Origin of the sequence: Rahnella sp. PD4, assembly GCF_049199325.1 — a bacterium.
Taxonomy (GTDB): Bacteria; Pseudomonadota; Gammaproteobacteria; order Enterobacterales; family Enterobacteriaceae; genus Rahnella; species Rahnella perminowiae.
This window is the reverse complement of the sequence record NZ_JBLZQF010000017.1, coordinates 1-41,835: the sequence shown is the minus strand read 5'-3', so window position 1 is coordinate 41,835 and position 41,835 is coordinate 1. Positions and strand designations below refer to the sequence as shown.

Genomic DNA, 41,835 nt, shown 5'->3' with positions numbered 1-41,835 from the left:
AGTTCTACTTCCGTACAACTGACGTGACCGGTACTATCGAACTGCCAGAAGGCGTTGAGATGGTAATGCCTGGTGACAACGTGAACATGGTTGTTACGCTGATCCACCCAATCGCGATGGATGACGGTCTGCGTTTCGCAATCCGTGAAGGCGGCCGTACTGTAGGTGCTGGTGTTGTTGCTAAAGTTATCGCTTAATCGCTGATAGTTTATGCAAAATAAAAGGGTGCTTCGGCACCCTTTTTTTATATCATATATTTCCTCTCGTTATTTTTATCTATTAAAAATAGATCCTGCATATATTAACGCGGCGTATATTCTCAATCCCTCTCATTATTAAATAATTTAAATATACTTTTAATGTATCAAAGATGCTTTCATATACTTTATTTGAATTATTCACAAAAAATAATAATTGGTATGATTATTTTGATAATGGAAATTATCAGTCATTCTATTAATATTGGATATATAAATAAGGATTATTTATGAAGCTGAAATATATCGCCGCATTGGTGTCGTTGTCTCTCGTTTCTGCCTCAGCAATGGCAGAATTAAAAGCCAATGATGATACCAACCAGATTGAGGGCACCAATGGTGCCACTATGATGCGCACAACAGATAATGGTGCAACCTGGTTAGTATTTGGAACTACCACTGATGGAGAATCATACGGGGTAGGGAATAATTTCCCTGGCAGGGAAACGGTTGTTGTTGCGAATTTAGATTATAACGTTATCAATACCCCGAGCTATGATGCGGATAAGGCATACAGCACCCCTCAAACAAAAGTTCGCTACAATGGCTACTACTGGACAAACCAATGGTGGGCGAATCCGGGAGAAATTCCTGGCGAAAATTCAGTCTGGTTGAAAGGTGAGCCAACAAACCTTCAGTCTAATATTTTAGGGACTTACTATTTTACGCCATGGACTGGGGAAAAAGCACTGCAGTATCAGGCAGACACTAAGGCCAAAGTTGCCGCTCAGCGGAAAGTTATCGGGTATTTCCCTGAGTGGGGAGTTTACGAGGCTCATAACTACTTTACACCGGATAAGATTGCGACTGACCAGATTTCACATCTGAACTATGGTTTTGCTGTGATAAAGAATGGTGTCATTACGGCTCATGATACGGCTAAAGCGCCAGAGTTGATGAAAGAAATTGCGGATATCGCCAACTACCGCGGTATCACTAATATGTTATCAATAGGCGGGTGGGATAATTCACAAGAAGGTGTGTTCGAAGCGGCAACAGCAACCCAGGAAGGTACTGAACGTTTAGCGCAAAGTATTGTAGATTATGTGCTGAAATGGAAATTCCATGGCGTAGATATTGACTGGGAATATCCAGATAATGATCAGGAAAAAGCACAATTTACCAACCTGATTAAAGTTTTACGCAGCAAGCTCGATACTGCTGGTTTACAAAATGATATTTATTTCCAGTTATCGGCAGCCGTCACCACGAATCATAAGAATATAGAATTCATAAACCCTGCCGAAACTACGCCACTGTTGGATTCAGTAAACGTCATGGCCTATGACATACACGGCGCATTTGATCCTATCACCGGTCATAATGCTCCATTATATGCCAACCGCCAGGATGCTGATCCTAAACTCAATGTTTCCTCAGCAATGCAGGAATACGCCACCACCTGGCAGGTTCCGAAGAGTAAGCTGATGATGGGTATTCCTTATTATGGTCGTGCATGGGGTGATGTGGCAGCCACTGAAATCATCCCTGGTCTTCCAGGTCTGTTCGCAACGGGTTCTGCATCGATTCATGGTGCATGGGATGATGTCGGAGAATTTACCGGAACCAATCCATGGTATGTACTGAAAGATAAACTGGCCAATGCGGATTATGCCCGTTACTGGGATAGCGAATCTGGTGTGCCTTATCTTTATAATGCTAAAACAAAAGAATTTATCACCTATGATGATCCGCAGTCGGTTCAGGAGAAAGTAGATTACATTAATGCACAGGGCTTCGGTGGGGCAATAATATGGGATCTGAGTGGTGATACTTCATCACATGAATTAGGCGCCATTGTTAAAAGTGTTCTGTCTAAACCTGCTGATGAGCCGCATATTACAAACTTACATACCGGGCGTAACATTGCCGATGATAATGCGACTGTTACCGTCAAATGGGATATGGATCGCACGAGCTATAATAATAGAAGATTTGATTTTTTTGTTAAGAACACGGAAGGTAGAGTGTTGTTTTCAACAGGTTTAGGGAAAGGCCAGAATGCCCACAATTGTGGTGTAGCAGATACCGGTGGAGAAACCATCTCTCTCTGCATGCCGGTCGGCCTTGGTCTGGAACCAGCTTCACTGGTGAGTATTGTTGATGCTGAAGATGAAAGTAAAGTGTATGGGAGTTTCACTACGACTCAGGACATGCTAAATACTGCTGATATTCAGGATGTGCAAAAAACTTATTTTGATGAATGGCATGGCCAGTTAGCCTTCAACGTGGTACTTGATACGGAGCTTATGCAATCACGGCAATACCTGAATCTGGTTATTGACCATAAAGACAGCAATGGAAAAATTACCAGTTCGGAACTCTCAGGTTCATTTTATCTGATGGATAGGGTGAGTAAAAACGCAAGTAAATACAGCGACGCGTGGGGTGAATATGCTTTAAATCACCTTTATTCAACCTATGATTATGCGAGAGCAAAAGCAGGCGACGAGTTTTCATTTGTTCTTGCTGATGGAAGCACGTCAGGCGCAAAACGTCTGAAAGTGTTATCGCATCTGACGGTTACACCGGAAGTACTGAAAAAGTAATATTTCATTTTCATGAAATATGGATTTAAGAATAATGTAATAACATGAAGGTAAGGGCTGGCTTCCCGACGGGGACCGGCCCTTTTCTGCAAGTACGGTGACCAGAAATTTGTTGGCGATGAGATTTGCAATACTAACCATTCTCATTTACAGTTAGCTTAAGTTTTATGCGATGTGTGGTTTCTATGTACGTGTGTTTATGCAACAGTGTCAGTGATAAAACGATACGGCAGGTGGTTCGTCGTTATCAGCCTCAGACGTTTCAGCAACTCAGAAACTTTGTTCCTGTCGGTACGCAGTGCGGTAAGTGTGTACGTGTTGCGCGCCAGATAATGGAAGACGAATTACAGCAGATACCGCAGCTAGACAATATCGCCTGAAATACATCGCTAAAAAGTAGGTGTTTTCTTTGACTTACTCTGAACCGGATCTACGCTTTAGGTACCGGAACGGAGGAGTTACCTATGAAAGGCGATAAAAAAGTCATTGCTCACCTCAATAAACTTCTTGGAAATGAACTGGTTGCCATCAATCAGTATTTTTTGCATGCCCGCATGTTTAAGAACTGGGGGCTGATGCGCCTCAACGGTATCGAATATCACGAATCCATTGATGAAATGAAGCACGCCGATATCTATATTGAGCGGATCCTTTTCCTGGAAGGCATTCCTAACTTGCAGGATCTTGGCAAGCTCAATATCGGCGAAGATGTTGAGGAAATGCTGAAGTCTGATTTGCTGCTGGAACTTGAAGGGGCGAAAGACTTACGCGAAGGCATTGCCTATGCCGACTCGGTGCATGATTACGTCAGCCGCGATTTAATGATTACTATCCTTGCTGATGAAGAGCATCACATCGACTGGCTGGAAACTGAACTGGAACTCATCGGGCGTATTGGCATTCAGAATTACATCCAGTCTCAGCTGAAAGAAGAGTCGCAATAATCTCGGGTGTTTTAGCTAAACATCAGCCAGAGGGTTTTGCTTTCCTGGCTGATGTAAACCAGTGCGCCTGCCAGAGCCAGGCAGGGGCCGAAAGGTATTTGCCCCGGCAATTTGTAAAAAACCACACGGATCAGCGCGAACACAATGCCTGTCAGCGCGGCCAGAATGCACAAACAGGGTAACATCTGCCAGCCGACCCAGGCGCCTAGCGCCGCCAATAGTTTGAAATCACCATATCCCATCCCATCTTTGCCACTGACTAATTTGACTCCCCAGTATAAAGTCCACAGTGCAATATAGCCGGCAGCAGCACCATAGACTGAATCCTGAAGCGAAACATTGCCCGCTACGGAGTGAATGAGTAACCCTGCCCAGAGTAATGGCAGCGTCAGCCGGTCCGGAAGCAGGTAAGTGGCGAGGTCTATCAGGCTTAGCGCCAAAAGAAACCAGAACAATAGCAGTGCACTTACCAGGCTCACGGGGGTTACAAATAAGAAGGAGATGCCGAGAAACAGGGCTGCGCAAATGATTTCAGTGAAAGGGTATCTCTTTGAAATAGCGATACCACAATAATGACATCTTCCTCTTAACAGTAGCCAGCTCAGCAAGGGTATGTTTTGCCAGTATTTCAGTGAATGTTTACAGGCCGGACAGTGCGATGCCGGAAAACTCAGATTGAAGCGACTGCCGGCCGGTGCGCCGCTGTTTTGAATCATCAGCGTCAGGCGATAGACGACAACGTTTAAGAAGCTGCCCATCAGCAACCCTAATATGGCGACAGCGGTATGATAAAATCCGCCGTATAATGAAGTGATATGTGCCATGTGCTGCCATCCCTCGCTCATGTGAAATGCTTTGCTGCTTAGCGTAGTGTGAGTTGTGGAACACTTACGCTGCCTGTTTGCCCGGTCCCCGTCACTATCGTTATTGCCACGACCTGAATATCGTATTCCTGGCTGAGAACTTCAAGCCAGCGCAAAAGTTCGGCGTAAGAAATCTGCTCGTAGCTGAGGGTAATCCCCCGTTCGTCTGCGAGGAGCTGAGGCAATTGCAGGGATAAATGTGTCGCTGAGGTATTGATGGCTTCCGTCAGTTTATCTTTCTGGACCTTCCCTCCTGAAGGCGCGCCGAGCTGTTGTGTCTGCTGAACCATCCATTCAAGCTGGTGGTGTTGCGTGTTGATCCGTACCCGGGATTGGGCGATCCGGCTGTTGAGCGGGGTCAAAATGCCGTACCAGACACAAGCCACTGCCAATAGAAACGCGGCAATCAGTATTAGCCATCTTTCTCGTTTATCTTTAAGCATCAGCCACTGTTTCATGAATTACTCCGCTGAGTCAGCGTAGCGGTGATGCCCGCTGAAGACGTAGCTAAATTTGAAATAGCAAAGTGAAAATCGCTGTCTGTCCGTTCGACAAAATCATCAATCGCCGCCCGGTCATCAGTCGTCACCTGCAGGGTGAACTGCTTGGTCTTTTGCTGAAAATCTAATTTATCGATGGTAATTTGCGGGATCTCCTGCTGGTAAGCGGTGAGCTTCGCCAGTGCAGGAAGAAAGGCCGTGGGCGCCTTTTTGATATTTTGTTCAAAATAGAACTTTACATTACGGGTGTGCTTGTCCTGCGGAAACCAGGTCTGATGCAGTGCCAGCATCTCGTTTTTCAGTAACGATTCTTGCTGTGAAACCTGCCACCAGGTAAAAAGTTTGGCACTGATCATCACTATTACCGTGAATATCATCATGCTTGCTGCCACCCGTTGAAGATGCCGCCCCCAGGCGGGTTCCTCTTTACGCACGGCGAACTCTCCCTGCAGCAGGTTTACTGCAGATGAAGAATTATTTTTCATCATAATCAGGGGATGGAAAGGCAGGTCAGCGCGTACCCAGTCAGAAGAGATTTCTTGTTCCTCCCCGTAATAATATAAGGTTTCCGGCGTTGCAATTTTAAGCAGCGTATCGAGCAAGACCTGCTCAACCTGGCAGCCTGAGTATTCTGATTGTCGAAGGATCCAGTGCTCATCAAGCCTCATTATCGACCAGCCTTCTTCATGCCATGGCAGCAGCAAGGCATCAATATAAATGTGCTTTATTGTCAGTCCTGCATCGCTAAATCGCTGCAGACAATTTTTTAAATAATCTGCTTCAATACCCGCCACAAATAGTGTCTGCTCTTCACGATAAAGTTCCACCCAATGCAATGTGTCGATATCGCCGGCAATACTTTCCTCAGTCAGATAACCAATCATCTGGCGGGTAATTTTACTCGCGCGCTGAGGCAGTACGATCTGGCGAAAAATGACTTCACTGGCCGGGATGAACAGACAAACATTTTGTGCCGCAGGTTGTGTGGCGAGTGCTGATAAATGTCCTGTATCCGGCAGGCAATGAATATCTTCATCACATTCTGCCTGATCCGCGAACCAATAAACTGAGTGCTCTGGCGAAGTGCCAGCCCTGATAAATAGCCTGTTGGCCAGATGAAGTTGTTCCATTTACTCAATTACCCGATAGCGTCGCTGATAAATTGTGATTTTTGAATCCTTTGGATTGAATTGCACAAAACTGGTCATAGCATTTTGCTGTTCTTCAAACCGCCCTAGCGTATAGAGTACGAAGTACTGGCTGCGTACCGTCAGCAGAGGCTTTAATTGACTGCTTTGGATTTCCAGCGTAAATCGCTGTTTTTTTGCCTCTTTCAGAAAAGCGTCAACAGAAACCCAGCCTCTGCGTGGCCGCGCTGAAATTAATGCCATCGCGTCCTCCTGATTAATCCCTCCCAGAAATAAGGCGCTCAACAGGGGGGCCTGCTCTTCGGTCAGCGTATTGATGTTAATTTGCTGAGACTCTTCGGGGAGGATGCAAAGCTGTTGGCGGATCTGGTTGAGTGGCAGACGAGGAAGATCGGGGAGTAACGCCAGTTCATTCAGGGAAAAAAGACGTTGGTTAGCTGCAGCGCGGGGCATTGCCAGCGTTTCGTAATACCCGGATTCAGCACCGGAAGTTCGGGCTTCGTTATCGGCATCCAGATAATCGCTGAGAGTATCAACGAACCGTTCAGTTTCAACGGATGTTGCCTGCGCATTGAGAAGAAGCTGTTTCAGTACCTGCGTATTGTACGGTTCATCCTCTGACTTCGTATCAGGTGCGTTATTACGCAGACTGTTAAGGTTAAAACAGTTTTGTCCATCCGCAATAATATAGTCCACTGAAAACCCGTCCTGTCCGGTGAAGTTACCTTGCTGAACAGCAAATAGATCAAGACTGTTGCGGGTAGGATTTTCAATCATTTCATTTCGGAGTTGCGGCAAAGCAATTTCTTCGGCGGCAAAGGTTAGCCAGCGTAATTGCTGTTGATTGAGCAACCAGCTTTGGCGCTGATGGCTGACCTGAAATTGCAGCGTCATTTTTGCTGCCAATGCAGCCATAATGGCAAGGATCATTAAAACAATCAGTAGTGCTACACCTTGTTGCTTACTCATTAATGACGCTCTCCCCGTTTAAGGGCATCGGAGCGGCGGATTCCGTACCGCTTTGCTCCGGCGCTTTTTCCGCTGATTCAGTATTCATCTCCTCAATGGTTTGAGGCAGAAGAAATAACCGACGTATTTCTCCTATGTCGTCCAGCGTGACAACGAGTTCAATAACGTTGGGAAAAGCATTCTTGTTGTTCCAGTTATTGCTCCAGTTGCCGGTATAGAATCGCCAATGCAGAGAGTTCACACCTGTCAGCAGGGTAACGGCGGGAATCGGTGAAGAATCTTTCAGTGGCCGGGAAGGAAGAGATTGTGCACTTCGCGTTAGTGTGTGGTGGGTAAATGTCCAGGTAGCCTGGATAAGGTCACTGGCAGATAAGGGTGCTGAGGCAGAATAACTACCAATGGTAGTAAAACTTAATGACGTCTCAGAGGCGGATAAAAAAGCCTCTTTCTCAGCGATTTTCCGGGGCAATATCTGGGTGAGATCCCGTTCCATCAAAGAAAATGCTGTCTGAATCGCGGTCAGTCTTGCCGTGTGTTCTTGCGCCATTTCACTGTTTTTTACGGATGCGGAAAGGATCTGATAAGCCAGCAGGCTTAATAGTGCAAATATCGCCATCGCAATCATAACTTCAATCAGCGTGAACCCCTGTTGTTTGCCTACCGGCTGGCTGCTCATGGTTTTTTTGCCATTATCTGAGTCCAGCTGCTAACGGAAAGGAGCGGCGAACGTGTATCTTCAGCCTGAAAAACCTGTACCTGGTTCTGGCTAATTTTGTTGTTTTTATCTTGTGTGACTTGCTGTTCAACGAACCACTCCTGGCCGGCCAGTGCCACTTGTCCTTTTTCTTTTTTCGCAGATTTGATCTGTGCTTCTATCAGCGTATTTTCAGCAACCCAGCTGGCAAAGAGAGAAGTTTGCAGATGGTCTACAGCGCTCATTTGCGAACTCATACTGTTCAGTAACGCCAGCGCAGCCGTGGCAAAGATGCCAAGGGCAATGATCACTTCTATCAGGGTCATACCTTGCTGATTTTTAGCGTCAGGTGTTGAAGATATGCACATTATTTTTCAGACCTTCTGACATGTAATATCAGTGGCAGTCGTCCTTCAGAAATGATGCTGCAACAAGCCGGTTCCGATGCAGACGAAGTGAAACTGAGTTCAAATACTGAAAGTGTTCCGTCGGGCATAAAAACAATCTGTGGTGGACGGTTGATTGATTTATTGAGTGCGAACGGGCTGAGCGAAAGGGTTTCGTTTCCCGCTAATTCACCGCTGACAGGCATGCGGGAAGATTCAATCTCTTCCCACTGAGGCTCACGTGTTTGTGGTATTAACGGTAGCGTGCCACCTAAAACCACAAACCGATAAGCGCCGGCCGTTAAAGAAATCCCGAGCGGCTTTCCTTCCAACACGGCACGCTCAGAAGCATATTCCATCACTGTTTTCATTTGCTCAGCGCGTTGAATTTGTGAGTTGTCAGACGGTAAAACCATGATGACTACCCCTGCTGCAATAGCGAAAATAGCCAACACCATCAGTATTTCCAGCAGCGTAAAGCCGGATTGTTTGGCTGCGGACAAAGTTACTGATCCTTCTCAACCCAGTTCTTGATGTCATCCGCAGTGTTGGGCTCACTGTCAGGCCCGGCAGAAAAAACATCGATAGCCCCATGTTCACCCGGGCTGACTAACATGTATTCGTTGCCCCAGGGGTCAGCGGGTAAACGCTTTATATACCCGTCATTACGGTAATTGGTTGGTAATGGACTCAGGGTAGGTAAAGTGACAAGAGCTTCCAGAGTTTGTTCGGTTGTCGGATAGCGATGGTTATCCAGCTTATACATGTCGAGGGCGTTCTCGAGGGCGACGATATCGCTGACGGCTTTTTGTGTATCAGCCCGTTCTTTGTTGCCCATGACATTAGGAACAACGAGCGCCGCCAGCACGCCGAGAATGACGATAACCACCATCAGTTCGATTAATGTAAAACCTTGTTGCTTCTTAGGAATAACGGGATGATTTTTTTGAGTATTTAACATTGAGTTGTACCTTTAACTGACCAGATTATTAAGCTGGAGAATCGGTTGTAAAATCGACATGATGATGAACAAAACAATACTGGCCATCGTGACAATCAGCAGGGGTTCAAACAGTGCTAATACCATTGAAAGCCGGTGCTGCATCAGCTTGTCCTGATTGTCGGCCGCGTGTGCCATAAGCTCGCCAAGACGTCCGCTTTGCTCGCCGGAAGCAATCATGTAAAGCATCATGGGAGGGAAGAGACGGGTTTGTTCCAGAACAGCAAACAGCGAACTGCCCTGACGAACATGTTCTGCCGCCTGAGTAAGTAAATAGTGGATCCGCAGGTTAGTTATCCCTTCTGTTGAGATTTTCATCGCATCAAGTAAAGGAACACCGCTCGATTGCAAGATACTGAGAGTGCGGGCATATCGGGCACTATTGATGGCCCTGATCAGCGGCCCGACCACGACAACGCCAAGCAACATCGTATGAAAACGCATACGATTATTTTTACGGCGCAGAGCTAGCCTGAAGGTACCGATGCCAGCGATAACCACGATGGCAATCAGCCACCATTCACGTTCCAGGAAACCGCTGACACCGATTAAAATACGGGTGGTCACAGGCAGCGTATGTTTCATATGCACAAACTGCTCAATGATTTGCGGGACAACGGCAACCAGTAAAATGACGATCACCAGAATGGCAACCAGGGTGAGCATGGCCGGATAGATCATGGCTTGTGACAACTTGCTTTTGATCTGCTGGCGGATTTCATAATAATCCGCCATTTTCTCCAGTACGGTGCCGAGTTGACCCGTTCTTTCACCTGCGGTGACCAGAGTCCTGAACATCGGATCAAATATGCGAGGAAAATCAGATAACGCATCGGCAAGTGTATACCCTTCCACCACTTTGTTACGAACGGTGGTGAGCACTTGCGTCAGTCCGGCGTGCTCGGTTTGCCGGGCAATGACGGCAAGTGCGGCTTCTACGGGCAGGGCTGCATTGGTTAATGTGGCGAGCTGGCGCGAAAACAGTGAAACAGCATGTGAGGGGACACGCGTTTTCAATCCCTTACTTTTACTATTTCCAGCTATCAGCGGGTTGCCAACCGGCTTTATTTCAAGAAGTGTTAAACCCCGCTCACGCACAATCTGACGCGCCAGACGCAGAGAATCAGCGTCAATGACTCCCCGCTGCGTTTTGCCCGTCGGGGAGGTAGCATGAAAGGCGAAGCGACTCATGAGATTGTTCCCTGTGTCGCTATCTCTTGTTCAGCAGTAACTCTGATCACTTCTTCCAGTGTAGTCTCGCCGCTGATGGCTTTAAGCAGGCCATTTTCCCGCAAGCTTCGGGCGGTTTTGCGATGAATATTCTCAATGGAAAATTCATCCTGATTCTCATGAATTGCCTGACGTATAGCGTTATCAACCACCATACATTCGTGGATGGCGGCCCTGCCTTTATAGCCTGTGAAATGGCAATGAGAACATCCTACAGCTTTAAAAACAGAGGAGGGTGGCTCAGGCAGAAAGTGGAATAAAGGAAGGTGAGACTCCTCTAACGGGAACGGCCGTGCACAATGCGGACACAGACGTCGCACAAGTCGCTGAGCTACTACACCTAATAACGAAGAGGCGAGAAGGAAAGGCTCCAGACCCATATCCCGTAAGCGGGTGATGGCACCGACGGCACTATTCGTATGCAAGGTTGACATCACCAGATGGCCGGTCAGTGAAGCTTGTACCGCGATTTGAGCTGTTTCATTATCGCGGATCTCACCGACCATGACGACATCCGGGTCCTGACGCAAAATCGCCCGCAAACCGAGAGCAAATGTCATATCGACGCGGGGGTTAACTTGTGTTTGCCCCACACCTTCCAGTTCATACTCAATCGGGTCTTCGACGGTGAGAATGTTACGCTCGTTATTGTTGAGGGCCGAGAGAACGGCGTACAGGGTCGTGCTTTTACCTGAGCCAGTCGGCCCGGTGACCAGAATAATCCCGTGAGGTTTATGGATTAATGCCGACAGCTGTTGTTCATCCTGCCTAGACAGACCCAGTTGTGAAATATCGAGGCATAAATTATTTTTATCCAGAAGACGCATCACGACACGTTCACCATATTGAGCAGGAATGGTCGATACGCGGATATCGATCGCCCGGTGACCAATACGTAGCGAAATACGCCCATCCTGAGGTAAACGTTTTTCGGCGATGTCCAGTTTTGCCATCACCTTGATACGCGATACCAGAAAAGGCGCCAGCTTGCGGGCAGGTTGCAGGATTTGCCGTAATACACCGTCGATACGAAACCGGATACTGAGCATGCGTTCGAAGGTTTCGATATGAATATCCGAAGCGCCCTCTTTGACGGCTTCAGAAAGCACTGCATTAATCAGGCGGATGATCGGCGAATTCTCATCACTGGCCAGCAGATCTTCGTTATCCGGTAATTCCTCAGACAAAGACAGAAGATCGACCTCGTTATCAATATCATCAATAATTTGTTGCGATTCGCCGCTGCTACGCTGATAGGTTGCGGATAACTTTTCATCGAACAGCGTAGTTTCCACTATTTCGACTGACGTTATTTCCCCCATAACCCGACGTGCCTCGAGCAGGGTTTCCACTGAAATGTCCTGACGGCAAAAAAGCACGTCATTAAGCCGCGTGACGCCTTTTTGTTTGGCATAAGCATAAGGCAGAACAGGAACTGATTGTTCTACAGCGGATTTTTGTGACAATTCGTTATCCTTGTTCATGGCTTATCCACTAAACGGATTACGAGGTTTGCCGGTATTAGGCGTGGCCGGTATGGCGGTTTTTGGCGCTTTATTCTCAGGGTAGTCAGGCAAAACAGAACGAGTATTGGGTGTGAGCAGATCTTCATGATCTTCAGCCTGACGTGTTTTCTGAAGCTTTTGAAAATGCGAATATTTCTTATTGGAAAGGGAAGAGTAAACTTCATCATCGCGAATAATGGTCGGCCTGATAAATACCATCAGATTACGTTTTGCTGATTCAGTGCTGGTGTAGCGGAACAAATTGCCTACCCATGGGATATCACCCAACAGCGGCACTTTGGATTTGGTTTCTTTGGTGCTGTCATCCAGTAAGCCGCCCAGAACCACAGTTTCACCCGTACGAACCAGCACGGCATTAGAAATGGTTCGGGTATTGAAGGTGGGGCCAAGAGTCGAGTTAGTTGAAGTATCAACGCTGGAAACTTCCTGTTCGATGTCCATCAGGACAGAGTCACCTTCATTGATCTGCGGTGTGACCTTTAATTTTGTGCCGACGGTTTTGTAAACCACACTGCTATAAATGTTATCGCCAGACGTGGTTTGTGAGCCGGAAAGGGAAGGGACTTCCTGACCGACATTGAATGAGGCTTCTTTATTATCAAGGGTGACAATGCTTGGCGTGGCAAGAATATCGTTTTTATTACTGGTAGATAACGCAGTGAGTAAGACGTTCCAGTCACCGCTAAAGAAGCCTGCGGTCATGCCATTGAAGGTCTGCAAAGTGCTGCTCAGAGGGTTATCGCTGCTGATAACGCCTTCTTTTTTGTACTGACGTACTCCGGGTGCAACGGTCGATATTGGCGCGCCTGTACCGGTAAATTGTGTTCCACCAACCTGGTTGTTACTCCACTGGATACCCAAATTGAGCCCGTTACCATCCTGTACTTCAACAATAATGGCCTCGACTAGCACCTGTGCCCGGCGGATATCAAGCTTGGTGATGACCTGCTCAAGTGACTGCATCACATCTTGCTGAGCAGTAATAACGATGGAGTTGGTTTGCTCATCAGCCGTGATGCTCATAGGTTTGTTAGAGGCTGCCGAAGTCTGAGCAGTTTTGCCTTCTTTCATCTCCTGAGTAATGCCTGTCAGAACGGGAACGATCTTTTCCGCTTTGGCATATTTCAGATAGAAAACACGGGTGTTGCCCTGAGAAGACTGGTCTTTATCCAGCTGATTAACCAGTTTTGCTGCGCGGCTTCGTACGCTCTCTGGCCCGCTGACAATGAGCGTGTTGGTTCTTTCATCGGCGACAATTTTGGCTTGTAATATGGATGATGATTGTCCTTTTGATTCTTCACGAACCAGGTTGTTCATCATCTCAGCCATTTCGGGAGCAGAAGCATATTTTAGTTTGATGGTTTGTCTTTGCTGGTTGCCCATCGCGTCAACGCGTTCGACCAGATTAATGAGCCGGTTGACCACCGATGCCCGGCCAGTCAGAAGCAAAACATTGGAGGGTTCGTAATGAACAACATTCCCTACGCCTGTACTGTCATTCATCTGGCGAAGCAAAGGCGCCAGTTCTCTGACCGGCACGTTAACAAGCGTAATGACGCGGGTAACAATTTCATCTCCCTTACCGGGACTGTTTTTATCCGCGACGGGAACACCAGACATTTTGGCATTCGCTGAACGTACGACCTTCAGTAGCCCGTTATCCATGGGGATCACCGCAAAACCATAGATATCCAGCACACTTAGGAAAAATTGATAGTATTGTTCTTCATTCAAGACATCATAACTTCTGACAGAAACAGTCCCCTGCACGGAAGGATCGATAAGAATAGTTTTATTCAGATTTTTGCTTACCGTATCAATAAACTCTTTAATATCCGTGCCCTTAAAACTCGCAGTAAATTCTTCCGCATGTACAATTCCTGGAAGGGTAGCAAATAATATGCATGCCTTTACTAAGAGAGGGTTAATGAACTTCTTCATGACTTTCAGTATCCAACGATGTTTCGATAGTGGCTAAATTTATATAGATATTCTGAAGTTGGCTTTCTCTCAGAACGGTAAGTTGTACATCCCTCAGGCTTGCCAGTTGTTCAATGTATTTATCTGCTGTTGCGGTGTCGTCAAGAGGTTGTCCGTTTATTTTAATGACGACCTCACCGGGAATAAGTCCCGCTCTAAGATAAATATTACTGTTCGTTCTGGGGTTAAATCTATAACCTGTAAGTTTCTCATCTTTATATATGGGGTTGGCAACTAAATAATGCATTAAGTATTTTGCATGTTCTTTGTTAGCCTTCTCTTTTTCTGGTTTAAGATGTTTATTTTCCCGAGATTTATCATTGAGGTATAAAATCGCTATTCCCCTGGGAGTTCGTATTTGAACTTCATCTGCTTTTACCGACTCCAAGTAAGCATTTTCCACATCAGCGAGCTTTTCGCCTTCACGATAACTTTGTTGACCTGACGGCCCCTGGAGGATAGCCAGTGAGCGCCGGGTGTCAGTACTTGTCAGAACGCCCTTAAGGAGTAAGGGGAGTTTCACGCTCACGGCGGGTGGCGGAGTTGCCTCTTTAATCGCTGATTTTTTGGGTTTCTCAAAGAGTGTGCCCGGTATATTTACAAGCGTTTTGGCCTCACCGGAGGTCTTGGGTATGCTCTTAATGCTTTCCCGGCTATTTAGTACAGTAACAGCGATTATTGAGCAACAAATCATTATGCAGGTGAATGTTATGAGAATAAACATTCCGATCTTCAATGATATCTTCGGCCAATGTCCTTTATTCCAGGCGGCATACATGTGTTGGATCATTCCTTTGTGCTTTCATTATTCCAGTGGGTTACTTATTAAGCTATATTATACGTAGAAAAACATTGATTCACATTAATACATGTTCAATATGAATGAGGTTGTGATTCTTGATTTTCAGATTTATTCCTCTTTCGGTTTTTTTTATTTAAAAACATTCATTGAATGTATAAATGGTTATGGACATTGGTATGTACTGTGATTACTTTAAATTCATCACCTCTCCTTTTGAGGATGGTAATTATTTCAATAATATACGTTTATTAGCCGCCCAGGATTTCATTCTGCAGAAGCTCAATCTGGGAGGTGTCGCGATACTCAGTGGTAATAAAGGCGTTGGCAAAACACGACTGGCGCATGAGATTGCCCGAAGGAGCCAGCGCAGGGTATTACATTTAAGTGCGGCTTCCTTGAACGGAGCAGACAGCGAGAGTTTGGGGCAATTGCTAGCTTGTTGTTTTCAGTTGAAAAAATGGCGCGCATTACCGCCCTCGATTGTAACCATGCGAATCGCAGAATCCTTTGAGCATCATGGAAATATCACAGAGCCATGGCTGGTTGTCGTTGATAATGCTGAAAACCTCACGGCAGAAAGTTATGAATTTTTACGGACATTCAAAGCGTATCCGCAATCTCTGCGCGTCTCGTTCCTGTTAGTAGAAGAACATAAGGGAGGCGCAGGCAGCAGGCGGCATAAGAAGGGGCTACCCCATGCGGTTTATTCACTTTCTCCGATGAATTTCGCAGAAACATCGGATTATCTGTCCCAAAGATTGCAAGCAGCCGGAGGGGAAGGGGGCATTTTTAACAAAGCGGCCATTGAATTGTTGCAGAGTGCTTCTGGTGGGAGGTTCCAGCTTATTAATGCGCTGGCAGCAGATTCACTTAACAGCGCATATGCAGAAAAAACGCAGTCAGTCACTTACCGGCAAATGAAAGTTTGTGTCGAAACCCGGGGGCTCTCTCCTGGCAAAAAGAAATGTCTCACGCTACTCATCGCGTGTTACATGCTTTTTGGCGGTGTGTTGGGATGGACTTATTTCAGTTATGCAAAGCCATACCTTCCGCTGACGTTGACGCTTTCCGAAAGACTTCATGAAATCCCTGCAGCGGCCAAGACACTGAATGATGTTGGCAGTAATGAGCGTAATGGCATGCGCCAGCTCTTTAAGGTATGGGGCTATGATGTGCCGACTGATGATGCGTTCTGTGATCAGGCCGTGCGTGCACAGCTCACGTGTAAAAAGGGTAAGGCGACATTAGAGGCTTTAGTGCAGGAAGGCATCCCATGGGTGAGTCCGATTACAACAGATAAGCAGTCCGTCTACGTTACCGTTGTGAAGGTCACGGATGAGACGTTAGATATTCTTATTAAAGATGAAACGTGGACAGTTCAGCGCAGCTGGTTTAACGAAGTCTGGGGCGGCGAATATATCCAACTATTCCCGCAGACTCCAAGTGGTAAAAACACCATCAACAATACGAGTTCGGAAGCTGATACCGCCTGGCTGGATATGACGTTGAGTAAAATCCTGAACCAGCCATTCAGCAAAACGGGTCGGTGGGACAAGGATTTGATTGAGAAGATTAAATTATTCCAGCAACGGGAAGATCTTGTTGTTGATGGAAGGGTAGGCAAAGGCACCCTGATGCAAATCGCTAAACGTACCGGCAACATGCCAGTACTGCTTACAAAAGAAGAGCTTTAAAATAAAAATGCAAAATATTCATTTATCGGCTTACACAAGCCATTTAAACAAACAAAAGGTGAAGGTGACGGTCCATCGTCCGCTCAGAAAAAACGTGTATTGCCTGATGCTAAGTAGCCTATGTTTGTTGGCTGGCGCGGTGGCCGGGACTTATCTTCATATAAGTTACCTTAACTGGCAAAGCCACCGTATAGAAATCAGTGAAGATTCCCCTCTTCCTTATCATCAATCTCCGTTGCATTACATTTATAAGAACAAAGCACTGCCTGCTGTTAGCCAGACTGCCTATACAGATGACAACGCAAATGCGGAGGAAGAACTGCCTGAAGAAACTTCATCTATGGAGACTGAGTCTCAGGAAGGGGCGCCGCCAGATGAAAGTGATGAGAGTCAAATCATCAAGTTAGAGGAGGGAAGCCCTGACATGCCCTTACAAGAATGGCTGAAAAAAGCAATGCAGGAGCAGCAGCAAGAAGAGAAGAGCGCAAAATAAAAGCATTTTCTTTATAGTTCAGATTGCTTCTTGCGGGTGTTTAAGTATAATGCGCGGGCTTACCTAATCTTGGTAGGTCTGATTCAATGAGAATCAGATGGCCGATAAGTTTACTTGCCGGTCAACAATACTCCCGATATGGGGGTTATGTGAAGAACGATTACACTCTCCCATCAATCGAAATGGGTTTGAGGAGTAATTATTTACGTTTAAAATAATTGGAGCTCTGGTCTCATGCAGAACCAAAGAATCCGTATCCGCCTGAAAGCGTTTGATCATCGTCTGATCGATCAATCAACTGCGGAAATCGTTGAGACTGCGAAGCGCACTGGTGCGCAAGTTCGTGGTCCAATCCCGCTGCCGACCCGCAAAGAGCGCTTTACCATCCTGATTTCTCCGCACGTCAATAAAGATGCGCGCGATCAGTATGAAATTCGCACTCACAAGCGTCTGGTTGACATCGTTGAGCCAACCGAGAAAACCGTTGATGCTCTGATGCGTCTGGATCTGGCTGCTGGTGTAGACGTGCAGATCAGCCTGGGTTAATCAGGGTCATTGAGCGATTGAGAGGTTGAAACAATGATTGGTTTAGTCGGTAAGAAAGTGGGTATGACTCGTATCTTCACTGAAGATGGCGTTTCTATCCCTGTAACCGTTATCGAAATTGAAGCAAACCGCGTTACTCAGGTCAAAGACCTGGACAACGACGGTTACCGCGCTGTACAGGTTACTACTGGTAGCAAAAAAGCTAACCGTGTAACCAAACCAGAAGCGGGTCACTTCGCTAAAGCTGGCGTAGAAGCTGGCCGCGGTCTGTGGGAATTCCGCCTTGCAGAAGGTGAAGAATTTACTGCAGGTCAGAACATTAGCGTTGAAATTTTCGCAGACGTTAAGAAAGTTGATGTTACCGGTACTTCTAAAGGTAAAGGTTTTGCTGGCACAGTTAAGCGCTGGAATTTCCGTACCCAAGACGCTACCCATGGTAACTCCTTGTCTCACCGTGTTCCGGGTTCTATCGGTCAGAACCAGACTCCGGGCAAAGTGTTCAAAGGCAAGAAAATGGCAGGCCAACTGGGTAACGAGCGTGTAACCGTTCAAAGCCTGGACGTAGTACGTGTTGACGCTGAGCGCAACCTGCTGCTGGTCAAGGGTGCTGTTCCGGGTGCTACCGGTGGCAACCTGATCGTTAAACCTGCTGTTAAGGCTTAACGTCGAGGAGATAGGAATGGAATTAGTAGTGAAAGACGCGCAGAGCGCGCTGACTGTTTCCGAAACTACCTTCGGGCGTGATTTCAATGAAGCGCTGGTACACCAGGTCGTTGTTGCTTATGCAGCAGGTGCCCGTCAAGGTACTCGCGCTCAGAAGACCCGTGCTGAAGTAACCGGTTCCGGTAAAAAACCTTGGCGTCAGAAAGGTACTGGCCGTGCGCGTTCAGGTTCTGTTAAGAGCCCGATCTGGCGTTCCGGTGGTGTAACCTTCGCTGCAAAGCCACAGGACCACAGTCAAAAAGTAAATAAAAAGATGTACCGCGGCGCGCTGAAAAGCATTCTGTCCGAACTGGTACGTCAAGATCGTTTGATCGTTGTCGAGACGTTCTCTGTAGAAGCGCCTAAAACTAAGCTGCTGGCACAGAAACTGAAAGACATGGCTCTGGAAGACGTGCTGATTGTAACTGGCGAAGTCGACGAGAATCTGTTCCTGGCCGCACGTAACCTGTACAAGGTTGACGTTCGCGATGTAGCAGGTATCGATCCAGTAAGCCTGATCGCCTTCGACAAAGTAGTTATGACTGCTGACGCTGTGAAGCAAGTTGAGGAGATGCTGGCATGATTCGTGAAGAACGTCTGCTGAAAGTGCTGCGCGCGCCGCACGTTTCTGAAAAAGCGTCTACTGCGATGGAAAAGAACAACACCATCGTTCTCAAAGTTGCCAAAGACGCGACTAAAGCGGAAATCAAAGCTGCGGTTTCGAAACTGTTTGAAGTCGAAGTCGAAGATGTGAACACTTTGCTGGTTAAAGGCAAAGTTAAACGTCACGGTCAGCGTGTTGGTCGTCGTAGCGACTGGAAAAAAGCTTACGTAACCCTGAAAGAAGGCCAGAATCTGGACTTCATCAGCGGCGCTGAGTAAGTCGGAGGAGTAAGAACAATGGCAATTGTTAAATGTAAACCTACATCTCCGGGTCGTCGCCACGTTGTTAAAGTGGTTAACCCTGAGCTGCACAAGGGTAAACCTTATGCTCCGCTGCTTGAAAAACTGAGCAAAAGCGGTGGCCGTAACAACAATGGCCGTATCACCACCCGTCATATCGGTGGTGGCCACAAACAGCATTATCGTCTGGTTGACTTCAAACGCAACAAAGATGGTATCGCTGCAGTGGTTGAGCGTCTGGAGTACGATCCGAACCGTTCCGCGAATATCGCGCTGGTTCTGTACAAAGACGGCGAACGCCGTTACATCCTGGCGCCGAAAGGCCTGAAAGTGGGTGACCAGATCCAATCTGGTGTTGATGCTGCAATCAAGACAGGTAACACTCTGCCTATGCGCAACATCCCAGTAGGTTCAACGGTTCATAACGTAGAAATGAAACCAGGTAAAGGCGGCCAGATGGCTCGTTCAGCCGGTGCCTACGTTCAGATCGTTGCTCGTGACGGTTCCTACGTAACTCTGCGTCTGCGCTCTGGCGAAATGCGTAAAGTTCAGATTGATTGCCGCGCCACCTTAGGTGAAGTCGGTAACTCTGAACACATGCTTCGCGTTCTGGGTAAAGCAGGTGCTGCTCGTTGGCGTGGTATTCGTCCTACCGTTCGCGGTACTGCGATGAACCCAGTCGATCACCCACACGGTGGTGGTGAAGGTCGTAACTTTGGTAAGCACCCGGTAACTCCGTGGGGCGTTCAAACCAAAGGTAAGAAGACCCGTAGCAACAAGCGTACTGATAAATTCATTGTACGTCGCCGTAGCAAAAAATAATTAGAGGATAAGCCATGCCACGTTCTCTCAAGAAAGGTCCTTTTATTGACCTGCACTTGCTGAAGAAGGTAGAGAAAGCGGTGGAAAGCGGTGACAAGAAGCCTTTGCGCACTTGGTCCCGTCGTTCAACGATCTTTCCTAACATGATCGGTTTGACCATCGCTGTCCATAATGGTCGTCAGCACGTACCAGTATTTGTTTCCGATGAAATGGTCGGTCACAAACTGGGTGAATTCGCGCCGACTCGTACTTATCGCGGCCATGCGGCTGATAAAAAAGCTAAAAAGCGCTAAGGTAGGAGGAAGAGATGGAAACTATCGCTAAACATCGCCACGCTCGTTCTTCTGCTCAGAAGGTTCGCCTTGTTGCTGACCTGATTCGCGGTAAGAAAGTGTCGCAAGCTCTGGAAACTCTGGCCTACACCAACAAGAAAGCTGCTGGTCTGGTTAAGAAGGTGCTGGAGTCTGCCATTGCTAACGCAGAACACAACGATGGCGCTGACATCGATGATCTGAAAGTCACGAAGATTTTCGTAGACGAAGGCCCAAGCATGAAGCGCATTATGCCGCGTGCTAAAGGTCGTGCAGATCGCATTCTGAAGCGCACCAGCCACATTACTGTGGTTGTGTCCGATCGCTGAGACTCTGGAGACTAGCAATGGGTCAGAAAGTACATCCTAATGGTATTCGACTGGGTATTGTCAAACCTTGGAACTCTACTTGGTATGCAAATACCAAAGATTTCGCTGACAACCTGGACGGCGACTTTAAAGTTCGTCAATTCCTGACTAAGGAATTGGCGAAAGCTTCCGTTTCTCGCATCGTTATCGAGCGTCCGGCGAAGAGCATCCGTGTGACTATCCACACTGCTCGTCCTGGCATCGTTATCGGCAAGAAAGGCGAAGATGTCGAAAAACTGCGTAAGGTCGTAGCGGATATCGCTGGCGTTCCTGCGCAGATTAACATCGCCGAAGTCCGTAAACCGGAACTGGACGCAAAATTGGTTGCTGACAGCATCACTTCACAGCTGGAACGTCGCGTTATGTTCCGTCGTGCTATGAAGCGTGCAGTACAGAACGCAATGCGTCTTGGCGCTAAAGGTATCAAAGTTGAAGTAAGCGGCCGCCTTGGCGGTGCTGAAATCGCGCGTACTGAATGGTACCGTGAAGGTCGTGTTCCGTTGCACACTCTGCGTGCGGATATCGATTACAACACATCTGAAGCGCACACCACTTACGGTGTAATCGGCGTTAAGGTATGGATCTTCAAAGGTGAGATCCTGGGTGGTATGGCTGCAGTTGAACAACCGGAACCGGCTGCTCAACCTAAAAAGCAGCAGCGTAAAGGCCGCAAGTAAGGAGAGTCGCTGATGTTACAACCAAAGCGTACAAAATTCCGTAAGGTGCACAAGGGCCGCAACCGTGGTCTTGCGCAAGGTACGGATGTGAGCTTCGGCACTTACGGTCTGAAAGCTGTTGGCCGTGGTCGTCTGACTGCTCGTCAAATTGAAGCAGCACGTCGTGCGATGACCCGTGCAGTTAAGCGTCAAGGTAAGATCTGGATCCGAGTATTCCCGGACAAACCGATCACCGAGAAACCGCTCGAAGTTCGTATGGGTAAAGGTAAAGGCAACGTAGAGTATTGGGTTGCTTTGATCCAGCCTGGTAAAGTCCTGTACGAAATGGACGGTGTGCCTGAAGAGCTGGCTCGTGAAGCCTTCCAGCTGGCAGCAGCCAAACTGCCTATCAAAACCACCTTTGTAACTAAGACGGTGATGTAATGAAAGCACAAGAGCTGCGCGAAAAAAGCGTGGAAGAGCTGAACACTGAGTTGCTGAACCTTTTGCGTGAGCAGTTTAACCTGCGCATGCAAACGGCAAGCGGTCAGTTGCAGCAAACACACCTGTTGAAACAAGTGCGTCGTGATGTTGCACGTGTGAAAACTTTACTGACTGAAAAGGCGGGTGCGTAATGACTGACAAGATCCGTACTCTGCAGGGTCGTGTAATCAGTAACAAAATGGAAAAATCCATTGTTGTTGCGATTGAACGCGTGGTGAAACACCCGATCTACGGTAAGTTCATCAAACGTACGACTAAATTGCACGTACATGACGAGAACAATGAATGTGGTATCGGCGACGTTGTGGAAATCAGCGAATGCCGTCCACTGTCTAAGACTAAGTCTTGGACCTTGGTTCGCGTTGTAGAGAAAGCGATTCTGTAATACAGTAGCGCCTCTCAAAAATAGATAAACGGCTCATGTACGTGGGCCGTTTATTTTTTCTACCCATAATCGGGAACCGGTGTTATAATGCCGCGCCCTCATATTGTGGGGATTTCTTAATGACCTATCCTGGGTCCTAAAGTTGTAGTTGACATTAGCGGAGCACTAACATGATCCAAGAACAGACTATGCTGACCGTGGCCGACAACTCCGGTGCACGTCGCGTAATGTGTATCAAGGTTCTAGGTGGCTCGCACCGTCGCTACGCAGGCGTCGGCGACATCATCAAAATTACCATCAAGGAAGCAATTCCTCGCGGTAAGGTGAAGAAAGGCGATGTGCTGAAGGCGGTAGTGGTGCGCACCAAGAAGGGTGTTCGTCGCCCGGACGGTTCTGTCATTCGCTTCGATGGTAATGCATGCGTTATTTTAAACAATAACAGCGAGCAGCCAATCGGCACGCGTATTTTTGGGCCGGTAACTCGTGAACTGCGTAATGAGAAGTTCATGAAAATTATCTCTCTGGCACCAGAAGTACTCTAAGGAGCGAACCATGGCAGCGAAAATCCGTCGTGATGACGAAGTTATCCTGCTTACCGGTAAAGATAAAGGTAAGCGCGGTAAAGTAAAAAATGTCCTGTCTTCTGGCAAGGTCATTGTTGAAGGTATCAACCTGGTTAAGAAACATCAGAAGCCTGTACCGGCCCTGAATCAACCAGGCGGCATCGTTGAAAAAGAAGCTGCAATTCCGGTTTCTAACGTTGCTCTCTTCAACACGGCTACTGGCAAGGCGGACCGTGTAGGCTTTAGATTCGAAGACGGCAAAAAAGTCCGTTTCTTCAAATCTAACAGCGAAACTATCAAGTAATTTGGAGTAGTACGATGGCGAAACTGCATGATTACTACAAAGACGATGTCGTAAAAAAACTCATGACTGAGTTTGGTTACAATTCTGTCATGCAAGTCCCTCGGGTCGAGAAGATCACCCTGAACATGGGTGTTGGTGAAGCGATCGCTGACAAGAAACTGCTGGATAACGCAGCAGCTGACCTGGCAGCAATCTCCGGTCAAAAGCCGTTGATCACCAAAGCACGCAAATCAGTTGCAGGCTTCAAAATTCGTCAGGGCTATCCGATCGGCTGTAAAGTAACCCTCCGCGGCGAACGCATGTGGGAGTTCTTTGAGCGTCTGGTCTCCATTGCTGTTCCACGTATTCGTGACTTCCGCGGCTTGTCTGCTAAGTCTTTCGATGGTCGTGGTAACTACAGCATGGGCGTGCGTGAACAGATCATCTTCCCGGAAATCGATTATGATAAAGTCGATCGCGTTCGTGGTTTAGATATTACTATCACCACTACTGCGAAATCCGATGATGAAGGCCGTGCATTGCTGACAGCCTTTAACTTCCCGTTCCGCAAGTAAGGCAGGGTTACTAATGGCTAAGCAATCCATGAAAGCACGCGAAGTCGTTCGCGTAAAACTGGCTGATAAATACCGCGCTAAACGCGAGGAATTGAAAGCTATTATCTCTGGTGTGAACTCATCCGACGAAGATCGTTGGGATGCAGTTCTTAAGCTGCAGTCTCTGCCGCGTGATTCCAGCCCGTCTCGTCAGCGTAACCGCTGCCGTCAAACTGGTCGTCCGCATGCTTTCCTGCGGAAGTTCGGGTTGAGCCGTATTAAGGTCCGTGAAGCCGCTATGCGCGGTGAAATTCCGGGTCTTAAGAAGGCTAGCTGGTAATTGTCACCAATTGAATCACGGGAGTAAAGACAGATGAGCATGCAAGATCCGATCGCGGATATGCTGACCCGTATCCGTAACGGTCAAGCCGCGAACAAAGTTGCGGTCACCATGCCTTCCTCCAAGCTGAAAGTGGCTATTGCCAACGTGCTGAAGGAAGAAGGCTACATTGAAGAATTTAAAATCGAAGGCGACGCCAAACCTGAACTGGAATTAGTACTGAAGTACTTCCAGGGTAAGGCAGTGGTAGAAAGCATTCAACGTATCAGCCGTCCAGGCCTGCGCATCTATAAGAAAAAAGATGAGCTGCCAAAAGTTATGGCCGGTATGGGTATCGCTGTTATTTCTACCTCTAAAGGTGTTATGACTGATCGTGCAGCTCGCCAAGCTGGTCTTGGTGGCGAGATTATCTGCTACGTAGCTTAATTGGGAGGAAAGAATGTCTCGTGTTGCAAAAGCACCCGTCGTCATTCCTGCCGGCGTAGAGGTAAAACTCAACGGTCAGGTTATTTCGATTAAGGGTAAAAACGGCGAGCTGTCACGTACTATCCATGACGCTGTTGTAGTTAAACAGGAAGAAAATACACTGACTTTCGCTCCGCGCGAAGGCTCTGTAAACGGTTGGGCCCAAGCGGGTACCACTCGTGCACTGTTGAACTCTATGGTTATAGGTGTTACCGACGGCTTCACTAAAAAGCTTCAACTGGTAGGTGTTGGTTATCGTGCTGCTGTTAAAGGCAACGTGGTGAATTTAGCCTTAGGCTTCTCTCACCCGGTCGATCATCAACTGCCGGAAGGCATCACTGCAGAATGTCCGACCCAAACTGAAATCGTGCTGAAAGGCGCTGATAAACAGGTTATTGGTCAGGTTGCTGCAGATTTACGTGCCTACCGTCGTCCTGAGCCTTATAAAGGCAAGGGTGTCCGTTACGCCGACGAAGTCGTGCGTACCAAAGAGGCTAAGAAGAAGTAAGGTAACACTATGGATAAGAAATCTGCTCGTATCCGTCGTGCGACCCGCGCACGCCGCAAGCTCAAAGAATTGGGTGCGACTCGTCTGGTGGTACATCGTACCCCGCGTCATATTTACGCACAGGTCATCGCACCAAACGGTTCTGAAGTAATAGTTGCTGCATCTACTGTAGAAAAAACTATCACTGAGCAACTGAAGTATACCGGCAACAAAGATGCTGCCACTGCTGTAGGTAAAGCTATCGCAGAACGCGCATTGGAAAAAGGGATCACGAAAGTATCCTTTGACCGTTCCGGTTTCCAATATCATGGTCGAGTCCAGGCACTGGCAGATGCTGCCCGTGAAGCTGGCCTTCAGTTCTAAGGAAGAGGTTTAAGATGGCTCACATCGAAAAACAAGCTGGCGAACTGCAGGAAAAGCTGATCGCGGTAAACCGCGTATCTAAAACCGTAAAAGGTGGCCGTATCTTCAGCTTTACCGCACTGACAGTAGTTGGTGATGGTAACGGTCGCGTTGGTTTTGGCTACGGCAAAGCACGCGAAGTTCCGGCAGCGATCCAGAAAGCGATGGAAAAAGCCCGTCGCAACATGATGAATGTCGCGCTGAATAGCGGCACCCTGCAGCATCCTGTTAAAGGTGCTCATACGGGTTCCCGTGTGTTCATGCAGCCGGCTTCCGAAGGTACCGGTATTATCGCCGGTGGTGCAATGCGCGCCGTCCTGGAAGTTGCAGGGGTTCATAACGTATTGGCTAAAGCTTATGGTTCGACCAACCCGATCAACGTGGTTCGTGCAACTATCGATGCTTTGGCAAATATGAAATCCCCACAAATGGTCGCTGCCAAGCGTGGTAAATCCGTTGAAGAAATTCTGGGGTAATTAACCATGGCAAAGACTATTAAAGTTACACAAACTCGCAGTTCCATTGGCCGTCTGCCGAAGCATAAAGCTACTCTGCTGGGCCTGGGTCTGCGTCGCATTGGTCACACCGTTGAGCGTGAGGATACTCCTGCTGTACGCGGTATGATCAACCTGGTTTCCTACATGGTTAAGGTTGAGGAGTAAGAGATGCGTTTAAATACTCTGTCTCCGGCTGATGGTGCCAAACAAGCGCCAAGGCGTGTAGGTCGTGGTATTGGTTCTGGCCTGGGTAAAACCGGCGGTCGTGGTCACAAAGGTCAGAACTCACGTTCTGGTGGTGGCGTACGTCGTGGTTTTGAAGGTGGTCAGATGCCTTTATATCGTCGTTTGCCGAAATTCGGCTTCACCTCCCGCAAAGCTATGATCACGGCAGAAGTTCGTCTGTCTGAACTGGCTCTGGTGGAAGGCGACGTGATCGACCTGAACGCGCTGAAAGCCGCTAACGTGGTTGGTATCCAGATCGAGTTCGCGAAAGTAATCCTTTCTGGCGAAGTCGGTCGTGCGGTAACTCTGCGTGGTTTGCGTGTCACCAAAGGCGCTCGTGTTGCTATCGAAGCTGCTGGCGGTAAAATTGAGGAATAAGTAGCAGATGGCTAAGCAACCGGGATTAGATTTTCAAAGTGCCAAGGGTGGACTAGGCGAACTGAAGCGCAGACTTTTGTTTGTTATCGGTGCGCTGATTGTTTTCCGTATCGGCTCTTTTATTCCGATCCCTGGTATTGATGCCACTGTACTTGCCAAATTGCTCGAGCAGCAAAGAGGTACCATCATTGAAATGTTTAACATGTTCTCTGGTGGTGCCCTTAGCCGTGCTTCAATCTTTGCTCTGGGGATCATGCCGTACATTTCGGCATCGATCATTATCCAGCTGTTAACGGTGGTTCATCCAGCTTTAGCAGAAATAAAGAAAGAAGGAGAGGCTGGCCGTCGTAAGATTAGCCAGTACACTCGTTACGGTACGCTGGTATTGGCAGTGTTTCAGTCGATCGGTATTGCTACCGGTCTGCCGAATATGCCTGGTATGCAGGGCTTGGTGTTAAATCCAGGCTTTGCGTTCTACTTTACTGCAGTTGTGAGCTTGGTGACTGGGACAATGTTCCTGATGTGGCTGGGGGAGCAGATTACTGAACGAGGTATCGGTAACGGTATTTCAATCATAATCTTTGCAGGTATCGTAGCGGGTCTCCCGCCAGCGATTGCACATACTATCGAACAAGCTCGGCAAGGCGACCTGCACTTCCTCCTGTTGCTGTTGGTTGCAGTTTTAGTGTTTGCAGTGACTTTCTTTGTGGTGTTTGTTGAACGTGGTCAACGTCGTATCGTCGTTAACTACGCTAAGCGCCAACAAGGTCGTCGTGTCTATGCAGCACAGAGCACGCACTTACCGTTGAAAGTGAATATGGCCGGGGTAATCCCAGCGATCTTCGCTTCCAGCATTATTCTGTTCCCTGCCACGATTGCATCATGGTTTGGGGGCGGGACTGGTTGGAACTGGCTGACTACGATTTCGCTGTATTTGCAGCCTGGACAACCGCTTTATGTGTTACTCTATGCGACTGCAATCATCTTCTTCTGTTTCTTTTATACTGCGTTGGTGTTCAACCCGCGGGAGACAGCAGATAACCTGAAGAAGTCCGGTGCATTTGTACCAGGAATTCGTCCGGGAGAGCAAACGGCGAAGTACATCGATAAAGTAATGACTCGTTTAACCTTAATTGGTGCAATGTATATTACTTTCATCTGCCTTATCCCGGAGTTCATGCGTGACGCGATGAAAGTTCCATTCTATTTTGGTGGTACTTCTCTACTGATCGTAGTCGTCGTTATCATGGACTTTATGGCTCAAGTGCAAACTCTGATGATGTCAAGTCAGTACGAGTCTGCATTGAAGAAAGCAAACCTGAAAGGCTATAACCGCTAATCTGGTGAGTTTGCGAAGTTACGGAGAGTAAAAATGAAAGTTCGTGCTTCCGTCAAGAAATTATGTCGTAACTGCAAAATTGTTAAGCGTAACGGTATCGTTCGCGTAATCTGCAGCGCAGAACCGAAGCATAAACAGCGTCAAGGCTGATTATCTCGCATATTTTTCTTGCAAAGTTGGGTTGAGCTGGCTAGATTAGCCAGCCAATCTTTTGTATGTAAGCAGCAATACTATTTGAGTATCCTGAAAACGGGCTTTTCAGAATGGTGTTGCCGTATATAAATAGTAGGAGTGCATAGTGGCCCGTATAGCAGGCATTAACATTCCTGATCAGAAACATACCGTGATCGCATTAACTTCGATCTACGGCATCGGCAAAACCCGCTCACAGTCTATCTGTGCTGCATCCGGTATTGCTGAAAATGTTAAGATCAGTGAGCTGTCTGAAGAGCAAATCGAAAAACTGCGTGACGAAGTTGCCAAGTTCATTGTTGAAGGTGATCTGCGTCGTGAAGTCACCCTGAGCATCAAGCGTCTTATGGACCTTGGAACTTATCGTGGTTTGCGTCATCGTCGTGGTCTTCCAGTGCGCGGTCAGCGTACCAAGACTAACGCACGTACCCGTAAGGGTCCGCGTAAACCGATCAAGAAATAATCGGGGTGATTGAATAAATGGCAAAGGCACCTGTTCGTACACGTAAACGTGTAAGAAAACAAGTCTCTGACGGCGTGGCTCATATCCATGCTTCTTTCAACAACACCATTGTTACCATTACCGATCGTCAGGGTAATGCTTTGGGTTGGGCAACAGCTGGTGGTTCCGGTTTCCGTGGTTCTCGTAAATCCACTCCGTTCGCAGCTCAGGTTGCAGCAGAGCGCTGCGCTGACGCAGTGAAAGAATACGGTATCAAGAATCTGGAAGTTATGGTTAAAGGACCTGGTCCTGGTCGTGAGTCTACTATCCGCGCATTAAACGCGGCTGGTTTCCGCATCACTAATATTACTGATGTGACTCCTATCCCTCATAACGGTTGTCGTCCGCCGAAAAAGCGTCGCGTATAACGCTGCTTTTAGGTTTGTTGGAGAGAGAAAATGGCAAGATATTTGGGTCCTAAGCTCAAGCTTAGCCGTCGTGAGGGCACAGATTTATTCCTTAAATCTGGCGTTCGCGCGATCGATACCAAGTGTAAAATTGAACAAGCTCCTGGTCAGCATGGTGCGCGTAAACCGCGTCTGTCTGACTACGGTGTACAGTTACGTGAAAAGCAAAAAGTTCGCCGTATCTACGGTGTTCTGGAGCGTCAGTTCCGTAACTATTACAAAGAAGCAGCACGCCTGAAAGGCAACACCGGTGAAAACCTGTTGCAACTGCTTGAAGGCCGTTTGGACAACGTAGTTTATCGTATGGGCTTCGGCGCTACTCGTGCGGAATCGCGCCAGTTAGTTAGCCACAAAGCTATCATGGTAAACGGTCGCGTTGTTAACATCGCTTCTTATCAGGTATCTCCGAATGACGTTGTCAGCATCCGTGAGAAAGCTAAAAAGCAATCTCGCGTGAAGGCCGCTTTGGAGTTGGCTGAACAGCGTGAAAAGCCGACTTGGCTTGAAGTTGATGCTGCCAAGATGGAAGGTGTGTTCAAGCGTATGCCTGAACGTACTGATCTGTCTTCCGACATTAACGAACACCTGATCGTCGAGCTTTACTCCAAGTAAAGCTTAGTACCAAAGAGAGGACACAATGCAGGGTTCTGTGACAGAGTTTCTAAAACCGCGCCTGGTAGATATCGAGCAAGTCAGTTCGACGCACGCCAAGGTGACCCTTGAGCCTTTAGAACGTGGCTTTGGCCATACTTTAGGCAACGCACTGCGCCGTATTCTGCTTTCATCCATGCCGGGTTGCGCGGTGACCGAGGTTGAGATTGATGGTGTACTGCATGAGTACAGCACCAAAGAAGGCGTACAGGAAGATATCCTGGAGATCCTGCTCAACCTGAAAGGGCTGGCGGTGAGAGTTCAAGGGAAAGATGAAGTTATCCTTACCCTGAATAAGTCTGGCATTGGCCCTGTGACTGCAGCCGACATTACCCATGATGGTGATGTCGAAATCGTCAAGCCGCAACATGTCATCTGCCACCTGACCGATGAGAACGCTGCTATCAGCATGCGTATCAAAGTTCAGCGCGGTCGTGGTTATGTGCCGGCGTCTGCCCGAATTCATTCGGAAGAAGATGAGCGCCCAATTGGTCGTCTGTTAGTAGACGCATGCTACAGCCCTGTAGAGCGAATTGCCTACAATGTTGAAGCAGCGCGTGTAGAACAGCGTACTGATTTGGACAAGCTGGTTATCGAAATGGAAACCAACGGTACGATCGATCCTGAAGAGGCGATCCGTCGTGCGGCAACCATTCTTGCTGAACAACTTGAAGCTTTCGTTGATTTACGAGATGTACGTCAACCGGAAGTCAAAGAAGAGAAGCCGGAATTCGATCCAATCCTGCTGCGCCCTGTTGACGATCTGGAATTGACTGTCCGCTCTGCTAACTGCCTTAAGGCAGAAGCAATCCACTACATCGGTGATCTGGTACAGCGTACCGAGGTTGAGTTACTTAAAACACCTAACCTGGGTAAAAAATCTCTTACTGAGATCAAAGACGTACTTGCGTCCCGTGGTTTGTCTCTGGGCATGCGCCTGGAAAACTGGCCACCAGCAAGTATTGCTGACGAGTAACCGGATCACAGGTTAAGGTTTTACTGAGAAGGATAAGGTCATGCGCCATCGTAAGAGTGGTCGTCAACTGAACCGTAACAGCAGCCACCGACAGGCTATGTTCCGTAACATGGCCGGCTCTTTGGTTCGTCATGAGATCATCAAGACGACCCTGCCGAAAGCGAAAGAGCTGCGTCGCGTTGTTGAGCCGCTGATTACTCTTGCCAAGACCGACAACGTTGCAAATCGTCGTCTGGCATTCGCCCGTACTCGTGATAACGAGATCGTGGCAAAACTGTTTAATGAACTGGGCCCGCGTTTCGCGAGCCGTGCCGGTGGTTACACTCGTATTCTTAAGTGTGGCTTCCGTGCAGGCGACAATGCGCCGATGGCATACATCGAGCTCGTTGATCGTGCAGAGTCAAAAGCAGAAGTAGCAACTGCTGAATAATCTGTAGATGCATGAAAAAACCGGGCTTCTGCCCGGTTTTTTTACATCTGTAACTCACTGTTCTACTCCCCTTTTTTCCCAACTTTAATCGTTCTGCATTCCACTCCCTTTTACGGCGCGCCGCTTCCAGCTATGATCTACAATGGTTTGTGCAATGTGACGAAGGCGAAATCATGTTTCTAATGGATCAGTGGGTTGAAAAGCACATCAAAGATGCTCAGGAAAAAGGTGAATTTGATAACCTGCCTGGCAGTGGGCGCCCGCTTATCCTGGATGACGACAGTGCAGTTCCGGATGAGCTAAGAACTTCCTATCGTATTTTGAAAAATGCAGGCTATTTGCCGCCCGAGTTGCAGGATCGAAAAGAAGCGATTGAGTTAAATCACCTATTGAGCACATTAGACAGCGATGATCCGAAGTTTCTTCCCGCTGAAAAGCGTTTGAAGATTTTACAGATACGTCTACAGCAGGCAGGTATGAGCACTGACTTCCTTCAAGGGCATTACGAAAAGGCGATAAAGGATAAATTCAGAGGAAAATAGGCATGTATAAAATTGGTGAACTTGCCAGGCTGGCCAATGTCTCCACAGATACTGTGCGTTACTATGAAAAGCAGGGAATGATGGGCACGGGCTCACGCAATCCATCGGGTTATCGTCAGTATAACGAAGGTGATGTACAGCGTTTACGCTTCATACGTTATGCCAAATCGACAGGTTTTACGCTTGATGCTATCAAGGAGTTACTTTCTATTCGAATAGATCCTTTGCATCACACTTGTCAGGAGTCGAAATCTATCGTGAATGAACGTCTTGCTGAAGTTGAGCTTAAATTACAAGAGCTTAATCAGATGCGCGAGTCACTCCAAAGGCTGAGCGCCGCCTGCTGTGGTTCTGCGCATACTAGTGTCAGTTGTTCTATATTAGAAGCACTGGAAGATGGAGCGGGTAAGGTAACGTAAGCATTTCAAGGGTTTTACAAAACGCTTTCGCAAGCATAATTGTAGCAGTATCATATGCGCGCATTCTGTTCAACAGTATTAATTATATCGAGGTTTTATGAGCCACTATAAGCATCAAAAAGGCATCATTCAGGATAATGCATTACAGGCGCTTCTTCATGATCCATTGTTTAAACAACGTGTTGAGAAAAATCAAAAAGGGAAGGGGAGCTACTGTCGTAAAGCGAAAAATGAGAAGAGGGGTTATCTGGAGGGCAGTATTGAGTGTTCGTTTGAGTATTCAATACTGCCCTTCTAATTAAGCCCTAGCGGGTAATATCAGTTAAAGTCTCGGTGTCTGCTGCTCTTTCAGTAAATCACGAATTTCTGCTAACAAAGTCTCTTCCGCCGTTGGTTTAGGTGGTGCAGCGGGTTTATCTTCCTGCTTACGACGCATTTTATTCATCAGGGTAATAGCGCAAAAGATGGCCAGCGCAACAATGATGAAATCAAACACGTTCTGGATAAATACCCCATAATGCATGACTACGGCGGGTGTTGCTCCCTGAGCCTCCCGGAGGACAAATGCGAACTGCTTAAAATCAACCCCGCCAATCAACAAACCCAGCGGAGGCATAATAATATCAGCGACAAATGACGATACTATTTTGCCAAAAGCAGCACCGATGATAACACCGACTGCCAGGTCGACCACGTTGCCGCGCATGGCAAACTCACGAAACTCTTTCATAAAACTCATAAATACTCCTTGGCAAATTCATCAAATATGTCAAACCAAGTAAAGACTATTTGCAGGGTCTTCGCTACAAAAGTTCTCACCTGAACCTCAATTAACGCTAAATCCGATAAACAGCAGATGCAATTTATAAGAAGAACGGACTTGGCTGGAACAACCGTTCCACATCCCTGACAAACTTCTTATCGGTAATAAACATCACAACGTGGTCACCCTGTTGGATCCTGCTTGTGCCGTTGGCAATAATTACCTCATTACCGCGTACAATAGCCCCAATTGTTGTACCCGGCGGCAGTTTGATTTCTTCCACGGTACGGCCTACCACTTTTGATGTGGTCTCATCGCCATGGGCAATCGCTTCAATGGCTTCAGCGACACCGCGCCTTAGCGATGAAACACTGACGATGTCTGCTTTTCTGACATGTCCAAGTAATGCTGAGATCGTTGCCTGCTGGGGAGAAATTGCAATATCGATCACACTACCCTGCACCAAATCGACATATGCGCTGCGCTGGATAAGAACCATCGCTTTTTTTGCACCCATCCTCTTAGCCAGCATTGCCGACATGATGTTTGCCTCATCATCATTGGTAATAGCGATGAACACATCTACTTGTTCAATATGCTCTTCAGCCAGTAATTCCTGATCCGAAGCGTCACCATAGAAGACAATCGTATCTTGTAGTATCTCTGCAAGCTCGGCGGCACGCTGTTGATCCCGCTCGATGAGTTTTACGCTGTAATTCTTCTCAAGCCGTTGGGCAAGTCCCGCTCCGACATTGCCTCCACCAACGATCATGATTCGTTTATAAGGTTTTTCGAGCCTCTGAAGCTCACTCATGACTGCACGGATATGCTGAGAGGCGGCCACAAAGAATATTTCATCGCCGGCTTCGATGATGGTTGAGCCTTGCGGACGAATCGGGCGATCCTGGCGGAAAATGGCTGCAACACGCGTTTCAATGTGCGGCATGTGTTCGCGCATTGAAGAAAGTGCATTACCTACTAAGGGGCCGCCGTAATAGGCTTTTACTGCTGCAATACTGACTTTGCCTTCGGCGAAATTCACTACCTGCAGTGCACCCGGATACTCAATGAGTTTATAAATATAATCAGTGACCAATTGTTCCGGCGAAATCAGGTGATCGATAGGCACAGCTTCCGGATGGAAAAGTTTTTCAGATTCTCGGATGTATTCAGTTGAACGGATGCGGGCAATGCGGTTTGGTGTATTAAACAGTGAATAGGCAATCTGGCAGGCAACCATATTGGTTTCATCAGAATTTGTCACAGCCACCAGCATATCGGCATCTTCAGCGCCAGCTTCGCGAAGTACACGGGGATGAGAACCGTGCCCCTGGACTACGCGCAGGTCAAATTTATCCTGAAGCTGACGCAGCCGGACGGTATTCGTGTCGACAACCGTAATGTCGTTGTTTTCACCAACCAGGTTTTCGGCGAGTGTTCCGCCAACCTGCCCGGCCCCGAGAATTATTATTTTCATATGACTCTCTGCTTTGCCACGAAGGTATCAGCCTGAGTAAACAGCACTAATACTAGATGATCAGCTTTTAATCAGTTTAGCGTAATAAAATCCATCGCCGTCTTCAGCATCCGGAAGGTTCTGCCGGCCTGGTTGGTCAATCGTTCCTGTTTCAACCAGCGTAGCATCCTGATGTGATTCCAGGAATGAGGTGATTTGCTGACAGTTTTCATCCGGTAAAATTGAGCAGGTGGCGTACACCATGACACCTTTGCTTTTTAGCCGTGGCCAGACAGCATCAAGGATTTGTTTTTGAAGGCTGGCGAGCTCGGCAATATCACTGTCTCTGCGCAACCATTTGATGTCAGGATGCCGGCGAATAACGCCGGTCGCTGAACAGGGAGCATCGAGAAGTATACGGTCAAAAATGCGATCACCTGCCCAAACCTGCGGTTCACGCCCGTCACCTTGCTTCACTTCCGCGCTGAGTTTCAAACGCTGAAGGTTTTCATGAACACGTTTCAAACGTTGCTCGTCCACATCAACGGCAAGAACATGGGCTTTCGGTGCGGCTTCCAGAATATGGGTGGTTTTTCCGCCCGGTGCGCAACATAAGTCGAGGATCAGTTCGCCATTCTTTGGATCCAGCAGATCAACACTGCCTTGCGCCGAAGCATCCTGAACAGTAACCCAACCTTCTGCGAATCCCGGAAGCAGGCTTACCTGACATGGCGTGATCAGCCGTAATGCATCCTTATATTCTGGATGCGGTACAGCTTCAATCTGAGCTTCGTTTAGCAAATGTAAATATTCGTCGCGTGTGTGATGCTGTCTGTTGACGCGAAGCCACATCGGCGGCTTTTGATTATTGGCATCAACAATGCTTTCCCACTCACCGGGGTAAGCTTTTTTCAGACGGTTAAGGAGCCAGCTGGGATGGAGATGACGACTGTCATTGTTGGCCATTCGTTGAAGCAATTCTTCCTGCTGCCGCTGAAACTGGCGCAGCACGCCGTTGATCAGTCCTTTTAATTGCGGACGTTTTAGCGCAACGGCGGCTTCAACCGTTTCCGCCAGTACGGCGTGTGCCGGGATCCGCGTGTGGATCAGCTGATAGAGACCCACCATCAGTAAGTAATGTAATGTTCTTTGTTTACCCGTGAGAGGTTTTGCCATGAGTTGCTGCAAACACCATTCCAACTGTGGCAGCACGCGAAGCGTACCAAAGCAAAGTTCCTGAAGAAGTCCGCGATCTTTTTCTGAAATGTTTTTCTGCAGACCAGGGAGAACAGTGGACAAGGATAATCCTTTATCCAACACCTGGCTGATGGCTTGAGCGGCAATGCTACGGAGATTATAGGGTGTTTTCATAGTCAAAAAAGCTGACCGGAGCCAGCATTATCAGAGAGATAAGGCCCGACGAAATATCGGGCGTAGTCGTTATGGTCAGGCTAAACGCATGCCTTCGATAAACCATTCGCGACGAGAGTTAAGCAAATCTTGCGCGGACATTGCCTTTTTACCTGACGGCTGCAACTGGGTGATATTCAGGATCCCATCGGAGGTCGCAACCCGAATGCCCTTTTTGTCGGCAGAAATAATGGTGCCGGGAGCTGCGTTGCTTTTTTCTGACTGACATTCAGCCTGCCAGACCTTCACCGGCTGTTCGTCAATCATGAAAAAGCTGACAGGCCAGGGGTTAAAGGCACGAATGCAACGTTCAAGTTGCTCAGCTGATAAATTCCAGTCTAAGCGGGCTTCTTCTTTGCTGAGTTTTTCTGCGTAGGTGACATGCTCTTCGCTTTGAACTTCAGGTTTTACTGTGCCATCCGCCAGTTGCCTGAGAGTTTCAAGCAGACCTTGAGGACCCAATCCAGCCAGTTTGTTGTAAAGCGAAGCACTGGTATCTTCCGGGAGAATGTCACATTCGACTTTGTGCAACATGTCACCGGTATCAAGCCCGACATCCATCTGCATGATGGTGATACCCGTTTTTGCGTCACCCGCCCACAGAGAGCGCTGAATCGGTGCTGCGCCTCTCCAGCGTGGCAATAAGGAACCATGCACATTGATGCAACCCAATTTCGGCATATCAAGCACTGCTTTCGGTAAAATCAGACCGTAAGCGACGACAACCATTACATCAGCCTGCAGTGAGGAAACCAGGGACTGATTTTCTTCGGGACGCAAAGATTTAGGCTGGAATACCGGGATGTCATGTGCTTGAGCCAGAACTTTCACCGGGCTTGCAGTCAGTTTATTTCCGCGGCCGGCCGGGCGATCAGGCTGAGTGAAAACACCGACAACCTGATGTTCTGATGATAAAAGCGCGTCAAGATGACGCGCTGCAAAGTCGGGAGTACCGGCAAATATGATTCGCAAAGCAGTGTCCTGTGTTACACGAATATTAGTCAGCCCGCGCGTTCAGCTTGGCCATTTTTTCCATTTTCTGGCGAATACGCTGACGTTTCAAGGGAGACAAGTAGTCCACGAATAATTTACCTACCAGATGATCCATTTCATGCTGGATACAAATTGCCAGCAAGTCATCAGCTTCAAGCTCGAAGGTTTTACCGTCACGGTCAAGCGCACGAATTTTTACTTTTTCAGCGCGCGGCACCAGTGCCCGTTGATCAGGGATCGACAGGCAGCCTTCTTCAATCCCGGTTTCGCCGCTTTTTTCCAGCAATTCAGGGTTGATCAGAACCAGACGCTCATCCCGGTTTTCAGACACATCAATTACGATGATGCGTTGATGAATATCGACCTGAGTGGCAGCAAGGCCAATGCCTTCCTCTGCATACATGGTTTCAAACATATCATCCACGATCTGCTGGATTTCGGCGTTAACTTCTTTGACCGGTTTTGCAGTTATGCGAAGCCGCTCGTCTGGGAAATGTAATATCTGTAATACGGACATATTTTTCTGGATCTTTATTCAATTGATTGAAGATATATAGACTCTATTCTAGACATTTCCTGCCCCGATTGACAGCATCCTCTGCCAATTGTATCAGTCGCCGAAAGGCCTTGAGAAGGGAATGGATAATGACATTGCAGGAAGCATGGATACGTATGTCAGTGGTCAAACGCCTCGGTACCCAACGCGCGACGGGGATCATTCATACCCTCTCGGACCGGGGGATTTATTCGTCTTCAGAATTAGCGAAAAGTGGTCTTTTACCCGAACAAGTAGCCGATTTTCAGCATATTAATCAACACTGGCTATCTGCATCACTGAAATGGCTGGAAGGAGAAAACTGTCATCTCATTACTTTTGGCAGCAATTTTTACTCCCCGCTGTTGGCACAAATATCCTCCCCTCCACTGATTTTATTCGCTGAGGGATCTGCTGAATTACTACTATCGCCACAAATCGCAATGGTGGGGAGTCGCGATTACAGCCATTACGGCGAACAATATGCGCAGGTTTTTGCAGGCGGTTTGGTCAGTAGCGGTTTTACTGTGACAAGCGGGCTGGCGATGGGAATAGATGGAATCAGCCATAAGGCAACACTGGAAGCTCAGGGTAAGACAATAGCTGTGCTGGGAAGCGGGCTGATGAAGCGCTATCCATCCTGTCATCTTAAGCTGGCAGATCGTATTCTGGGGCAGGGGGGAACGCTGGTGTCTGAACATCTGGTGACGGCTCCCCCTTTAGCCGCTAATTTTCCCCGCCGTAACCGGATTATCAGCGGGTTGAGTGCGGGTGTACTTGTCATCGAAGCAACGCTTCGCAGCGGCTCATTGATTACCGCGCGCTATGCACTTGAGCAAGGACGGGAAGTATTCGCATTGCCAGGCCCGCTGGGAAGTACAACCTCGGAAGGTACGCACTGGCTGATTCAGCAGGGTGCGTATCTCGTGACTGAACCAAATGATATCGCCGAACAGATAGGAAGCGGGTTGACCTGGTTCCCCACTATCAAGGTATCGGAATCCTTGAAAATGCCGCCTGAGAGTGAATCAGATGCGTCAGAGGCGATTATTTGTGCGCCAGATAGCGAAGTTGAATTGCCATTTGCTGATGTGTTGGCTAACGTAGAATATGAGGTGACATCTGTTGACGTCGTCGCCGAACGTGCCGGCCAACCTGTGCCAGAAGTCGTAGGTAAACTACTCGAACTGGAGTTAGCAGGATGGATCGCAGCTGTATCCGGCGGCTATGTCCGAATTAAGAGGGCAAGCCATGTTCGACGTACTAATGTACTTATTTGAAACTTACATTCACAACGAAGCGGAGATGAATGTTGACGAGGATAGGTTAACGGATGACTTGACCGAGGCTGGTTTTCACCGGGCTGATATTCACAATGCGTTGAATTGGCTTGAAAAACTTGCGGATATGCAAGAGGGTGGAACCCCATCTTATATGCTGGATTCTGATCCTTCAGCATTACGCGTTTATACCGAAGAGGAAACAATTCGGTTAGATAGCAGTTGTCGTGGTTTTCTGTTGTTCCTGGAACAGATCAAAGTATTGAATTTCGATACCAGAGAGATGGTTATCGATCGTGTTATGGCTCTGGACACTGAAGAGTTCGATCTTGAGGATCTGAAGTGGGTCGTGCTGATGGTGCTGTTTAATATTCCCGGATATGAAACAGCGTATCAGCAAATGGAAGAGCTATTATTTGAAGTTAATGAGGGTTATCTGCACTAAGAGATAACAGGTAAAACGTAACATATGACAAAAGCAGCACTTTTTGCTGATAAGCAAAATGGATCCTGTCCGGAATGCGGGGCCGATTTGGTGATCCGTAGTGGTCGCCACGGCCCCTTTCTCAGTTGTTCATCCTATCCGCAATGTCAGTATATTCGTCCCCTGAAATCACAAGCGGATGGGCATGTTGTGAAAGTCCTTGAAGGACAGGTGTGCCCTAAATGTGACTCCACGTTGGTGCTGCGGCAGGGGCGTTATGGCATGTTTATTGGTTGCAGTCAGTATCCTGAATGCGATCATATTGAAGCTATCGATAAACCTGAAGAAACGACTCTGGGCTGCCCGCAATGCGGAAAAGGGCATCTGTTACAGCGCAAATCGCGTTTCGGCAAAGTATTCCACGCCTGTGACCGTTATCCGGATTGTCAGTTTGCCATCAATAATAAACCGGTAGCCGGGGAGTGCGAACACTGCCATTACCCGTTATTGATGGAAAAGAAAACGGCTCAGGGAATGAAGTTATTCTGTGCCAGTAAATTGTGCGGCAAAGCCGTAGAAAGAAAAGATAACGAACAAGATGAATAAAGAGACACAAAAATCATTGAACACAGTACTTGAGGCATTGCGTGGGGAGCATGTTATTGCTTATCCAACGGAAGCCGTTTTCGGTCTGGGATGTGACCCTGATAGCGAACAAGCGGTAGAAGCATTGCTGGCGCTGAAAAAACGTCCGAAAGATAAAGGGCTCATTCTGATTGCTGACAATTATCAGCAACTTCTTCCTTATATCGATGACTCATCATTAACTGAACAGCAACTTCAGTACATTTGGTCATTCTGGCCAGGGCCGGTTACCTGGGTAATGCCTGCAAAAGCCGTGACGCCTGATTGGCTGACTGGCCGTTTCAGTTCTCTGGCAGTACGCGTCACGGATCATCCCCTGGTAAAAGAACTCTGCCAAAAATTTGGAAAACCACTGGTCTCAACCAGTGCGAATCTGAATGGGCAACCTCCTTGCCGTTTGTCTGAAGAAGTCAGACTCCAGTTTGGGAAAGACTTTCCCGTGCTGGATGGCGAAGTAGGAGGAAGAGATAATCCATCTGAAATTCGGGATGCCCTCACTGGCAACCTTATTCGTCAAGGCTAACAAATGAAAGTCACGCCATCTTTCGCGGTATTTGGGAATCCGATTGGGCATAGCAAATCCCCTCGTATTCATGCACTGTTTGCCCGTCAGACTGGTATCGATCATACCTATGGTACGGTTCTGGCTTCGCATGAAGAGTTTGAAGAGACTTTGCGAACTTTTTTTGCAGACGGCGCTCGTGGGGCAAATATCACGGTACCTTTCAAAGAGCGTGCTTTTGCGAGATCTGATGAGCTGACAGATCGCGCTTCAATGTCTGGTGCTGTTAACACACTCAAAAAACTTGAAGACGGGCGACTGCTTGGGGATAACACTGATGGCATCGGTATGCTGAGTGACCTTGAGCGGCTGGCGCTTTTGACGCCGGGGGATCGGATTTTATTGATCGGCGCCGGTGGGGCTGCGCGCGGGGTGATCCTTCCTTTGTTGTCTTATGGTTGTTCCGTCGTCGTGACTAACCGGACCTTCGAGCGGGCGCAGCATCTGAGCCAAATTTTCCAGGAAAAAGGTGATATTCGGGCCATCGCGTTAGCTTCTCTGGCTGAAGAATCTTTCGACCTGATCATTAACGCTACGGCTTCGGGTATTAAGGGTGAGATCCCCGCTATCCCAGAAAGTGTGCTGACGACGCAGACCCGGGTTTACGATATGTATTATCAGGCGGGTTTAACGCCTTTTATCACCTGGGCGAAAAATAATGGGATAACGCATTATGCTGACGGACTGGGAATGCTGGTGGGGCAGGCAGCGCATGCTTTCTATCTGTGGCATGGTGTGATGCCTCAGATAGAACCTGTGCTTGAGCAGTTAAAAAAAGACTTGCTGGTGTGATCGGGAGTGCCTGAGCAGCCGGATTTGTTACTGTTCAGGCAATACGTTTCTTTATTGTTCCTGGGAAAGATAAACATCTTTCCATGTCACATAATTATTAGAGGAGTATGTCAGCCCTGCGAGTTCATCAGAAGTCAGCTCTCGTATCTGCTTCACAGGACTTCCTAAATAGAGGTAACCACTTTCGAGTGTTTTCCCTGGCGGCACCAGGCTGCCGGCACCAATCATGACATCGTCTTCAACGATAGCCCCGTCCAGCAGTATTGATCCCATCCCGACCAGAACTCTGTTCCCGATCGTACAACCATGCAGCATTGCTTTATGCCCGACGGTGACGTCTTCCCCAATAATAAGAGGATGCCCCTGAGGATTTTGTCGTGACTGATGGGTAACATGAAGCACACTTCCATCCTGTACGTTGGTCCGGCAACCGATAACCACATTATTAACATCCCCACGTATGACGACGAGCGGCCAGATACTGACGTCATCGGCCAGATCTACATCGCCAATAACCACGCTTGAAGGATCCACCATCACTCGTTCGCCCAATGTAGGTGTTAATTCTTGATAAGAACGTAAAGGTTGAGACATCTGAAGCACTCCAAAGATAAGTTTAATCTTGGCAATATAGTTCGGGTGAGAGGAAATACCAATTCGGGAGGGATGAGATCGACGTTAAAACCAGCGGATCGGGTGAGATCTCCGCGAAGGGCTCGAAAAATACGCAGTCGATCCTTTTATTGGAAAAAAGGCTTGTGCAAAAAATTCGGATCCCTATAATGCCGCTCCATCGACAGGGAACAACGTGAACAACATCACGAAGTGACCGGGTCGGAAAGATTGAAAACAGCGGCAACCGGGTGAAATAAACGGTTGACACTGAACGAGGAAAGCGTAATATACGCCACCTCGAGTTAGCAAGCGAAAGCGCGTAACTCACTGCTCTTTAACAATTTATCAGACAATCTGTGTGGGCACTCACAAGACGATATCAGCCACTTCGGTGGCAAAAAATATCAAGTCTTAGAGTGACCAAGCAGTAATTCATTTAGTTGAATTATTACGAA

Annotated in this window: 59 protein-coding genes and 1 pseudogene; 42 read left to right on the top strand and 18 right to left on the bottom strand. The window is 47.8% G+C overall.

Annotation, left to right across the window (positions count from 1 at the left end; genetic code table 11):
* The 4 genes and pseudogenes from tuf to bfr all read left to right on the top strand — a co-directional run.
* A pseudogene (tuf, locus tag ACOZIO_RS24655) lies at nucleotides 1-197 on the top strand (elongation factor Tu); the annotation flags it as partial.
* 290 nt (nucleotides 198-487) lie between these two features.
* Nucleotides 488-2,806, top strand: a complete 2,319-nt coding sequence (locus tag ACOZIO_RS24650; protein ID WP_129955629.1) for a glycosyl hydrolase family 18 protein — start codon at nucleotides 488-490, stop codon at nucleotides 2,804-2,806.
* 185 nt (nucleotides 2,807-2,991) lie between these two features.
* Nucleotides 2,992-3,186: a bacterioferritin-associated ferredoxin gene (gene bfd, locus ACOZIO_RS24645; protein ID WP_129992326.1), complete on the top strand. Its 195-nt coding sequence runs from the start codon at nucleotides 2,992-2,994 to the stop codon at nucleotides 3,184-3,186.
* 84 nt (nucleotides 3,187-3,270) lie between these two features.
* A complete protein-coding gene (bfr, locus tag ACOZIO_RS24640) occupies nucleotides 3,271-3,750 on the top strand; it encodes a bacterioferritin (protein ID WP_129955631.1) in 480 nt (159 codons plus the stop codon).
* An 11-nt stretch (nucleotides 3,751-3,761) separates the two neighbouring features.
* Here the strand turns inward: bfr and ACOZIO_RS24635 are convergent, their stop codons facing one another.
* From ACOZIO_RS24635 to gspC, 12 genes are read right to left on the bottom strand one after another with little or no spacing between them, the layout of a single operon-like run.
* Complete coding sequence (locus ACOZIO_RS24635) at nucleotides 3,762-4,574, bottom strand: prepilin peptidase (protein ID WP_421595859.1); 813 nt, start codon at nucleotides 4,572-4,574, stop codon at nucleotides 3,762-3,764.
* A gap of 38 nt (nucleotides 4,575-4,612) precedes the next feature.
* Entirely contained in the window at nucleotides 4,613-5,071 is a 459-nt protein-coding gene (gene gspM, locus ACOZIO_RS24630) for a type II secretion system protein GspM (RefSeq protein WP_421595858.1), read from the bottom strand.
* On the bottom strand, nucleotides 5,068-6,243 hold the full coding sequence (gene gspL / locus ACOZIO_RS24625; protein WP_421595857.1) for a type II secretion system protein GspL: 1,176 nt from the start codon (nucleotides 6,241-6,243) through the stop codon (nucleotides 5,068-5,070). Before gspL ends, gspM begins: the two co-directional genes overlap by 4 nt.
* Nucleotides 6,244-7,230, bottom strand: coding sequence for a type II secretion system minor pseudopilin GspK (gene gspK / locus ACOZIO_RS24620; RefSeq protein WP_129955635.1), 987 nt, complete (start codon nucleotides 7,228-7,230; stop codon nucleotides 6,244-6,246).
* Complete coding sequence (gene gspJ / locus ACOZIO_RS24615; protein WP_421595856.1) at nucleotides 7,223-7,906, bottom strand: type II secretion system minor pseudopilin GspJ; 684 nt, start codon at nucleotides 7,904-7,906, stop codon at nucleotides 7,223-7,225. Before gspJ ends, gspK begins: the two co-directional genes overlap by 8 nt.
* The gene (gene gspI / locus ACOZIO_RS24610) at nucleotides 7,903-8,292 is read right to left on the bottom strand and encodes a type II secretion system minor pseudopilin GspI (protein WP_129955637.1); all 390 of its coding nucleotides are present in this window, start codon (nucleotides 8,290-8,292) and stop codon (nucleotides 7,903-7,905) included. Before gspI ends, gspJ begins: the two co-directional genes overlap by 4 nt.
* Entirely contained in the window at nucleotides 8,292-8,813 is a 522-nt protein-coding gene (gene gspH / locus ACOZIO_RS24605) for a type II secretion system minor pseudopilin GspH (protein ID WP_217233191.1), read from the bottom strand. The genes gspI and gspH overlap by 1 nt, the downstream gene beginning before the upstream one ends.
* Nucleotides 8,814-8,815: 2 nt before the next feature.
* The gene (gspG, locus tag ACOZIO_RS24600) at nucleotides 8,816-9,271 is read right to left on the bottom strand and encodes a type II secretion system major pseudopilin GspG (RefSeq protein WP_129955639.1); all 456 of its coding nucleotides are present in this window, start codon (nucleotides 9,269-9,271) and stop codon (nucleotides 8,816-8,818) included.
* Nucleotides 9,272-9,283: 12 nt separating this feature from the next.
* Entirely contained in the window at nucleotides 9,284-10,501 is a 1,218-nt protein-coding gene (gene gspF / locus ACOZIO_RS24595) for a type II secretion system inner membrane protein GspF (protein ID WP_421595855.1), read from the bottom strand.
* A complete protein-coding gene (gene gspE / locus ACOZIO_RS24590; protein WP_421595854.1) occupies nucleotides 10,498-12,024 on the bottom strand; it encodes a type II secretion system ATPase GspE in 1,527 nt (508 codons plus the stop codon). Before gspE ends, gspF begins: the two co-directional genes overlap by 4 nt.
* A gap of 3 nt (nucleotides 12,025-12,027) precedes the next feature.
* The gene (gene gspD, locus ACOZIO_RS24585) at nucleotides 12,028-14,007 is read right to left on the bottom strand and encodes a type II secretion system secretin GspD (RefSeq protein WP_421595853.1); all 1,980 of its coding nucleotides are present in this window, start codon (nucleotides 14,005-14,007) and stop codon (nucleotides 12,028-12,030) included.
* Entirely contained in the window at nucleotides 13,991-14,824 is an 834-nt protein-coding gene (gene gspC / locus ACOZIO_RS24580) for a type II secretion system protein GspC (RefSeq protein WP_129955643.1), read from the bottom strand. Before gspC ends, gspD begins: the two co-directional genes overlap by 17 nt.
* Before the next feature lie 182 nt (nucleotides 14,825-15,006).
* Here gspC and ACOZIO_RS24575 point away from each other — a divergent pair, with 182 nt between their 5' ends.
* From ACOZIO_RS24575 to ACOZIO_RS24415, 33 genes are all read left to right on the top strand, one after another.
* Complete coding sequence (locus tag ACOZIO_RS24575; RefSeq protein ID WP_421595852.1) at nucleotides 15,007-16,542, top strand: AAA family ATPase; 1,536 nt, start codon at nucleotides 15,007-15,009, stop codon at nucleotides 16,540-16,542.
* 7 nt (nucleotides 16,543-16,549) lie between these two features.
* Nucleotides 16,550-17,035, top strand: coding sequence for a hypothetical protein (locus ACOZIO_RS24570; RefSeq protein WP_129992333.1), 486 nt, complete (start codon nucleotides 16,550-16,552; stop codon nucleotides 17,033-17,035).
* 234 nt (nucleotides 17,036-17,269) lie between these two features.
* The gene (gene rpsJ, locus ACOZIO_RS24565; protein ID WP_009639175.1) at nucleotides 17,270-17,581 is read left to right on the top strand and encodes a 30S ribosomal protein S10; all 312 of its coding nucleotides are present in this window, start codon (nucleotides 17,270-17,272) and stop codon (nucleotides 17,579-17,581) included.
* Between the two features lie 33 nt (nucleotides 17,582-17,614).
* Nucleotides 17,615-18,244 (top strand): 50S ribosomal protein L3, encoded by a 630-nt coding sequence (rplC, locus tag ACOZIO_RS24560; RefSeq protein ID WP_013573687.1) that lies wholly within the window; start codon nucleotides 17,615-17,617, stop codon nucleotides 18,242-18,244.
* Nucleotides 18,245-18,260: 16 nt separating this feature from the next.
* Nucleotides 18,261-18,866, top strand: a complete 606-nt coding sequence (gene rplD / locus ACOZIO_RS24555; RefSeq protein ID WP_013573688.1) for a 50S ribosomal protein L4 — start codon at nucleotides 18,261-18,263, stop codon at nucleotides 18,864-18,866.
* Nucleotides 18,863-19,165, top strand: a complete 303-nt coding sequence (gene rplW / locus ACOZIO_RS24550; protein ID WP_013573689.1) for a 50S ribosomal protein L23 — start codon at nucleotides 18,863-18,865, stop codon at nucleotides 19,163-19,165. Before rplD ends, rplW begins: the two co-directional genes overlap by 4 nt.
* Nucleotides 19,166-19,183: 18 nt before the next feature.
* Nucleotides 19,184-20,008 carry a 50S ribosomal protein L2 gene (gene rplB / locus ACOZIO_RS24545; RefSeq protein WP_112288137.1) on the top strand — a complete coding sequence of 275 codons (825 nt, stop codon included), beginning with the start codon at nucleotides 19,184-19,186 and terminating at the stop codon, nucleotides 20,006-20,008.
* Nucleotides 20,009-20,022: 14 nt separating this feature from the next.
* A complete protein-coding gene (rpsS, locus tag ACOZIO_RS24540) occupies nucleotides 20,023-20,301 on the top strand; it encodes a 30S ribosomal protein S19 (protein WP_004929772.1) in 279 nt (92 codons plus the stop codon).
* Nucleotides 20,302-20,315: 14 nt separating this feature from the next.
* Nucleotides 20,316-20,648, top strand: coding sequence for a 50S ribosomal protein L22 (gene rplV / locus ACOZIO_RS24535; protein ID WP_004391423.1), 333 nt, complete (start codon nucleotides 20,316-20,318; stop codon nucleotides 20,646-20,648).
* 17 nt (nucleotides 20,649-20,665) lie between these two features.
* On the top strand, nucleotides 20,666-21,364 hold the full coding sequence (gene rpsC, locus ACOZIO_RS24530) for a 30S ribosomal protein S3 (protein WP_013573691.1): 699 nt from the start codon (nucleotides 20,666-20,668) through the stop codon (nucleotides 21,362-21,364).
* 12 nt (nucleotides 21,365-21,376) lie between these two features.
* Entirely contained in the window at nucleotides 21,377-21,787 is a 411-nt protein-coding gene (rplP, locus tag ACOZIO_RS24525; RefSeq protein WP_009639183.1) for a 50S ribosomal protein L16, read from the top strand.
* Complete coding sequence (gene rpmC / locus ACOZIO_RS24520; protein WP_013573692.1) at nucleotides 21,787-21,978, top strand: 50S ribosomal protein L29; 192 nt, start codon at nucleotides 21,787-21,789, stop codon at nucleotides 21,976-21,978. The genes rplP and rpmC overlap by 1 nt, the downstream gene beginning before the upstream one ends.
* Complete coding sequence (gene rpsQ, locus ACOZIO_RS24515; RefSeq protein WP_013573693.1) at nucleotides 21,978-22,232, top strand: 30S ribosomal protein S17; 255 nt, start codon at nucleotides 21,978-21,980, stop codon at nucleotides 22,230-22,232. Before rpmC ends, rpsQ begins: the two co-directional genes overlap by 1 nt.
* Nucleotides 22,233-22,402: 170 nt before the next feature.
* Nucleotides 22,403-22,774 (top strand): 50S ribosomal protein L14, encoded by a 372-nt coding sequence (gene rplN / locus ACOZIO_RS24510; RefSeq protein ID WP_008457164.1) that lies wholly within the window; start codon nucleotides 22,403-22,405, stop codon nucleotides 22,772-22,774.
* A 10-nt stretch (nucleotides 22,775-22,784) separates the two neighbouring features.
* Entirely contained in the window at nucleotides 22,785-23,099 is a 315-nt protein-coding gene (gene rplX / locus ACOZIO_RS24505) for a 50S ribosomal protein L24 (RefSeq protein WP_095923752.1), read from the top strand.
* 14 nt (nucleotides 23,100-23,113) lie between these two features.
* Entirely contained in the window at nucleotides 23,114-23,653 is a 540-nt protein-coding gene (rplE, locus tag ACOZIO_RS24500) for a 50S ribosomal protein L5 (RefSeq protein ID WP_129955647.1), read from the top strand.
* Nucleotides 23,654-23,666: 13 nt separating this feature from the next.
* A complete protein-coding gene (rpsN, locus tag ACOZIO_RS24495; RefSeq protein ID WP_013573696.1) occupies nucleotides 23,667-23,972 on the top strand; it encodes a 30S ribosomal protein S14 in 306 nt (101 codons plus the stop codon).
* A 33-nt stretch (nucleotides 23,973-24,005) separates the two neighbouring features.
* Nucleotides 24,006-24,398, top strand: coding sequence for a 30S ribosomal protein S8 (gene rpsH, locus ACOZIO_RS24490; protein WP_013573697.1), 393 nt, complete (start codon nucleotides 24,006-24,008; stop codon nucleotides 24,396-24,398).
* 13 nt (nucleotides 24,399-24,411) lie between these two features.
* Complete coding sequence (rplF, locus tag ACOZIO_RS24485; protein ID WP_129955648.1) at nucleotides 24,412-24,945, top strand: 50S ribosomal protein L6; 534 nt, start codon at nucleotides 24,412-24,414, stop codon at nucleotides 24,943-24,945.
* Nucleotides 24,946-24,954: 9 nt separating this feature from the next.
* Nucleotides 24,955-25,308 (top strand): 50S ribosomal protein L18, encoded by a 354-nt coding sequence (rplR, locus tag ACOZIO_RS24480; protein ID WP_013573699.1) that lies wholly within the window; start codon nucleotides 24,955-24,957, stop codon nucleotides 25,306-25,308.
* Between the two features lie 14 nt (nucleotides 25,309-25,322).
* Complete coding sequence (rpsE, locus tag ACOZIO_RS24475) at nucleotides 25,323-25,823, top strand: 30S ribosomal protein S5 (protein WP_013573700.1); 501 nt, start codon at nucleotides 25,323-25,325, stop codon at nucleotides 25,821-25,823.
* 6 nt (nucleotides 25,824-25,829) lie between these two features.
* The gene (rpmD, locus tag ACOZIO_RS24470; RefSeq protein WP_013573701.1) at nucleotides 25,830-26,009 is read left to right on the top strand and encodes a 50S ribosomal protein L30; all 180 of its coding nucleotides are present in this window, start codon (nucleotides 25,830-25,832) and stop codon (nucleotides 26,007-26,009) included.
* A gap of 3 nt (nucleotides 26,010-26,012) precedes the next feature.
* Nucleotides 26,013-26,447, top strand: a complete 435-nt coding sequence (gene rplO / locus ACOZIO_RS24465) for a 50S ribosomal protein L15 (RefSeq protein ID WP_013573702.1) — start codon at nucleotides 26,013-26,015, stop codon at nucleotides 26,445-26,447.
* A 7-nt stretch (nucleotides 26,448-26,454) separates the two neighbouring features.
* Nucleotides 26,455-27,786 (top strand): preprotein translocase subunit SecY, encoded by a 1,332-nt coding sequence (gene secY, locus ACOZIO_RS24460; protein WP_013573703.1) that lies wholly within the window; start codon nucleotides 26,455-26,457, stop codon nucleotides 27,784-27,786.
* Between the two features lie 33 nt (nucleotides 27,787-27,819).
* Nucleotides 27,820-27,936 (top strand): 50S ribosomal protein L36, encoded by a 117-nt coding sequence (gene rpmJ, locus ACOZIO_RS24455; protein ID WP_012768118.1) that lies wholly within the window; start codon nucleotides 27,820-27,822, stop codon nucleotides 27,934-27,936.
* 148 nt (nucleotides 27,937-28,084) lie between these two features.
* The gene (gene rpsM / locus ACOZIO_RS24450; RefSeq protein ID WP_013573704.1) at nucleotides 28,085-28,441 is read left to right on the top strand and encodes a 30S ribosomal protein S13; all 357 of its coding nucleotides are present in this window, start codon (nucleotides 28,085-28,087) and stop codon (nucleotides 28,439-28,441) included.
* Between the two features lie 17 nt (nucleotides 28,442-28,458).
* The gene (gene rpsK, locus ACOZIO_RS24445; protein WP_004929731.1) at nucleotides 28,459-28,848 is read left to right on the top strand and encodes a 30S ribosomal protein S11; all 390 of its coding nucleotides are present in this window, start codon (nucleotides 28,459-28,461) and stop codon (nucleotides 28,846-28,848) included.
* Between the two features lie 30 nt (nucleotides 28,849-28,878).
* Nucleotides 28,879-29,499, top strand: coding sequence for a 30S ribosomal protein S4 (rpsD, locus tag ACOZIO_RS24440; protein WP_014333606.1), 621 nt, complete (start codon nucleotides 28,879-28,881; stop codon nucleotides 29,497-29,499).
* A gap of 25 nt (nucleotides 29,500-29,524) precedes the next feature.
* A complete protein-coding gene (locus ACOZIO_RS24435; RefSeq protein WP_002919219.1) occupies nucleotides 29,525-30,514 on the top strand; it encodes a DNA-directed RNA polymerase subunit alpha in 990 nt (329 codons plus the stop codon).
* A 40-nt stretch (nucleotides 30,515-30,554) separates the two neighbouring features.
* On the top strand, nucleotides 30,555-30,944 hold the full coding sequence (gene rplQ / locus ACOZIO_RS24430) for a 50S ribosomal protein L17 (protein WP_013573706.1): 390 nt from the start codon (nucleotides 30,555-30,557) through the stop codon (nucleotides 30,942-30,944).
* 173 nt (nucleotides 30,945-31,117) lie between these two features.
* Complete coding sequence (locus ACOZIO_RS24425) at nucleotides 31,118-31,486, top strand: DUF1992 domain-containing protein (RefSeq protein WP_129955649.1); 369 nt, start codon at nucleotides 31,118-31,120, stop codon at nucleotides 31,484-31,486.
* A 2-nt stretch (nucleotides 31,487-31,488) separates the two neighbouring features.
* Nucleotides 31,489-31,905, top strand: coding sequence for a Zn(2+)-responsive transcriptional regulator (zntR, locus tag ACOZIO_RS24420; RefSeq protein WP_129955650.1), 417 nt, complete (start codon nucleotides 31,489-31,491; stop codon nucleotides 31,903-31,905).
* Between the two features lie 97 nt (nucleotides 31,906-32,002).
* On the top strand, nucleotides 32,003-32,203 hold the full coding sequence (locus ACOZIO_RS24415; RefSeq protein WP_129955651.1) for an alternative ribosome-rescue factor A: 201 nt from the start codon (nucleotides 32,003-32,005) through the stop codon (nucleotides 32,201-32,203).
* 24 nt (nucleotides 32,204-32,227) lie between these two features.
* Here the strand turns inward: ACOZIO_RS24415 and mscL are convergent, their stop codons facing one another.
* The 5 genes from mscL to def form a co-directional block, all read right to left on the bottom strand.
* Entirely contained in the window at nucleotides 32,228-32,644 is a 417-nt protein-coding gene (gene mscL, locus ACOZIO_RS24410) for a large-conductance mechanosensitive channel protein MscL (protein WP_129955652.1), read from the bottom strand.
* A 124-nt stretch (nucleotides 32,645-32,768) separates the two neighbouring features.
* Nucleotides 32,769-34,145, bottom strand: a complete 1,377-nt coding sequence (trkA, locus tag ACOZIO_RS24405; protein ID WP_129955653.1) for a Trk system potassium transporter TrkA — start codon at nucleotides 34,143-34,145, stop codon at nucleotides 32,769-32,771.
* A 60-nt stretch (nucleotides 34,146-34,205) separates the two neighbouring features.
* Nucleotides 34,206-35,495 (bottom strand): 16S rRNA (cytosine(967)-C(5))-methyltransferase RsmB, encoded by a 1,290-nt coding sequence (gene rsmB / locus ACOZIO_RS24400; protein WP_129955654.1) that lies wholly within the window; start codon nucleotides 35,493-35,495, stop codon nucleotides 34,206-34,208.
* 75 nt (nucleotides 35,496-35,570) lie between these two features.
* On the bottom strand, nucleotides 35,571-36,530 hold the full coding sequence (fmt, locus tag ACOZIO_RS24395) for a methionyl-tRNA formyltransferase (RefSeq protein ID WP_217219107.1): 960 nt from the start codon (nucleotides 36,528-36,530) through the stop codon (nucleotides 35,571-35,573).
* A gap of 1 nt (nucleotide 36,531) precedes the next feature.
* A complete protein-coding gene (gene def / locus ACOZIO_RS24390) occupies nucleotides 36,532-37,044 on the bottom strand; it encodes a peptide deformylase (protein WP_013573714.1) in 513 nt (170 codons plus the stop codon).
* 128 nt (nucleotides 37,045-37,172) lie between these two features.
* Between def and dprA the strand changes: the two genes are divergently transcribed.
* Genes dprA through aroE form a run of 5 tightly spaced genes read left to right on the top strand, consistent with a single transcriptional unit; the run spans nucleotide 37,173 to nucleotide 40,765 of the window.
* On the top strand, nucleotides 37,173-38,342 hold the full coding sequence (gene dprA, locus ACOZIO_RS24385; RefSeq protein ID WP_129992335.1) for a DNA-protecting protein DprA: 1,170 nt from the start codon (nucleotides 37,173-37,175) through the stop codon (nucleotides 38,340-38,342).
* Complete coding sequence (locus ACOZIO_RS24380; protein WP_129955657.1) at nucleotides 38,314-38,787, top strand: DUF494 family protein; 474 nt, start codon at nucleotides 38,314-38,316, stop codon at nucleotides 38,785-38,787. The genes dprA and ACOZIO_RS24380 overlap by 29 nt, the downstream gene beginning before the upstream one ends.
* Before the next feature lie 24 nt (nucleotides 38,788-38,811).
* Nucleotides 38,812-39,372: a type I DNA topoisomerase gene (locus ACOZIO_RS24375; protein WP_129955658.1), complete on the top strand. Its 561-nt coding sequence runs from the start codon at nucleotides 38,812-38,814 to the stop codon at nucleotides 39,370-39,372.
* Nucleotides 39,365-39,934: an L-threonylcarbamoyladenylate synthase type 1 TsaC gene (gene tsaC / locus ACOZIO_RS24370; protein ID WP_129992337.1), complete on the top strand. Its 570-nt coding sequence runs from the start codon at nucleotides 39,365-39,367 to the stop codon at nucleotides 39,932-39,934. Before ACOZIO_RS24375 ends, tsaC begins: the two co-directional genes overlap by 8 nt.
* Before the next feature lie 3 nt (nucleotides 39,935-39,937).
* Complete coding sequence (aroE, locus tag ACOZIO_RS24365; protein ID WP_129955660.1) at nucleotides 39,938-40,765, top strand: shikimate dehydrogenase; 828 nt, start codon at nucleotides 39,938-39,940, stop codon at nucleotides 40,763-40,765.
* A 51-nt stretch (nucleotides 40,766-40,816) separates the two neighbouring features.
* On the opposite strand, the gene ACOZIO_RS24360 is transcribed toward aroE, so the two are convergent.
* Complete coding sequence (locus ACOZIO_RS24360; RefSeq protein WP_129955661.1) at nucleotides 40,817-41,359, bottom strand: gamma carbonic anhydrase family protein; 543 nt, start codon at nucleotides 41,357-41,359, stop codon at nucleotides 40,817-40,819.
* Nucleotides 41,360-41,835: the final 476 nt, after the last annotated feature.

Coding starts and splice junctions, on each gene's coding strand:
- ACOZIO_RS24650 (WP_129955629.1), top strand. CDS start 488: ATGAAGCTGAAATATATCGCCGCATTGGTGTCGTTGTCTCTCGTTTCT.
- bfd (WP_129992326.1), top strand. CDS start 2,992: ATGTACGTGTGTTTATGCAACAGTGTCAGTGATAAAACGATACGGCAG.
- bfr (WP_129955631.1), top strand. CDS start 3,271: ATGAAAGGCGATAAAAAAGTCATTGCTCACCTCAATAAACTTCTTGGA.
- ACOZIO_RS24635 (WP_421595859.1), bottom strand. CDS start 4,574: ATGGCACATATCACTTCATTATACGGCGGATTTTATCATACCGCTGTC.
- gspM (WP_421595858.1), bottom strand. CDS start 5,071: ATGAAACAGTGGCTGATGCTTAAAGATAAACGAGAAAGATGGCTAATA.
- gspL (WP_421595857.1), bottom strand. CDS start 6,243: ATGGAACAACTTCATCTGGCCAACAGGCTATTTATCAGGGCTGGCACT.
- gspK (WP_129955635.1), bottom strand. CDS start 7,230: ATGAGTAAGCAACAAGGTGTAGCACTACTGATTGTTTTAATGATCCTT.
- gspJ (WP_421595856.1), bottom strand. CDS start 7,906: ATGAGCAGCCAGCCGGTAGGCAAACAACAGGGGTTCACGCTGATTGAA.
- gspI (WP_129955637.1), bottom strand. CDS start 8,292: ATGTGCATATCTTCAACACCTGACGCTAAAAATCAGCAAGGTATGACC.
- gspG (WP_129955639.1), bottom strand. CDS start 9,271: ATGTTAAATACTCAAAAAAATCATCCCGTTATTCCTAAGAAGCAACAA.
- gspF (WP_421595855.1), bottom strand. CDS start 10,501: ATGAGTCGCTTCGCCTTTCATGCTACCTCCCCGACGGGCAAAACGCAG.
- gspE (WP_421595854.1), bottom strand. CDS start 12,024: ATGAACAAGGATAACGAATTGTCACAAAAATCCGCTGTAGAACAATCA.
- gspD (WP_421595853.1), bottom strand. CDS start 14,007: ATGAAGAAGTTCATTAACCCTCTCTTAGTAAAGGCATGCATATTATTT.
- gspC (WP_129955643.1), bottom strand. CDS start 14,824: ATGTATGCCGCCTGGAATAAAGGACATTGGCCGAAGATATCATTGAAG.
- ACOZIO_RS24575 (WP_421595852.1), top strand. CDS start 15,007: ATGGTTATGGACATTGGTATGTACTGTGATTACTTTAAATTCATCACC.
- ACOZIO_RS24570 (WP_129992333.1), top strand. CDS start 16,550: ATGCAAAATATTCATTTATCGGCTTACACAAGCCATTTAAACAAACAA.
- rpsJ (WP_009639175.1), top strand. CDS start 17,270: ATGCAGAACCAAAGAATCCGTATCCGCCTGAAAGCGTTTGATCATCGT.
- rplC (WP_013573687.1), top strand. CDS start 17,615: ATGATTGGTTTAGTCGGTAAGAAAGTGGGTATGACTCGTATCTTCACT.
- rplD (WP_013573688.1), top strand. CDS start 18,261: ATGGAATTAGTAGTGAAAGACGCGCAGAGCGCGCTGACTGTTTCCGAA.
- rplW (WP_013573689.1), top strand. CDS start 18,863: ATGATTCGTGAAGAACGTCTGCTGAAAGTGCTGCGCGCGCCGCACGTT.
- rplB (WP_112288137.1), top strand. CDS start 19,184: ATGGCAATTGTTAAATGTAAACCTACATCTCCGGGTCGTCGCCACGTT.
- rpsS (WP_004929772.1), top strand. CDS start 20,023: ATGCCACGTTCTCTCAAGAAAGGTCCTTTTATTGACCTGCACTTGCTG.
- rplV (WP_004391423.1), top strand. CDS start 20,316: ATGGAAACTATCGCTAAACATCGCCACGCTCGTTCTTCTGCTCAGAAG.
- rpsC (WP_013573691.1), top strand. CDS start 20,666: ATGGGTCAGAAAGTACATCCTAATGGTATTCGACTGGGTATTGTCAAA.
- rplP (WP_009639183.1), top strand. CDS start 21,377: ATGTTACAACCAAAGCGTACAAAATTCCGTAAGGTGCACAAGGGCCGC.
- rpmC (WP_013573692.1), top strand. CDS start 21,787: ATGAAAGCACAAGAGCTGCGCGAAAAAAGCGTGGAAGAGCTGAACACT.
- rpsQ (WP_013573693.1), top strand. CDS start 21,978: ATGACTGACAAGATCCGTACTCTGCAGGGTCGTGTAATCAGTAACAAA.
- rplN (WP_008457164.1), top strand. CDS start 22,403: ATGATCCAAGAACAGACTATGCTGACCGTGGCCGACAACTCCGGTGCA.
- rplX (WP_095923752.1), top strand. CDS start 22,785: ATGGCAGCGAAAATCCGTCGTGATGACGAAGTTATCCTGCTTACCGGT.
- rplE (WP_129955647.1), top strand. CDS start 23,114: ATGGCGAAACTGCATGATTACTACAAAGACGATGTCGTAAAAAAACTC.
- rpsN (WP_013573696.1), top strand. CDS start 23,667: ATGGCTAAGCAATCCATGAAAGCACGCGAAGTCGTTCGCGTAAAACTG.
- rpsH (WP_013573697.1), top strand. CDS start 24,006: ATGAGCATGCAAGATCCGATCGCGGATATGCTGACCCGTATCCGTAAC.
- rplF (WP_129955648.1), top strand. CDS start 24,412: ATGTCTCGTGTTGCAAAAGCACCCGTCGTCATTCCTGCCGGCGTAGAG.
- rplR (WP_013573699.1), top strand. CDS start 24,955: ATGGATAAGAAATCTGCTCGTATCCGTCGTGCGACCCGCGCACGCCGC.
- rpsE (WP_013573700.1), top strand. CDS start 25,323: ATGGCTCACATCGAAAAACAAGCTGGCGAACTGCAGGAAAAGCTGATC.
- rpmD (WP_013573701.1), top strand. CDS start 25,830: ATGGCAAAGACTATTAAAGTTACACAAACTCGCAGTTCCATTGGCCGT.
- rplO (WP_013573702.1), top strand. CDS start 26,013: ATGCGTTTAAATACTCTGTCTCCGGCTGATGGTGCCAAACAAGCGCCA.
- secY (WP_013573703.1), top strand. CDS start 26,455: ATGGCTAAGCAACCGGGATTAGATTTTCAAAGTGCCAAGGGTGGACTA.
- rpmJ (WP_012768118.1), top strand. CDS start 27,820: ATGAAAGTTCGTGCTTCCGTCAAGAAATTATGTCGTAACTGCAAAATT.
- rpsK (WP_004929731.1), top strand. CDS start 28,459: ATGGCAAAGGCACCTGTTCGTACACGTAAACGTGTAAGAAAACAAGTC.
- rpsD (WP_014333606.1), top strand. CDS start 28,879: ATGGCAAGATATTTGGGTCCTAAGCTCAAGCTTAGCCGTCGTGAGGGC.
- ACOZIO_RS24435 (WP_002919219.1), top strand. CDS start 29,525: ATGCAGGGTTCTGTGACAGAGTTTCTAAAACCGCGCCTGGTAGATATC.
- rplQ (WP_013573706.1), top strand. CDS start 30,555: ATGCGCCATCGTAAGAGTGGTCGTCAACTGAACCGTAACAGCAGCCAC.
- ACOZIO_RS24425 (WP_129955649.1), top strand. CDS start 31,118: ATGTTTCTAATGGATCAGTGGGTTGAAAAGCACATCAAAGATGCTCAG.
- zntR (WP_129955650.1), top strand. CDS start 31,489: ATGTATAAAATTGGTGAACTTGCCAGGCTGGCCAATGTCTCCACAGAT.
- ACOZIO_RS24415 (WP_129955651.1), top strand. CDS start 32,003: ATGAGCCACTATAAGCATCAAAAAGGCATCATTCAGGATAATGCATTA.
- mscL (WP_129955652.1), bottom strand. CDS start 32,644: ATGAGTTTTATGAAAGAGTTTCGTGAGTTTGCCATGCGCGGCAACGTG.
- trkA (WP_129955653.1), bottom strand. CDS start 34,145: ATGAAAATAATAATTCTCGGGGCCGGGCAGGTTGGCGGAACACTCGCC.
- rsmB (WP_129955654.1), bottom strand. CDS start 35,495: ATGAAAACACCCTATAATCTCCGTAGCATTGCCGCTCAAGCCATCAGC.
- def (WP_013573714.1), bottom strand. CDS start 37,044: ATGTCCGTATTACAGATATTACATTTCCCAGACGAGCGGCTTCGCATA.
- dprA (WP_129992335.1), top strand. CDS start 37,173: ATGACATTGCAGGAAGCATGGATACGTATGTCAGTGGTCAAACGCCTC.
- ACOZIO_RS24380 (WP_129955657.1), top strand. CDS start 38,314: ATGTTCGACGTACTAATGTACTTATTTGAAACTTACATTCACAACGAA.
- ACOZIO_RS24375 (WP_129955658.1), top strand. CDS start 38,812: ATGACAAAAGCAGCACTTTTTGCTGATAAGCAAAATGGATCCTGTCCG.
- tsaC (WP_129992337.1), top strand. CDS start 39,365: ATGAATAAAGAGACACAAAAATCATTGAACACAGTACTTGAGGCATTG.
- aroE (WP_129955660.1), top strand. CDS start 39,938: ATGAAAGTCACGCCATCTTTCGCGGTATTTGGGAATCCGATTGGGCAT.
- ACOZIO_RS24360 (WP_129955661.1), bottom strand. CDS start 41,359: ATGTCTCAACCTTTACGTTCTTATCAAGAATTAACACCTACATTGGGC.